Origin of the sequence: Okeania sp. SIO1H4 (assembly GCF_010672695.1) — a bacterium.
Classification (GTDB): domain Bacteria; phylum Cyanobacteriota; class Cyanobacteriia; order Cyanobacteriales; family Microcoleaceae; genus Okeania; species Okeania hirsuta.
The window spans coordinates 1-40400 of sequence record NZ_JAAHGB010000064.1; the positions used below are offsets into that span (position 1 = coordinate 1).

Annotated in this window: 30 protein-coding genes and 1 pseudogene; 9 read left to right on the forward strand and 22 right to left on the reverse strand. The window is 37.4% G+C overall.

What is annotated here, in order from left to right; genetic code table 11:
• Window positions 1-86: zinc ribbon domain-containing protein (locus F6K06_RS34300; RefSeq protein ID WP_353734890.1), on the forward strand; the 86-nt coding region annotated here is incomplete at its 5' end.
• 1394 nt (window positions 87-1480) lie between these two features.
• Here the strand turns inward: F6K06_RS34300 and F6K06_RS27065 are convergent.
• The gene (locus F6K06_RS27065) at window positions 1481-4426 is read right to left on the reverse strand and encodes an S-layer homology domain-containing protein (protein WP_124155503.1); all 2946 of its coding nucleotides are present in this window, start codon (window positions 4424-4426) and stop codon (window positions 1481-1483) included.
• A gap of 1443 nt (window positions 4427-5869) precedes the next feature.
• Complete coding sequence (locus F6K06_RS27070) at window positions 5870-6556, reverse strand: polysaccharide deacetylase family protein (RefSeq protein ID WP_124145063.1); 687 nt, start codon at window positions 6554-6556, stop codon at window positions 5870-5872.
• Between the two features lie 395 nt (window positions 6557-6951).
• On the opposite strand from F6K06_RS27070, the gene F6K06_RS27075 reads away from it, so the two are divergent.
• Together F6K06_RS27075 and F6K06_RS27080 are read left to right on the forward strand one after the other, a co-directional pair.
• The gene (locus F6K06_RS27075; RefSeq protein ID WP_287243764.1) at window positions 6952-8103 is read left to right on the forward strand and encodes a hypothetical protein; all 1152 of its coding nucleotides are present in this window, start codon (window positions 6952-6954) and stop codon (window positions 8101-8103) included.
• Window positions 8042-11905 (forward strand): hypothetical protein, encoded by a 3864-nt coding sequence (locus F6K06_RS27080; protein ID WP_287243781.1) that lies wholly within the window; start codon window positions 8042-8044, stop codon window positions 11903-11905. Before F6K06_RS27075 ends, F6K06_RS27080 begins: the two co-directional genes overlap by 62 nt.
• Window positions 11906-12112: 207 nt before the next feature.
• Here F6K06_RS27080 and F6K06_RS27085 read toward each other — a convergent pair whose 3' ends face one another.
• Both F6K06_RS27085 and F6K06_RS27090 read right to left on the reverse strand, forming a co-directional pair.
• On the reverse strand, window positions 12113-12262 hold the full coding sequence (locus tag F6K06_RS27085; protein ID WP_192901194.1) for a hypothetical protein: 150 nt from the start codon (window positions 12260-12262) through the stop codon (window positions 12113-12115).
• Window positions 12232-13332 (reverse strand): CAP domain-containing protein, encoded by a 1101-nt coding sequence (locus F6K06_RS27090; protein WP_287243765.1) that lies wholly within the window; start codon window positions 13330-13332, stop codon window positions 12232-12234. The genes F6K06_RS27085 and F6K06_RS27090 overlap by 31 nt, the downstream gene beginning before the upstream one ends.
• A gap of 855 nt (window positions 13333-14187) precedes the next feature.
• Here F6K06_RS27090 and rd point away from each other — a divergent pair.
• Complete coding sequence (rd, locus tag F6K06_RS27095; protein ID WP_124147081.1) at window positions 14188-14352, forward strand: rubredoxin; 165 nt, start codon at window positions 14188-14190, stop codon at window positions 14350-14352.
• 341 nt (window positions 14353-14693) lie between these two features.
• Window positions 14694-15929, forward strand: coding sequence for an NAD(P)/FAD-dependent oxidoreductase (locus F6K06_RS27100; RefSeq protein WP_124147082.1), 1236 nt, complete (start codon window positions 14694-14696; stop codon window positions 15927-15929).
• 366 nt (window positions 15930-16295) lie between these two features.
• Here the strand turns inward: F6K06_RS27100 and F6K06_RS27105 are convergent, their stop codons facing one another.
• From F6K06_RS27105 to F6K06_RS27115, 3 genes are all read right to left on the reverse strand, one after another.
• Window positions 16296-16619 (reverse strand): hypothetical protein, encoded by a 324-nt coding sequence (locus F6K06_RS27105; RefSeq protein WP_287243769.1) that lies wholly within the window; start codon window positions 16617-16619, stop codon window positions 16296-16298.
• A gap of 118 nt (window positions 16620-16737) precedes the next feature.
• Window positions 16738-18363 carry a calcium-binding protein gene (locus tag F6K06_RS27110; RefSeq protein ID WP_124146089.1) on the reverse strand — a complete coding sequence of 542 codons (1626 nt, stop codon included), beginning with the start codon at window positions 18361-18363 and terminating at the stop codon, window positions 16738-16740.
• A gap of 731 nt (window positions 18364-19094) precedes the next feature.
• Window positions 19095-20306, reverse strand: coding sequence for an HhoA/HhoB/HtrA family serine endopeptidase (locus F6K06_RS27115; protein ID WP_124155419.1), 1212 nt, complete (start codon window positions 20304-20306; stop codon window positions 19095-19097).
• 1334 nt (window positions 20307-21640) lie between these two features.
• Between F6K06_RS27115 and F6K06_RS27120 the strand changes: the two genes are divergently transcribed.
• Complete coding sequence (locus F6K06_RS27120; RefSeq protein ID WP_124146091.1) at window positions 21641-22501, forward strand: ABC transporter permease; 861 nt, start codon at window positions 21641-21643, stop codon at window positions 22499-22501.
• A gap of 659 nt (window positions 22502-23160) precedes the next feature.
• On the opposite strand, the gene F6K06_RS27125 is transcribed toward F6K06_RS27120, so the two are convergent.
• From F6K06_RS27125 to F6K06_RS27190, 14 genes are all read right to left on the reverse strand, one after another.
• On the reverse strand, window positions 23161-24429 hold the full coding sequence (locus tag F6K06_RS27125; RefSeq protein ID WP_124146092.1) for a ribulose bisphosphate carboxylase small subunit: 1269 nt from the start codon (window positions 24427-24429) through the stop codon (window positions 23161-23163).
• Between the two features lie 880 nt (window positions 24430-25309).
• Window positions 25310-25480, reverse strand: a complete 171-nt coding sequence (locus F6K06_RS27130) for a hypothetical protein (protein ID WP_161564627.1) — start codon at window positions 25478-25480, stop codon at window positions 25310-25312.
• A gap of 283 nt (window positions 25481-25763) precedes the next feature.
• Complete coding sequence (locus F6K06_RS27135) at window positions 25764-25964, reverse strand: hypothetical protein (RefSeq protein WP_124146093.1); 201 nt, start codon at window positions 25962-25964, stop codon at window positions 25764-25766.
• Between the two features lie 436 nt (window positions 25965-26400).
• Window positions 26401-26706, reverse strand: a complete 306-nt coding sequence (gene nuoK, locus F6K06_RS27140) for an NADH-quinone oxidoreductase subunit NuoK (RefSeq protein ID WP_192901159.1) — start codon at window positions 26704-26706, stop codon at window positions 26401-26403.
• A 27-nt stretch (window positions 26707-26733) separates the two neighbouring features.
• Window positions 26734-27348, reverse strand: a complete 615-nt coding sequence (locus tag F6K06_RS27145; RefSeq protein ID WP_124146095.1) for an NADH-quinone oxidoreductase subunit J — start codon at window positions 27346-27348, stop codon at window positions 26734-26736.
• A 365-nt stretch (window positions 27349-27713) separates the two neighbouring features.
• The gene (ndhI, locus tag F6K06_RS27150) at window positions 27714-28328 is read right to left on the reverse strand and encodes an NAD(P)H-quinone oxidoreductase subunit I (RefSeq protein WP_124145767.1); all 615 of its coding nucleotides are present in this window, start codon (window positions 28326-28328) and stop codon (window positions 27714-27716) included.
• A 92-nt stretch (window positions 28329-28420) separates the two neighbouring features.
• Window positions 28421-29539: an NADH-quinone oxidoreductase subunit NuoH gene (nuoH, locus tag F6K06_RS27155; RefSeq protein WP_124145768.1), complete on the reverse strand. Its 1119-nt coding sequence runs from the start codon at window positions 29537-29539 to the stop codon at window positions 28421-28423.
• A gap of 266 nt (window positions 29540-29805) precedes the next feature.
• A complete protein-coding gene (locus tag F6K06_RS27160) occupies window positions 29806-30267 on the reverse strand; it encodes a GAF domain-containing protein (protein WP_124145769.1) in 462 nt (153 codons plus the stop codon).
• A gap of 452 nt (window positions 30268-30719) precedes the next feature.
• Entirely contained in the window at window positions 30720-32180 is a 1461-nt protein-coding gene (locus tag F6K06_RS27165) for a chloride channel protein (protein ID WP_240039034.1), read from the reverse strand.
• Window positions 32181-32524: 344 nt separating this feature from the next.
• Window positions 32525-32653: a hypothetical protein gene (locus F6K06_RS27170; protein ID WP_287243773.1), complete on the reverse strand. Its 129-nt coding sequence runs from the start codon at window positions 32651-32653 to the stop codon at window positions 32525-32527.
• Window positions 32654-32679: 26 nt separating this feature from the next.
• Window positions 32680-33822, reverse strand: a complete 1143-nt coding sequence (locus F6K06_RS27175; protein WP_287243774.1) for a citrate synthase — start codon at window positions 33820-33822, stop codon at window positions 32680-32682.
• A 715-nt stretch (window positions 33823-34537) separates the two neighbouring features.
• On the reverse strand, window positions 34538-34726 hold the full coding sequence (locus F6K06_RS27180) for a hypothetical protein (protein ID WP_287243775.1): 189 nt from the start codon (window positions 34724-34726) through the stop codon (window positions 34538-34540).
• Between the two features lie 3 nt (window positions 34727-34729).
• Window positions 34730-35230 carry a phosphohistidine phosphatase SixA gene (sixA, locus tag F6K06_RS27185; RefSeq protein ID WP_287243776.1) on the reverse strand — a complete coding sequence of 167 codons (501 nt, stop codon included), beginning with the start codon at window positions 35228-35230 and terminating at the stop codon, window positions 34730-34732.
• A 334-nt stretch (window positions 35231-35564) separates the two neighbouring features.
• Window positions 35565-36062, reverse strand: a complete 498-nt coding sequence (locus F6K06_RS27190) for an HNH endonuclease (protein ID WP_124145772.1) — start codon at window positions 36060-36062, stop codon at window positions 35565-35567.
• Window positions 36063-36621: 559 nt separating this feature from the next.
• Between F6K06_RS27190 and alr the strand changes: the two genes are divergently transcribed.
• Both alr and F6K06_RS27200 read left to right on the forward strand, forming a co-directional pair.
• The gene (gene alr / locus F6K06_RS27195) at window positions 36622-37839 is read left to right on the forward strand and encodes an alanine racemase (RefSeq protein WP_124145773.1); all 1218 of its coding nucleotides are present in this window, start codon (window positions 36622-36624) and stop codon (window positions 37837-37839) included.
• A gap of 607 nt (window positions 37840-38446) precedes the next feature.
• Window positions 38447-39445, forward strand: coding sequence for a glycosyltransferase family A protein (locus tag F6K06_RS27200; protein ID WP_124145774.1), 999 nt, complete (start codon window positions 38447-38449; stop codon window positions 39443-39445).
• Between the two features lie 157 nt (window positions 39446-39602).
• On the opposite strand, the pseudogene F6K06_RS27205 reads toward F6K06_RS27200, so the two are convergent.
• A pseudogene (locus F6K06_RS27205) lies at window positions 39603-40064 on the reverse strand (GAF domain-containing protein); the annotation flags it as partial.
• A gap of 163 nt (window positions 40065-40227) precedes the next feature.
• Between F6K06_RS27205 and F6K06_RS27210 the strand changes: the two are divergent.
• Window positions 40228-40395 (forward strand): hypothetical protein, encoded by a 168-nt coding sequence (locus F6K06_RS27210; RefSeq protein ID WP_287308911.1) that lies wholly within the window; start codon window positions 40228-40230, stop codon window positions 40393-40395.
• Window positions 40396-40400 lie beyond the last annotated feature (5 nt).

The window sequence follows — 40400 nt, forward strand, 5'->3', positions numbered from 1 at the left end:
GAACTTATGAATGTAGTGAATGCGGTTTTGAAGCTGATAGAGATTTGAATGCTGCTATCAACCTGAAAAACTATGTGAATCAGTAGCTTGAGTTTCAAGCGATTTTAAGCCTGTGGAGAAGATAAGTTGCAGACTGCGGTCGGTGGTCTTCTGTGAAGCAGGAAGCTAGCTCCAAAGCTCATGCAACCATGTATGGGTAAGTTTGGGTAAGTTTAGTAGAACGGGATCTTAACAAAGCAAACTAAACCTGGTCAGCTTGGCGAAGAAAAATCAGAAAGCTTCTTCTCCTATGAAAAATTAGAACTAGAACAATTTCCCAGGCAAACAAATAGTTTACGCAGACAAAGAACAAGAATTTTAGAAGAATTAGATGAATTATCAGCAGAAGTAGAAAGGTTCTTATCGGCAGAAGAAAGTTCACTTGATGAAGAATCAGAAAGCTTATCCTCCCATGAACAATTAGAACTAAAAGAATTAGTAGACGAATTAGAAGTATCAGTAAAAGAATTATAAGCAGATGGAGAAATTTAAACCTGAAATATCATGTTTTTTCTCAACTCTGTTAATGTAAAATGGGCAGCTTTTCCCTGACCTTGTTCAAATTTTGTTATTCCTTAGTGAATTGCCCCTACTGATTCACCATAATCTATTTGGTTTAAAGCCCCAGACTGAAATTGATTCAATGCTAAATTACTCAAACTATCTACTTCATTAATCAAACTTTGTCTTTCCGCACGTTGCTATTGCCACACCGCCTACACAGCAAATAATGACATGATCGCCAAACCACCTGTTAACCCAGAAATAAGTTTTTGTCACTCTCTCTCTCGTATTTTCCTACTTTTCTCAACATACTCCCTCTCTTTTTCCAGAATTTTTTGCTCTGCTTTTTCCAACCAACTTTCTGCCTCTTTTAACAAACCCTCTTGCAGCAAAAAGTAATCCTTCCTTTCCTTTTCTCACTTATACCATTTATCAAAAACTTTTCTACGTTTTCTTGAGTAGGGGAGTAGGTGAGTAGGGGAGTGGGGAAGAAGTAAACATAAGAACAATTAATATTAAATTAGCTCAAATTAGCATGCAAAGTGATTTAACTTGTTTTAATTACTTAATAACTGAAGTGCTGCCTAAGTATAGCATTACTTTTGGGAATTAGTATTACTCAAATTATCCCTTAATATCATGTCCGGTAGCATCGTTTGTGTATAAAATTAAGGTGACAATAGGGGAAAACCTTTCAAAGGGGGGTTAGGGGGGATACATAGCTGCCTTACTCAAACCCCTAATTAGGGTTTTCTGAAAAAGTCTTATGGGTAAGGGTAGGAGACAACCCACCCCTAACCCCTCCTAGGAGGGGAAGACAGGAGTCAGGAGGAAAGAGAATGCGCGAAACATTTGCTCTTGGATGAAGATGAAAATTTTTTTTATACCGAACCCGAGCGGATTTGATATTACTACATCTATAGGACTACCTATAATTTTACTGTTCGATCGCAGACCCATAAATTTGCCATAACTGAATAATATTATCTTGCGAAACACTTACAAGTTGTTTGCTATCTGGACTAAAAACAATTGCACCATCACCTTTGATACTTCTCAACAATTTTCCAGTACCAAGATCCCACAGATTAATATTACCATCCTCACTACTACTAGCAAGTATTTTTCCATCTGGACTAATTGCGATCGCCTTAATTGCCTGAGAATGTTTTTCTAGAGTATAACGTACTTTCCAGCTTTCCACATCCCAGACTAAAATCTTACTTTCTCCCTTCATCGCATGAGCAATAGTTTGCCCATCTTCACTGAAAGCGATCGCTTCTATGCCACGATTATTATTTGTATTGGGTATAGAAAGATTTTTCAACAGTTGCCCTTGCTCTGCATTCCACAGTCGAATAAATCTCGGCCCTCCACTAGCTGCCATGCGCAGGCCACCAGCGCCAAAAGCAATAGGTTGAGTACCATTCATCCTGTGCAGTAGTTGCCCTGTATAAATATCCCAAGATTTCATTCCGCGATCGGCGCTGCATCCTATTACTGCTCTGCCATCAGCGGTGAAACCAACAGCAGTTACTACCCCTGAATGCAAAAAACTGACGAGCATTTCTCCTGTAGGAATATCCCATAATTTTACTGTACCATCTCCACTTCCACTAGCTAGAGTTTTTCCATCTGGACTAATTGCTACTGAGCGGACATTAGCTTGATGACTGGATAAAGTATCTAGCAATTTGCCTGTTTGTAAGTTCCACAGTAGGATATCTTGACCGCGACTACTGGCTAATATTTCTCCATCAAAACTAATGGTTACAGATAAAGCAGAATCTGTTTGCTGATTAGATAGAGAGCGAACTAACCTTGGTGCTAGCACTAAATCGTTACTAATATCTGGCTGCGTTTCTGTATTTTCTGTTTCTGTGGTTGTTTGGGGTGAAGTTTCGAGTTGTTGTGTTTCAGAGTTGTCGTCTGTTTCTGTTGTTTTTGCTGGCAGTGTTCTTGGTGGCAGTGTATTTTCTGTTTCTGTGGTTGTTTGGGGTGAAGTTTCGAGTTGTTGTGTTTCAGGGTTGTCGTCTATTTCTGTTGTTTCTGGTGGAAGTGTATTTTCTGTTTCTGTGGTTGCTTGGGGTGAAGTTTCGGGTCTTTGTGTTTCAGGGTTATCATCTGTTTCTGTTGTTTCTGGTGGAAGTGTATTTTCTGTTTCTGTCTTTTCTGTAGTTACTTGAGGTGAAATTTCTTCCGTGTCATTAGTCGCAAAGGTGACAGTTTCTTGATTTTCTGTAGCAGTATTTTCAGGCACAACTACATTTCCGCTAATTTGTCGATCGCTATCATAACCTTTATCTACTAAAAATTGACGCAAACTATCAAAATATACTTCGCGATCGCTGTTTTGATATACCTTTTCTATTAATTTCCAACCATCTTCTTTTTGACCTAACAAATATTTATTTGCTAGATAAGCTGCCAAAACTCCTTTGACATTTTGATTTTGACTAGAACGCTGATAAAATTCTAGCCAAAGTTCTGAAGCGCTAGTATTTATTTGTACTGGATATTGCCTGGTAACATCTACCATTTCTCCTTGACGATACTGCCAAATACGAATGGGAAATCTAGCATCATTTATATTAGAAAATACCTTAGCAAATCTACCATCAACACTTTTAAATTCTGGAATATTATCTTGATCTAAATCTGTAAGTCTATAATTTACATTTCCCCAGAAATGACGCAACATAGAATATTTATTTCGTGTTGCTTCGTAGAGATAAATCAATGAATAAGTACCACTATCAAATACAACATCACTATTATTTATAGTTACTAAATCTACTAATACTTCTGATTCTCCATTTCCATCTAAGTCTAGTAACTGTACTTTCACGAATCTACCTGCTAATACTTCCATTTCAGTGTCAGATTCTGAGTCACCTGCTAAAGATTTAACTGGTATTGGTTCATTTAAAATAATTTCTCCATCTCTGATAATTTTCAGATTTAAGTTACTTACTAAATCTGTATTATTTGCTTGTTCGTAAATAATTTCTGCTTGTAAATTACCATTGCCAAACCTTTCTACAATTCCTGGTGGTTCTGTATTTTCTGTAGAAGATTCTGGAGTAGTTTCTGAGTTAGTATTTGCCGTAGATTCTGGAGTAGTTTCTGGTGCAGTTGCGGTAGTTGTTGATTGAGTATCTATATCAATTTTGGCAATGTATTCTGAGGGGATTTTAGAAACTAAACTATCATTATTTGTTTCAGTATTTGCAATAGATTGACATAAAAAAGTAGCCACCTCTGAGCGAGTAGCATCTCGATTAGGATTGAGTTTTCTCACATTTGGATAATTTACAACAATACCTTTGGCTGTTGCTGCAGCAATAGATTTTTTTGCCTCTTCAGGAATTGCTTCTGCATCTTCAAAGGTTGTGTTTAAATTTTTTTCTACAGATGTACTTTTTCGATAATTTAATCCTTCACTTAAAGCTGTTAATACTTGCCATCTTGTAATCTTGAGAGTAGGGTTAAAAGTCTTACCAATATATCCGGATAAAAAACCCGTTTCATAAGATTTTTGAATTGCATTATAAGCCCAATAATTTTGAGGAACATCTACAAATTTAACCGGATCGCGTACTAATTTTGCATCGGGAAAAGCTCTAGTAATCATTGCAGCAAATTCTGCTCTAGTTACAGGTGCATTAGGACGAAATGTTTGACTTTCATAGTCGCCAGATATGATTTTTTTGTCTAATAAATCTTCAATACAAGCTTGAGCAAAATGGTTTTGTATATCTTTTAAGGTTGTTTGAGCAAGTGCTGGTTTTATAATTTTATGCTGAAATAATTTGGGATTTATTATGGTACTTAATGCTATAAATAAAGCAAGGACAGGATGCCATTTATAAATTTTTATCATTAATTTTCCTCCACCACTTTTGAATTCTAAAAAAATGAGACTTTGACAGTAATTTTTTTATTATTTCTTAATTTCAAAGGTTGCTTCTACCTTTCCCAAAATTAATAGCTGAAGTCCGCATTTCTGACCTTATGAGGCTAGCTAATAGCTGACAGCTGTTTACGCAGCATTCCGCAGAAAATACTTACACTTATTCTAGCCAGTTTATTTTATCTTTGACCAAAGAAAATTATATTTAGTTCCATTGTTATTAGACATCTCTAGAAAAGAGGGAGTAGTAGGGACGTTACATACAACGTCCGTACAGAGTAGGGAGAAATAATTGATGATTGATGTGGAATAATTGATTTTATTTTTTATTATTGGAGATATCTATTAGACATTTGTCAATTCAATAATGCTTTATGGAATGTTTAAACCGGGATTACGATAAAAGGCTTATTTCAACAATTAATAATGGCGTTGGTGAATCAAGGGATGCAATCTAAACTTGACAAAATATAAAATGCTTTTCATTTAATAGTTAGGGTTTGCGCTTCACTAGTCTTTTTGCGCTCGGCAGGGAGTAGGGAGTAGCTAAAACTCAAGATTTGGAGGGAGTTGTAGAGGAGGTAGAATGAAAAATCATCCTTTTCCAACTCTGCAAAACTATACGCCAAAATACTCATTTTTTCAGCTTTATAAGGCGAAAATTAGGTGCTTTTTCACGTTCTAAAAAGGCATTTACCTTTATCTACAGGACTTACGAATTAACGCTATTAGTAGGGTGTGTTAGCGGTAGCGTAACGCACTGACACACTATGTATAGTGCCTTTGCGTAAGTCCTGATCTATAAAGACTTTGATATTTATGAGCGCAAGCCCTAGTTAGGCAATAGTCATTAAAGCAAAATTATAGTAAGCATTCAGCTATTAGCTGTCAGCTCTCAGCTATTATGATGAGGTTTTAATGAATATAGACTGTTGAGCACCATATTTTATAGTTAAGTATAAATTCTGCCTCAATTAGTAAAGCTTTTATCTAAAACTAAAAGCAATAGCTGATTGCTAATTGCTGACGGCTGAATGCTTACAAATTATAGCCAAAATCACCAACGCTTTAATAATTAACAATTACCTTTCCTTAAAATTATTGGTTACTTACTTATATAGCGTTTCCAAATGAGATGTAAATCTAGATTGAGATTTTTTCTTAGAAAAAAATTCTGTATTGAGTATCCATTAATTATTGTGCAAAGCTACTATTTAATAGTGTTTTTCTTCTTTACTGTTTCCTTTTTAGCAAGATTCTGTTTCCGTATTTCAAATGAAAAAGCTATATCTGTTTTATAGCAGTTGAAACAAAGGGCGCGGACATTTATAAAAAACGAGAGTTAGGGATTACTTTTGTACGGGCGTTAAAGATAGTTCTGCGAAGCTAACGGCCGTTTGCCCCTACTGACTTTTACATTGCACGGAGCGTTATATTGGTTTGCCACATTTTGTCTATAGTAATAAACTCGTAATTTTTTTCTAGTAAAATTGGAATTATTTCAGCAGCTATTTTTGCCACATCTTGACCGCCATAACATCCATCATGCAAAACAATAATAGAACCATTAGAGGTTTGCTGAACTACTCGATTAACTACAACTGAAATCCCTGGTCTAACCCAATCTTCAGGTACTACACTCCACATAATATTTCGATATCCCCATTGCTTTAATAACTTTAAAGTTTGAGGTAGAAATACACCATTGGGAGGACGAACATCACAAACTAATTTTGCTTCTAATCCACAAGCATTATAAATAGAAAGCTGTGTTTTTTTTAAACTAGATTTAAGTTGAATAGGAGTTAGTTGAGGAAATGATATATGTTCATAGCCATGTAAACCAATCCAATGACCTTTTTCATATACAGCTTTAGCTATTTCTGGATAACGATCTATACATATACCTAACCAAAAAAAGTTAGCTTTAATCTGATATTTATCTAGAATTTCTAATAATTGAAGTGTATGTTCTGGATGTGGGCCATCATCAAAAGTAAGAGTAATTTCTGATTTTTGTGTATTTCCTTGCCATAAACAATTAGGAAAAGCTGATTTTAATATTGGATGTAAAATAGGAAATAAAGGTGCTAGTGCCATAGTGAAGTCAGAAGTTAGAAGTTAGAAGTTGTTTTTGTAACAAGTATTTGAGCAAACTTCCAAAAATATTTCACCTTAAAAGGTGGGGTTGCGTGACCCAATTATTATAAAAATTTTTACCTAATTTTTCTTTGCAGGAGTAGGGAGTCCCGAAGTTGATTTAACTTTTTCGGGACTTCAGTCAGAAGTATGTGGATGACAATATGTTAAATACTTTTTTTTATAGAAAAATTCGGTATATAAAATTAATTGCATATATTGCAAATTACTATTGCAGGTTTTAAAAATTTATGCCATACTGCTTACCTAGTTATATCTAAAACTTAAAGTAAAAATTTTACGTCAAGATATAATTTTAACTTCAATAATATTAAGTAAACCAAGGGAAAATACAGATGGCAGGTGGAGATTTTGCGAATACTGATTTTGCGGCAGCAGCGCCGTTTACTTACAATCACGATACAGGGGGTGGCGCATATAACGACCGGACTGTAGGTGATTTTAATGACATTACCGAAAACCTAGAAGGTGGTCAATTTGCCTTTGGTGATATTGTCACCTACCTTGTCCAAATTGAAATGGAAGGGACAACTGTAGATACAGTCCAAACCGCCGAGTTCGATTTCAGATTCTTGGCCAATAGTACAGGGCAGGCTGGTGCAGCTCATGCTGATATTGTCAATGTTGCTGTCAACTACGGTGATGTGGAAAATGGTGATAATGGTACAACCTCTAATCGTGGTGAAGGCTTCTTTGGCTTGGATAGTGGTATCAGGGATGATGGCGGTAGTACAGCAACATTGATTAGTGAATCTCTGGTTAGTACCCCTCCAAATACTCTTTTCCAGTCAGATAGTGAGTTACTGGGAACTGTCCAGGTAGATGACCTCGAAGCAGGTGAGAAGGTTGTGCTACGGATTGATGTCTTGCTTGCTGGAGACCCTGGTAGTAGTCCAACTGGTAATCTCCAAGGTCAATTGGAAGCTGGCCGTGTTGTTTTTGCTGATGGACAGGCTGTTGATGACACGATTAATACTGGTCAACAAACTATTCCGTTCATGAAAATTGGTGAAATTATCGGTGCTGGCGATCCATTACTGGATATCCAGAAAACAGTTACTTCCCAAGGTGGTAGTTTTGATTCCAGTGTTGAAGAGTTGACTGTAACCTCTGGTGATACGGTGCGTTATTACTATGAAGTTACTAACGACGGTACTGCCGAACTGTTTGATTTAGATTGGACTGATGATAATGGAACACCAGGCGATACAACTGATGATTTTACTTTAACCGATGCTTCCATTCTGAAAGTCATTGATTTTGATGGCAACGAATTTACCTCTGGGTTTGACAGTCTTTATGGAGACCTTGATAGTGAGGGAGACGCAAATGATTTGGCACCAGGTGCAACCGTAATTTTCTATGAAGAAGTTCAACTGTCTGCTCAAGGTACAGTTATTAATACAGCAGATGCCATTGGTAATAATGGTGCCTCTGGTGGCAACTTTGAAGAACTTACCGACTCAGATACTGCCTGCCACAGTTAATGTGGAGGGAACTCCAGCAATTGGAGTTACCAAAACAGCAGATGTAACCAGTGTGAATGCTGCGGAACAGGTAATTACCTATACCTACACAGTCAGCAATGATGGTGATGTACCGTTGACTGGAATTACCCTGAGCGATGACAACTTCACCCCTGCTGATACAGGTGACGACTTTCACCCTACTCTCACTGATGATGGTAATGGTGATGAAATTTTAGATGTTGATGAAAGTTGGACTTACACAGCGACTTACACTGTTACCCAAGCAGATCTTGATGATGGTTCCGACTTGGTGAACTTTGCTACTGCTGACAGCAACGAAACTGAGGAAAAGAAAGATGATGAAACCGTTGAGGTACTCCAACAGCCAAATTTGGCTGTTGTCAAGACTGCTGATATTACTGAGGTACAGGTAGCTGGAACTGATATTACTTACACATATACAGTAACTAACACAGGCAACCAAACCTTGACTAACGTTACGGTCATGGACGATAACTTTACTCCCGATGACGGAGATGCAACTAATGGTGATGAAACTCTTGATGATATCCCTATTGCCCTGAGTAGTACAACCCTAGCTCCAGGAGAAACAACAACTGGCAGTTATACCTATACTGTTACCCAAGAGGATATTAACAGTGGTGCAGATTTGGTGAACGTTGCTACTGCTGACAGCAACGAAACTGAAAAAAAGACAGATGATGCTAAGGTAGATGTACTCCAAGACATTGACTTCTTACTGCTAAAAACAGCCAATATTAATGAAGTAAATACAGCAGGACAAGTCATCACTTACACCTACACCATAGAAAATACTGGCACAGTTTCCTTAACTAATGTCAGCCTCATTGATAACAACTTCACTCCTGACAATTCAAATGATGACTTCGACCCCGAATTCGTTCCCAGTAGCGATGTTAATGGTAATGAAGTATTAGATGTAGGTGAAACCTGGGAATATACCTACAGTTACACTGTCACCCAAGATGATATTGACAGTGGAACAGCTTTAGTTAACGTTGCCACTGCTGACACTGAGGAAACCGACCCCAAGACCGATAATGAGACAGTCACGATTGACCAGAATCCTAACCTGTCAATTCTCAAGGAAGCTAATGTTACTGAAGTAGATGCTGCTGGAGAGCAGATTGTCTACACATATACGGTAAAAAATGAAGGCAATGTCACCTTAGAAAATGTCACTGTTACCGACGACAACTTTACTACCGATGACGGAGATGACATCCCTATTACTCTGAGTAGTACAACCCTAGCTCCAGGAGAAACAACAACTGGCAGTTACACCTATACAGTGACTCAAGCAGATATTGATAGTGGAGCGGATTTAGTCAACGTAGCTATTGCTGATAGTGACCAAACCGAACCAACAGAGGATGATGAAACTGTTGATGTAATTCAACAACCTAGTCTTTCAATTCTCAAGGAAGCAGATGTTTCTATAGTCAGTACTGCTGGTCAGGTCATTACCTACACTTACACCCTTAAAAACACAGGCAACCAAAGCTTAACTAACGTTACATTAAGCGACGATAACTTTACACCAACTAATCCAGGGGATGATTTAAATCCTACATTTGATGTTAGCAGCGATAATGGCAATGGAATTTTAGATGTGGGTGAAATCTGGAAATATACTGCAACCCACACGGTGACTCAAGCTGAAATTGACACTGGTGCTTCTTTAGTTAACGTTGCTACTGCTGATAGCGAAGAAACAGAGCCACAGAAAGATAATGAACAGGTGCAAATATTCCAAAATCCTAGTCTTTCCATTCTCAAGGAAGCTGATGTTACTGAGGTAGATGCTGCTGGAGAGCAGATTGTCTACACATATACGGTAAAAAATGAAGGCAATGTCACCTTAGAAAATGTCACTGTTACCGACGACAACTTTACTCCCGATGACGAAGATGCAACTAACGGTGATGAAACTCTTGATGATATCTCTATTACTCTGAGTAACAGAACCCTAGCTCCAGGAGAAACAACAACTGGCACTTACACCTATACTGTTACCCAAGCAGATATTGATAGTGGAGCGGATTTAGTCAACGTAGCTATTGCTGATAGCGATCGAACCGAACCCACAGAGGATGATGAGACAGTAGATGTAGTACAAAATCCTGGTCTTTCAATTCTCAAGGAAGCTAATTTAACTGAGGTAGATGCTGCTGGGGATCAGATTGTCTACAAATATACAGTGGAAAATACGGGCAATGTTACTTTAGACAATGTCACTGTTACCGACGACAACTTTACTCCCGATGACGGAGATGCAACTAATGGTGATGAAACTCTTGATGACATTCCTATTACTCTGAGTAGCACAACCCTAGCTCCAGGAGAAACAACAACAGGTACTTACACCTATATAGTGACTCAAGCGGATATTGATAGTGCAGCAGATTTAGTCAACGTAGCTATTGCTGATAGTGACCAAACCGACCCTAAAACCGATGATGAAAAAGTTGATGTCCTGGAAGATGCAGATTTCTTACTGCTCAAAGAAGCTGATGTTAGTGAAGTGGATGAAGTTGGAGAAGTTATTACTTACATATATACGGTAACTAACAGTGGCAACCAAACTTTAACTGGGTTTACTCTCAGCGACGATAACTTCACTCCTGACGATCTTACTGATGATTTTTTCCCAACTCTTACGAATAATGGTAATGGGGATAATAACTTAGATGTAGGTGAAACCTGGAAATACACCGCAACCTACACAGTCACTCAAGCAGATTTCGATAGTGGCTTAGATTTAGTTAACGTCGCAACTGGTGATACTGACCAAACCGAACCTAAGACTGATGATGAAACCGTTGATGTAGTCCAAAATCCTAGCATTACCCTTGAGAAAGTAACCACCGATGGAGTTGTTACAGGCGATAATATTGGGGTTTCCGCAGGAGAGTCGATCTCTTGGATTTACACAGTAACTAATGATGGTAACTTGAACCTTTCCAATATTAATCTTATCGACGATCCACAAGGTGTGATTACCAATCTAGTTGTTGACGGTGATGGTGATGCTATTCTCGCTCCCAATGAAACCTGGATTTACGAATTAACCGGAACTGCCATCACTGGCAGCTATCAAAACCTCGGAACAGTCACAGGCGACCACTCCAACGGTCAAGGTCAAGTTGAAGCTACTGACCCCAGTTCCTACACGGGAATTGAAGGCCCAGGAGTTCGCACACCAGGATTCTGGGTGAACTGGACTGAAGTTTGGGATGGCAACCCGGAAAATGACAGTCGCTTTGCAGAACGTTCTGGTTTCCCATCAGGAGACCTTTTGTTAGCACCTTATTCAGCATCTGAGCAAGCACCACAGGTACTCGATCCAGTAAGTGGAACGTACCAGACAGGACTTCTTGTGGGTGACTACAACCGGAATGGTATTACCGATGAGAGTGAAAGCACTATATTCTACAGTCTCAACGAAGCCAAATCTATTCTTGCTGCCAAGCAAAAAGAGCAGAAAAACGACAAGCGGTACACTCTCGATCGCTCCTTAGTTGCTTCTTGGTTGAATTTCACTGCTTTTAACCCAGCACCAACAGATGATATCGATAATGGTATTGCGTGGATTCAGGAGCATACACCAGATGAAAATTTGGATGGTATTGGTGACGGAGACCTCATCCTAGAGGCATCAACTTATGCTGTTCCAGCTAATTCTGATTTCTGGACTGAATCTAATCCAATTGTGCCTAATGGCGGTGAATTAATTCACACTGCTCTAGACGATTACAACAATAATGGTCTTTTCTAAATCTATTCAGATTTTCTAGATTGAGGCGATCGATTCTGGGTAACGACTTCTGATATTAGAGGAAGTCGTTACTTTTGTTATTTGACACTCCATGGACTAAAGTCGTGTGGATTTTTCAGAGGAGCTTTCTATCGGGTTAAAACCACGATTTCCAAATTGCTCGTTTACGAAGTATGCCGCTCCGGCACCAACATATCTTGCTGCAGTTTAGAAACAAACACCAGTAAATGGGATAGAGGCAATAATTGAAAATACTTCAAGATACCCAATCTCCCCATCTCCCCATCTCCCCATCTCCCCATCTCCCCATCTCCCCATCAACCCATCTAAAAAGATGTTCCAAATACTTGTGTCCAATAATGGTTGAAATTAACGCTACCAGTATCGTTTTCCAAGAAATAGTAACCAACACCAATTTCCTGCAAATTTGGATCTAGAATGTTGGCGCGATGTCCGGGACTATTCATCCATCCTTCTACTACCTCCTCCGGTGTCAAATACCCTACCGCAATATTTTCTGCCCAAGCTGAAAAATCATAACCTGTAGCTTCAATACGATCGCCTGCTGAAGAACCATCTAACCCTGTATGCTCGAAAAAATCTTGCAGTGCCATATTCTCTGTGTGAGTTTGCGCCGCCTGACCTAATAATGGATCTGTACTCAGGGGAGACAAACCCAACTGAGTGCGCTCTTGGTTGGTCAGTTCGACAACTCTATTAATGAAATTTTGATTATCTGTTTCAGTATTTGAAGAGGGTTCAAATAAGAAATTGGCACTGCTGAGACTCCCTACAGATACATTATTTACTTGCGCTATAGTTTCTCCAGTGAGGCGATCAATAATCACCGTGTTTTGCTGACTACTTTGTAAACTAATATTGTCAAAACTTAAACCATCGGGTAGTTGAATTATATCGATACCATTTTCAAAGTCAGCTATTTCATCCACACCTGCACCATTTTCTAAGACAAATACATCGCTACCTGCTCCACCATTGAGAGTATCTTGTCCCAAACCACCACTGAGAGTATCATTATCCCGATCGCCAAATAAAATATCATTGCCCCCATCCCCAAAGAGGCGGTCGTTATTTTTGCCTCCAAATAAACTATCCCCACCATTGCCCCCTCTAACAACATCAGCTTCGCGATCGCCACGAACTAAGTCGTTACCATTGCCACCTTCTACTGTATCATTGTCTTTCCCACCCATTAAAGTATCGTTGCCTCCCCCCCCAATAAGGCTATCTTCACCCCGGTTTCCCAGGATGAATTCCGAGTCTGAAGACCCCGTAACTGTATCGTTGCCACTAAGAGCAGCTAACCCATCGGGAAAATTAGCGAGTTCTCCAGGAGAAAGAGCGATCGCTTCTGTATTATCGGTGGCGAGCAAGTTATTACCATTGGGCGTGAGTTCAGTTTCCATTTGTTACCTATTTTATTAGTTTTTTTTTATTTAGACAGGACTTACGCAGAACCGTTATATCTAGTAGGGGAGAATGCCATTCACCCCCTACAGATAGGCATTTACCCCCTACGGATAGCGTATTGTCTAATAATTTGCGTAAGTCCTGTTAGAATTAAATTCTGGTCAAAGCTGATTTAATTTAACAATTAGTAATTGTTGCAAATTCAAATTAAATTCATACATCTACCTGTAAAAACACATATTTAGATATCTTGAAGAAAAGAGTCAGAAGACAGTAGTAAAAATTACCCTTCATCTCCCATTTTTCAGATAGATAGGACTTACGCAAAATACGAAATTATACACCATTTGTAGGGGCGAACAGCGGTTCACCCTATATGTGGTGGTTATGCGTAAATCCTGATAGATAAACCACAAAGCCAAAACTACAATTAACAGTACAGACATTCCGGAAAACATTCTTGCTTTGGTCTACTTTGACCGAAGTGAGTAAAAGACCATCAAAAAGTGGTGGTGGTGCATAGTAATGGTAGAGATAGTGTGAGGAGTTTGGGGACCCACCCCTAACCACTCCTGGGAGGGGAATGTGGGGAGTTTTGGAAGAAATTAAAAAATATATCTCTTCTAGACATCTCCTCCAAAAGAGGAAATAGGGAATAGGGAATAGGTATGGAGGGGGAAAGAACTGATAATTTCTGTACGATAATTGATTTGATTTTTGATTTTTACCAGATGTCTATTACGCGAGCAGGACAACCCAAAAAGTTAACAAAACTTTGCAATCTGACAGTGGAACCTCTAACCCACAAGCTTGTAAAATCCAGGTGAACTATTAGAGAGGAATAGATTAAAATGAAAAAATATGTCTGTAATGCTTGTGGATATATATATGACCCAGAAGAAGGAGACGAAGATTCAGGAATAGCAGCAGGAACAGCTTTTGAAGACATTCCTGATGATTGGGTTTGCCCAGTTTGCGAGGTTGGTAAAGATGATTTTGAACCAGTAGAGGAGTAACTAATAAACCTCTCCGGAAAAGAGGGAGTAGGAAGTAGGGAGGTTGCATGCAACGTCCGTACAGAGTAGAGGGAAAGAATTGATGATTTATCTGCGATAATTGATTTTATTTTTTATTATTGGAGATGTCTAATATGTATAAAATGTTGGGGTTGGTGATTTGAGCTATGATATCGTGTCCGGATAAGAGCGCCATAGAACTCAGTTCCGCTTACACGTTAACATGCGTTGTGCGCCAGCAAACAAAAAACTTTCTCCTTCTACTCCTCTTTCTTCCCTCCTAACTCCTGACTCCTAAGTAATCAAGATTAATATCATATACTAATTCAGCAACACCTAAAATGTCTTTCCCACCTCTTAAAATTGTAGTTGTAGGTGGGGGAGCGGCAGGTTTTTTTGGAGCGATCGCCTGCAGCACCCCCCACACTGATGTCACCATCTTAGAAGCAGGGCGACAAACTCTGGCTAAAGTTCGTATATCTGGCGGTGGTCGTTGCAATGTTACTCACGCCTGTTTCGACCCAGGAATTTTTGTTCAAAATTACCCCAGGGGAAGTAAAGCGCTTCGGGGTGCATTTAGTCAATTTCAGGCTCGTGATACTGTGGAATGGTTTACTGCGAGGGGCGTACAGTTAAAAACAGAAGCAGATGGACGGATGTTTCCCACTACTAATGATTCTGCTACAATTGTTGAGTGTTTAACTAGGGTCGCATTAGACCGAGGTGTGAATATTCGCACGGGTGCAGCAGTGGTTTCTTTAGCACGAAAGTCAACGGTGGGGGATAATAATTTATTTGAAATCAGATTAAAATCGGGAGAAATTGTGGAATGCGATCGCCTGCTTCTAGCAACTGGTAGTAGTCCTCTTGGTCATCGTTGGGCAAAAGCATTGGGTCATCAGGTTGCGGCACCTGTACCTTCTCTATTTACTTTCAAGATTTCTGACCGACGTTTCCAAGGGTTGGCAGGTATTTCGGTTGAGAATGTTTGTTTACAACTGCCGATGGCTAAATTAAAACAGATAGGACCTGTACTTCTGACTCACTGGGGTTTAAGTGGTCCGGCAATTTTGAAATTATCCGCCTGGGGTGCAAGATTTCTCCATGAAAATGACTATCAAGCTAATTTATTGATTAATTGGTTATCCCACCTTAACTCAGAAGATATAAGAACACAGTTATTAGCACTTAAAACTCAGGAAAAGAAAGCGATCGTTAATAGTTGTCCGTTTTCTCTACCGCGCCGTTTGTGGGAAAGTTTAATTATTGCCGCGGATATTGACCCGCAAAAACGTTGGGGGGAGTTATCAAAGAAAGCTATTAACAAGTTGATTTTAGAATTAACTCAAGGTAAATATCAAGTTCAGGGTAAAGGGGTTTTTAAGGAAGAGTTTGTTACTTGTGGTGGGGTGAATTTGAAAGAAATTAATTTTAAAACTATGGAAAGTCGTTGTTGTCAGGGATTATATTTTGCTGGTGAAATATTGGATATTGATGGAGTTACAGGAGGCTTTAATTTTCAAAGCGCATGGACAACTGGATGGTTAGCAGGTCAAGGGATGAAGGGGAGGGAGTAGGGAGTGGGGAGTGGGGGAGATTTTTAAGATTTGACACGGAGACGCGGTGACACGGGGACGCGGAGAGGGGAGTGTGGGGAGTGGAGGAAGAAATTAAAAATATATATTTTCACCATTACGCGAGATTGTCCTTACAAATTTTGGTCTGGAGTTTAGGCTTTCTTACGGTATTTTTGTACTACATTTTGAAGTGCGGAATGTGGGTTAAATAGGCAGTATTAATACTACCTATTTTATTTGCAAGCTGTTACGACTATTTATATCATGTCCGGTAGCATCGGTCTTGTATAGCAAAGGTAAGGAAGAAGGAAGAAGGAAGAAGAAAGAGGGAAGAGGGAAGAAGGCTACCCTCGCAAGAAAAAACCATCATTTCCTGTAGATATTCACCCTTGGGTTTACACAAACGATATAAACGGACATGATATTATTTGGACTTAAGCTAAATTCATCAGCAGAAAAGATGCAATTAGGGTCGATAGTTTCTTTGATTGACTTCAATGTATTATACATATCATTCTCATAATAGACATCCTTTGTATCTTCCAATTTCCGACTACCAAAAGTGTATGCAAACATACGCATATCTTTATCGGCAAACGCTTTTTCCTCAATAAATACCTTGTCATTTTCTTTTTGCCATTCCTCTGCAGCTTCGCGTTTTCCAGTCTCGTAGAACGAATCGTGACTCATGGCCAGAATTTGGTCACGCCATGAAAAGGAGGTGTATTCTTTTGTATCGTTAGTTGCTACTGACTCTTCCCTAACTAATCATCCGGACATGATATAACTCCCTATCCTCTCTTCCTTACTAAATCAAAATCAACCCACTTTGAACTTCCAATTCCGTAACACCAATAAAAATCGCAATTAAATCCCCATCCACAAAAACTCCAGTACCTCCTTGAGTCTCTATAGAAGAAGGACTAAACACAACTCCATCACCACCAAAGGCAATAACTACATCACCTTCGAGATTATCAAAATCAACAATTACTCCATAATCACTACTACCTGCACCACTGTAAAAAGCAACATCACTATTACCCAAAACAAACGTATCAGCACCCGCACTACCTGTCAAAAAATCAATCTCATTTTCTCCAGACTGACGACCTGCACCAATAATCAAATCATCACCAATACCACCAACAATAGTATCATTACTCAAATCTCCACTGAGGGTATCATTTCCTCCACCACCATCAAGAAAATCATTATCTTTACCACCAAATATCAAATCTTCAGATTCTCCACCACTCAATTCATCATTGCCCAACTCTCCTAAAATGAAATCAAGATCAAAACCACCATCAACTATATCGTTACCCTTACCTCCACGAATAGTATCATTACCTGAATTTCCCTCCAGACGGTCATTATCTTTATTACCAAAAATACTATCGTTACCATCATTGCCAAAAATAGTATCATTACCTTCATTTCCGGCAACACTGTCATTGCCTATCCCTCCATCAAGGCGATCGCTATCTTCATTCCCACCAATACTATCGTTACCATCATTACCAAAAATACTATCACTACCGACATTGCCGACCAAACTATCATCACCCCCACCCCCATCTATCTCATCACTACCTTCATTACCAACAACAGTATCATTACCCTCACCACCATCTAGAAGATCGTTATCTTGATTGCCCAGAATACTATCATCTCCTATTTCGCCATTAATGGTATCAGCTCCTTCATTACCAAAAATGGTGTCATTGTCTATCCCCGCAAAAATACTATCACTCCCGGGACTACCAAACAAACTATCTTCACCTGCTTGCCCATCAATTGTATCATTACCACCTAGTCCAAAAACGGTGTCATTGTTAGGAGTGCCTTGAATAAACTGAGGAGTATTATTACCAATAATGGAACCTGGTGGAAATTGACCGTCTGGTATGAAAGGAGGTGGAGTAGGAATATTTACACCATCAATAATACTGGTACTATTAACATCTATTCTGCCATTTTCTAGAGTTACAGTTCCAGAAATTGCGATGGGTTGATTTGGCTGTAAATTTAAAGCTATAGCATTAAATTCATCTAATAAGTTAACAAAGTATATTTGACCATTAGAATTTAAAATAAATTGGCGATCGTCAACTACAAAACCAACAGTTCCAGATATAGTTTGTAGTCCGACAATTGGTGGTGGAGGTCTGGTTGAATCATCGTTAATCAGAATAGTATTGATTAGATTTAATCGGTTATCTTCTAAATTTATAAATCCTGTTACTGTGATTGATTGACCAATTTGTAAGCCTAAGATTGAAGTATTTAGTTCATCTATAAGGTCAACAAAGAAGTTTTGACCATTGTCAGCGGTCAAAATAAAAGTATCATTACCAGTAATAGAAAATATTGTTCCTGCGACTTCTGTTAATGTTAATTCTAATTGGGTTCTGGTAATAATAGTTGTCATAATTTATGGTTTTAGTTGATATTTGCTGAAGAAGGAAGAAGAAAGAAGTGGATGGGGACTCAAACCTCAACCAATTGTAAATACCGTGTAGACGGCGGGATCTTAAACCCAAAAGAAAAAGATAAATATTGATAAATAGCTAATGTTAAACTTAAAAAATACTTAGTTTCTGTATTTCTATAATAGTCAAATATTGAATTGAATAGATAATAGAAGTCTAAGGAAAGGTGAAGACATATCAAAAGCTTAAAACTCAGATATAGGACTACGGATTTAGGTTAGGACACTACTAAACCCTGTTTGCGGAGCATTGACCTAGGAAAAACGAGCGTCAGAGATTACTTCTGAATGCATGACTTTTGACTTCTAACTTGCGCGTAGCGCTATATCTCCAAAAATTATACAAACTTCTTCTGAAACCTTTGTAGGGACGCTCCATGGAACGTCCCTACTATTTTGATGATAATGACATCCTACTTAGATGTATAACAGAAGGAAGAAGGTAGAAGGAACAATCTGGCGTTACCTGAGTTTTCAGCTTTTGATATGTCTTCACCTTCCCTTAAACTGCTACAATATGAAATCAGGTTATACCATTATCGTAAAACTACCTCTACTCAATACATACCTTTCACGGAATACCCCTAGATAATTTCCATACTCAATTCTTCCTTTCTCCTGACTCCTGAGGACTGACTCCTGAGGACTGACTCCTCAATCATAATCAAAATTTATTCCGATTCAACTGAGAGGGGAAAAGTATCGGGTTTCACGAGAATTGTAGCAATCTTACGATTACGAATTACTTCCAGTGCTAAATCTTTTCCAACTAAACTTTGTTCTACCTGTTGCTGAACTTCTACTGGACTTTTAACTGCCACTCCACCTACTCTCTGAATCACATCTCCTTGACGCAAGTCAGCTTTAGCTGCTGGAGAATCTTCTATAACTCGCATAATCACAACACCCTGATTTTGCTGAATATTCATGTCTAGTCGTTTATTAATTTCATCTCTGACTTCTGGCGTTAAATCAACCATTGAAATACCTAAAAATGGATGGTCTACTTTCCCATTATCAAATAACTCATCAGCAATTCTTTTTGCCGTTTCTATCGGAATAGCAAATCCTAATCCTTGAGCATCAGCTCTAATCGCTGTATTGATGCCAATTACTTGACCACGGCCATTCAAAAGTGGGCCACCAGAGTTGCCAGGATTAATCGCGGCATCTGTTTGAATAAAACGGACTCGTTTGTCTGGAATACCGACTTGAGAACTGCTACGACCAATAGCACTGATAATTCCTACCGTCACAGTATTGTCTAAACCAAGAGGATTGCCAATAGCGATCGCCCATTGTCCCGGAATTAATTTTTCTGATTTGCCAATGGACACTTCTGGTAGACCTGTGGCCTCAATTTCAATTACAGCCACATCTGTGAGTGAGTCTACACCTTTAACCTGGCCTTCAAAAACTCGACCATCTTTCAGTGTCACCTGAACTGTATCAGCTCCACTAACTACATGAGCATTTGTAATTAAGCGACCATTAGAATTAATAATTACTCCAGAACCAGTACCACGTTTAACGCGTTCTTCTGGAATAGGCAAATTTTCCCCAAAGAAACGTTTAAATAAGGGATTTTGAAAAGCTTCTGGAACTTGAGTTGTTAACTTTTTAGCTGCATCAATACGGACTACTGCTGGACCTACTTTTTCTACTGCTTGAGCAATAAAGTTATAGTTAGTCGGTTCAAGTAGAGTATTTTCAGAGTTTGAAGGTGACGGGTAATCTGGCGGTTGCTGCTTGACTACAGGTATTACATTAGAGTTTATGGTCAAACCTTTGGCTTCGATATAACGATGACCCAACCATCCTGTGCCACCACCAATAGATAGTAGAGAAAAATATAAAGTCAATTGCTTGAAGGATAAAGTCATTTTTTTCCTGGGATATAATTCTTTGGATTTAGATATAGATATTTAAGAGGTAAGATCAGTATAATTGGCCTTTTTCAGATTAACAAAAGTAATTCGATTGATAATTTAAGGACTTTTTTTGCCTAATTTTTGTCTAACCCCCATTCACAAGGTTTCTTGGTCTAAAAAAGCGCTTTGGACGAGCAGATATAACATTTCTCAGTAAGCGTGAGTTACACTGCTGGAGATCCCCTACTACCCCCCTTGACAAGGCAGGACTAATTCTTTGTCCTCAGAGAATATTCATAAGAAATACAAAAAATTGTGCAAGCAAATATAAGAATCTCCCCACATTCCGCTCCTGGGAGAGGTTAGGGGTGAGTCCCCATCTCCCTATAAATTTTTTTCTAGTGACAATAAATTGACCCTATCCTTGACAAGGGGGAAACCGGAAGTCCTCCTTTTTTAGGGGGATCGTTGATGTACCGAAAACTGCTATATTAAATTTCTAGTTGTAGTGGCACGCCACTTGAAAAATTCAAAGAATATGTTGAACAGCAAGAACCTCCTAATTAATTTTTTTGCTGGTCGGGATTCAACAGTCACGCTAACTTACCTTGTGTTCCAGATCTTTTCCCGATATTTTAAAGATAAATAAAAATTTGTAATGTCCTACTATATTTATAAGATTATAAGTTACCTAATATTAAATTAAGTCATTAGATTGTTGTCAAAACCAAATTTAAGACTTTTACCTTATTTATTGTTAATTAGTTTAAAACATCTTAAAAGACATGAAACTATCCCAGTAATCAGATTTTTAGTAAAAGTCCTAAATATTTTAAGAGTTAAAAACGAAAAATTCAGCTTTTCAAACACATTTTACTTAAATAAATAAGTCTGTTAATAAATAAGCGTGTTAAAAATAGTGGAATAGGTTCACTGATTTTCAGTATTTTCTCCAAAGCACCACATTCATACAAATTTCTGATTAATATCTCTGTCAGGTGAAAGTATTTGTGAAAGTGAGTGCATTTTATATCTGTAATTTTGATAATTCCGCTACCGTAAGAGTTATTTTAGGCTTTGTTGCACTTGGATAGAAGGTAACAAAATCTATATGAGCTTGAGATGCTTAACTATACTCACACCTTAGCTTGTGGCATTAAAATTTAGTAATCTTAGTCTACTAATATCATTCATTATAGTTATACAGGGTCTGGCAAACATTTTCTGGGAAGAACTAAGATAATGAATTTATTTTTCTTTTTTTAAGGTAAACTATGGGAACTTTCGCATTTAGATAAATTGGTATTATAAAAAAACTACAGATACATAATAGAATCTAGTCTCTGATGATACCTACTGAAATTAATAAGAACAAGAAACAACAATTAGCACAAACAAAACCACAAAATAAAATCCTGAATAAGCTACTTTCTCTTGAGATTATTGCTCCAATAATTTTAGGAATTATAGTACTGTTAACCTGGGAAATTTCCGTGAGAGTAATGAATATTCCTCCCTATTTATTCCCAAGTCCAATATTAGTATTTCAGACAATGATTCAGGAATGGAATCAATTATTTGCTTCTCTGTTAATTACCGTCAAAATTACAGTTGTTGCCTTAGTAGTAGCAGTAGTTTCAGGGGTGTTAATTTCCATGTTATTTGCTCAGAATAAATTAATTGAAAGAAGTTTGTTTCCCTATGCAGTAATTTTACAGACTACTCCTATTGTTGCTATTGCTCCTCTAATTATTATCTGGTTCAAAAATAATACTTTTGCAGCTTTAATTTTCTGTGCTTGGATTGTCGCATTTTTCCCGATTATTTCTAATACTACTTTGGGATTAAATAGTGTTGATAAAAATTTGAGCGATATGTTTAAGCTATATGGAGCATCTCGTTGGCAAACTCTAATTTATTTGAGATTTCCTAGTGCTTTACCTTATTTTTTAGGTGGGTTAAAAATTAGTGGCGGTTTAGCATTAATTGGAGCTATAGTAGCAGAATTTGTTGCAGGTACAGGGGGGACTCGTTCCGGTATTGCTTATCAAATTTTAATCTCTAGTTACAACTTAGAAATTCCTAGAATGTTTGCTGCTTTATTTTTAACTACAGGTTTAGGAATAGTTATCTTTGTTTTGTTTACAGTTTTATCAGATTTTCTATTAAAAGATTGGCATGAAAGTTCTGTACAGAAAGATAGTTAAAATGTAAGCATTCAGGGTGCATCTCAATGCGTGAATAAAGCCAAAAAATCATCGCTTTTAGGCAACAGCTCCGAAAGGCAACAGCTCATCTGGGAATATACTGGAAAAAAGTATTTTTGCACATACAGAGATACACCCTATTCATACCTAATGTTGAATATAATTGCTTATCGCTTAATTGAGATGCACCCAGCATTCAGCCGTCAGCTATCAGCTATCAGCTATTGCTTTTTATTTAGGATAAAAGCAATATTTAATTGTCTTATACCATTTTTATATGAGGTTGCATAGAATTTGAAATTCATTAAATCAATCTATATTTATCTACACTTACCTGTGGTCAATTATGCTTTAAATATTATTCTACGCAGCTTCATTTCAATTTGGTATTACTACAAAAGTTGGCTCCCTTGTCCTTAAAGTCTATTTTAATTTAAACACTGTCCTAAAATAGAGAGTCTTGTTGCTGATAGCTGACAGCTAATAGCTAAATGCTTACTTTAAAATTTAGGAGGGGTCAGGAGTCAGTAGGATATGCTTAAAAATAGCTGCTTTTTGATTTTAGATATTTATTTCTATCCTTTTCCCCTTTTTTCAATATTTACCCCCTCTTCCTTCTTCCTTCTTCCTTCTGCCTTCTTCCTTCTTCCTTCAAATATCTAATTTGGTTTATGAATAATTTTCTCAACTAATCTGCGCTTTACATTAGAGTCAATTCCAATCAACCTCACATAATCATTTTGATGTTCAGCTAAACAATTTTCTACAGCATTAATCACCTCTTTTTCTCCCTGACTATCTATTGTTCCACAACTTTTCCATGAACCAGTTTTATATCTACGCTTATCTGCATATTCCATTCCTATTTTCAAACCATCTTGGAGAATTTGTTGCACTTTTTCTCTAACTTCTGAACTGAGATTATTATTTTTAACGTTATGATTAACCCTATTTTCTATTAACTGATTAGATATAGTTACTTCTGGAGATAAATAGTTAGAATTTGGCGCAACTTTTTCCGACCGCTCTACCTGAGCACCACCGAATAATCGAGATTGATTATATTCTTCAACTAATCGCAATTCTCGGATACGTTGTTGTTCTCCAACCATAATTTTTCCATATTCTAGAAGATGAGATAGATTAAAATTAGGTTGGGGAAAATCTGGAATTTTTTCTACAGAATTCACTACCCGTTTGGAAATATTTTCTATTCCTACTTGATGAATAAAATCACGAATCTGTTCATCATATATTCGACTGCGTAAAGCACTGAAAAAATCTATAGCTTGGTCAGAAAATTCATCTACTAAATTCTCAATATCTCTGGCAGAAAGTTCATCAGTTTTAAATATGCCACCCACTATACCAATTCTATCTTCTCGATTTGGTTCCCAATAAAATTTCTCCATTCGACCATCTCTAATTAAAGGTGCATAGAGGGTAGAAAAATCATTTCCAGTCACAATAATTGGTATTCGATGTAGGGGAGTTTCATCATAACTACCAGGCAATTGTACATTAGTAGGATTATCAGCAATATTCATCAAAGTAGCATTTACTAATTGAGTATTTACCGTATATTGAGTACCCCCATCAAATCTACCAGCACCTGCATCTAAGTCATTAATAAATAAGGCGCACATTCGACCTTGAACTTTGATTTTTTCTGATGCTTCTCGATAACGTAAACGTAATAAACGTGCTGGGTCTCCTGCATCTTTACTTTCTAATTCTCCGCCAGATATTGTGACAGGTTCAATTCCCATTTTTTCCAATACTAATTGGCATTGAAAGGTTTTTCCTTCTCCTTTTCGTCCATGTATTCCTAATATTAAAGGCATTCTTACTCTAGGTAAGTCTAAGAAATTTTTGGTAATATGAACTGCTAGTTTATCTATAAACCTGGATGATATGTAATATGGCATTGGTTTTGATGTTTTTTATGGCAAAAATAAGAGTTATGATACAGAACTTAAACAAATAATAATATACCAGTTTTAAATAATTGATTTGTAAACAAATCAAAAATAAATAGATAAAAAATCAGAAAATCTTATCTCTCTATTAGTACGCCTTCCTTGACAAATAAAACATTCGCAGAGTCGCACCGCTATTCCCTAATTTCAATATCTTTTCTGTACAACTCAAATAAGACTGTTATATTTACAGCTTCTAATAGAAAGTCGATTTATTAAAAATAGGCAATAGAAACTTGGTGTTGCTTTTAATTCAAATCACACCATTAATTTATGAATAGTCTCTATGGCTGATTATATCAGTATCAGTTTTCTTGCAGTATTTATCAAGTCAATATTTTTGGGGTTTGACATTCTTATAGCTCGTTCCTCTACAGTTATTATTGCTGCAATTGCTTGAGGGACTGCTAGTTTCGTTCTAAAAATACATATGATTACATATTTGTCAATTTATGATGAAAGAGGGTAGAGAAAATTAGTTAGTTATGCTGGGAAAATTTTCGGGCGATCGCTACAAAATTAACGACAGTATAAGCATTTGCAGCTCGATTTTGCTATTGAGCAATAACTTACTACAGATTTTACTACTGTCGAGCATATCACAAAATTGAGTAACAGCGCTGAAAGTATTGGAACTGCGTGAGCTAATGCAGCAAATTTTGAGCGGAGATTAATCAGAAAGTTTTGATTTTTTAAATTCATTGTTCAAACTGATAATTAAACCTGTTCAGATATCTATATATATCTATATACCTGTAGGAAATTCTTGAAGATAAGTCAGCAGACTGATTAATTTGATATTTCTTGAAAATTATGCCAGCAACATTTACTAGAGATGGGCTTTTTTCCCATAAACCTCAGATGTTTTGCGAATAATCTTGAGAAGATGAGAAACAACAATTTTCTTTTGTCCTATTTTTAGGAGCGATAGACTTCCAGTGCACTGGGCGATCGCTTTTTGTTGCAAATCATCGCTATCAGGTATACAGGACTTACGCAAAAGACAAAATTACACACCATTTATAGGGGTTAACAGCCATTAACCCCTACAAATGGTGTGATTTGCGTAAGTCCTGGTATAGGTATAGCAATGCGCTCTGGCATATTTACACATTATTTTTTGTATACCTTTTCTAGACTGCACTTAATAGAGCTAAGTTGTAAATACTTGAGAGCACATTGCTATATTTTCTGAACTAAAGAATTAATACAAAAAACTAAAAAACCCAATCTCTTTTCCTAATTGAAACTGGGTTTTTAAATAAAAATAAATATAAAAAAAATTAAAGAGTCTGTCGAGAAATCAACTTTTCAAAATGAGCTTGAGTTTGCTGCAACATTTCCTCGCGACCATCTTTTGCTTGATTAAGAGAAGGAACTAAATTACGAGCGTGTAAAGTCATGTGAAATTGTAAATCAGCCACATATTCACTAACATCTTGATGTAAAGAACAAGATGGATATTTTTTAATTTCTGAATTCAAAGTTTTTTCCTCCCCTAAATTATTTGAGCTTGTTTCTGATTAGAAACGGTAGCACGGAAATTATTTTATGTTGCAGCTTAGTAACGAAGCTTAATATTTTTCAGTAAATAAAATTATATTTCTTTACATAGTATTAAAAAAATTTTTTTCGACAATAAATAGTTACCGAAAAATTGTGGTTGAAATCCTCCTCTTTTAAAAGGATAAAAAGAAAAAATTTCCTTTGAGTAATCCTATCAGTTTTAAAGGAGAGATAATTCTAAATTCTAAATTCTAAATTCTAAATTCTAAATTCTAAATTCTTGAAATCCAGATGCACAGGAAGACGTTGAAAACTGCTCAAACAAAACATTTTATAGTATTAAAAAGTAAGCATTCAAAGATTATCAACTCAAGCTGAACACTGAATGCTAATAGGTGAATGCTTACCTTAAAATTACCACTTTAATAAATTAAACTGTTCCATATCTACCGTGTCACGGTTACGATAAATTGCAAGAACTATCGCTAGACCAACAGCCGCTTCAGCAGCAGCAACAGTAATTACAAACACAGTAAATACCTGACCTTTAATATTCTGGGGGTCTAAGAAATTAGAAAAACCCATCAAATTTAGATTTACAGCATTAAGCAGTAACTCAATAGACATCAGCACCCTAACTGCATTGCGACTGGTAATTAAACCATAAATACCTATACAAAAAAGTGCTGCGGCTAATAACAAAAAATACTCCAGTTGCAATTGCATAAACTTATCAACTCTTTGAATTTAATTATTAGAAATTTCACTAGAACTAGACACTAATTCACGGGGACGTTCTGGTAAACTTAAAACAGGTGTTTGAATCTCAGTCGGTACTTCATCAGGCAAAATATCTCGACGAGCCAAAATAATAGCACCCACCATTGCCATTAACAAAAACACAGAAGCAAGTTCAAAAGGAAGTAAAAAATCACTAAAAAAGTGTCTACCAATTAAAACAATTGAACTTTCTGTATTAGCAACACTAGCACCAGGAATTGACCAAGAAGTAGACAATACCATGGTACTTAGTAGGGCAAATAAACCAACGCAAACTAAAGCTGTAGCTATTTTTCTAAACCAAGCATTAGGCAAAACTTTAAAATCTTCTCGTTTATTTACAAGCATAATTGCAAATAAAATCAAGACATTAACAGCTCCAACATAAATCAAAACTTGGGCAGTAGCCACAAAATCAGCATTTAATAAAAGGTATAAACCAGAAATACTCATAAATACTCCACCCAACAAAAATGCTGAGTAGACAATATTAGAAAATAACACTACTCCCAAAGCAGCAGCAATCATCATTATGCTTAATAAAGCAAATGAAACAAATTGAACTCCTTGTGCTAAATCCACTTTTTATTCCTTTTGAGATTTGTTTATTTTGAATTCTATTAGCTATTAGTTATTAAACGTAAGCATTCAGCGGTCAGCTATCAGCTATCAGCTATCAGCTATTGGGGTTATTACCTTATAAAAAAGGAGAAAAAAGCAATTGAGAGATTTCAAAAAATTAAAATTATGGGTAAAAGCCCATCACTTAACCTTAGCAGTTTATCGAGCCACATCTACATTTCCCTCTATAGAGTTGAAAATTTAGTAGAAGTTCAACGAATGCTTGCTTCATTCATTCAAAAGCTGTTTGCGTAGCATTCCAAAGGAAGAGCTGACCGCTAATAGCTGAATATTACTTCACAACTAAATAACTAATAAACTAATAGCTATTTTTCTGTAGTCTCTGCCACTGGTTTTTCAGCTTCCATTTGTTCAAGAATTTCTTCCGGACGAAGACCAGCGCGACGTGCATTTTGAGGAACTGTATGAGGGTCTATCGCTCCCTTAGGTAAGTAAGCTAATTCTCGCATAGGAGTTACCATTGGGTCATTTGTTACCTTATATGGTAATCGTCCCAAGGCCACATTATCATAGTTCAACTCATGGCGGTCATAAGCTGCTAATTCATACTCTTCCGTCATGGATAAACAGTTAGTTGGACAATATTCCACACAGTTACCGCAGAAAATACAAACACCAAAATCAATACTGTAATGTTTGAGCTTTTTCTTTTTGCTTTCCTTATTAAATTCCCAATCAACTACAGGTAAATTAATCGGACAAACCCTTACACAAACTTCACAGGCAATACACTTGTCATATTCAAAGTGAATTCTGCCTCGAAATCTTTCAGAAGGAATAAGTTTTTCGTAGGGGTATTGTACAGTAATAGGACGACGGCTCATGTGGTCAAAAGTTACAGATAAACCCTGACCAATATATTTAGCAGCTTGAAAAGTTTCTTTAGCGTATTCGCCTACTTGATTGAGGAATTTGAGCATGGCGTTTTCTCCTAGGAAGTCTAATTAATTAGCAAAAGTAATTTTAGATTTTTGATACAGTTTAATCTAAAAGTCTAAAATCAGCTATGGATTTATCCTCCAAAAGCAAATGGAAAGGCTAACTTTAAAGCTGCAGTTAATAGTAGATTTACCAGAGCGATGGGTAGGAGGAACTTCCATCCCAAGTCTAATAATTGGTCAATCCTAACCCTTGGTAATGTCCAACGTAATAAAACAGCAATAAATACTAGAAAATAAGCTTTGAGCAATGTCATAGTAATGCCCAAAGTAGCAGTAATTATTTGTAGCCACGGAGTTGTTTCACTTACTCCCAACCAGTCACTGAGAAGTCCAACTGGTAAAGGGGACTCCCAACCACCTAAATATAAAATTGCCACAAACAGAGCAGATAGAACTAAATTGATGTAAGACGCTAAGTAATAGAGGGCAAATTTCATCCCTGTATATTCTGTTTGATATCCCGCTACTAATTCTTCTTCTGCTTCAGGAAGGTCAAACGGAAGTCTTTCACATTCTGCCAATGCTGATATCCAGAAAATGAGGAAACCCGCTGGTTGTCTCCAAATATTCCATCCTAAAATGCCATAGCCTGATTGTTGCTCAACAATATCAATTGTGCTGAGACTATTGGACATCATCACTACTGCCAGTACAGCTAAAGCTAAAGGTATTTCATAACTAATAGACTGTGCTGCTGCTCGTAAACCTCCTAGTAGAGAATATTTATTGTTGGAGGCATAGCCAGACATCAGCAGACCAATGGGCTGAATACTGGAAAGAGCTATCCATAAAAATATTGCTACCCCCAGGTCTGTAATGATTAAATTTTGTCCAAAAGGAACTACTAGATAGGACAAAAATACTGGGATGGCTACTATTACAGGGCCGAGAGTAAATAGTAGAGGATCTGCTTTAGAAGGAACAACGTCTTCTTTGAAAACTAGCTTCAAACCATCAGCTAAAGGTGCTAGAGTTCCCAAAGGACCAATGAATTCTGGGCCAATTCTTTGTTGAGCTGCTGCGGAGATTTTTCGCTCTAGCCACACTGTTACTAGAACACTAACAGTAGCAGCGGCAATCATTAATAACATGGGTAATGGTAGCCAAACGGTTCTGGCTATTTCTGGAGATAGGCCCAAGTCTACGAGAGCTTGAATAAATGTTCTTTGTAGATCGATTCCTGAATTCATTTAGAGTAGGCTTCAATAAGTATTATTACTTTGCTTGTTGATTTTATCAGAAAGATAGGGTTCTGGGATTAGCTAAACCTGATATTTTTATAGAGCATGGATAATTGATAATTGATAAAAGAGGTTGACACTTTTCAAATGTCCAAGTGAATTAAGTAATGAATATTGGTCTATAAACTTACAAAAGAGGGAATAGGGAATAGAGGGAAATAATTGATTATTTCTGTACGATAATTGATTTAATTTTTTATTGTTGGAGATATCTATTATAAATGTAATAGAAACTTTCCTAAACTTTCGGCTTGACTTGTTGCTATTTCTATAATTTTTGTATCTTTAGAATGAGTTTGTGCCGTAAAAAAAGCCAACACTATCAAAACTTTATTTTGTGTAATTACAGGTACAGAAAAGCCACTTTTGACTCCAAAAGCTTTCGCAATTTGATTGCGTAAAAAATATCCCTCAGATTCGATAGTTACGTCTATAATCCATTCCGGTTGTTTTGATAACCAAACTCGTCCTGGTAAGCCTTCACCCCTAGATAATATAAAATCTTGACTACAAACCCAAAATTGTTCTAAATCCTTGTTGCCAAAGCCGGAATCAATATAATAGCTGGAACTAAGTTGTAGTAGATTTTTATCTTCATCTGGTATCCAAGCTTCACCATAAGGAAAATCAGTTGATACACAAATTTTTTCTAGACTTATAGTAATAGTTTCATTCATGGATATAGGTTTGGTTTATCAAATTATATAATGTCAGATTTAATAGTTATAATTAGGGCTTACAAAAGCATTAACTTATGAATAAAAGTGCCTTTTTGTGCCTTTGAAAAGTGCCTGGTATCACGTCTAAAACCCTCAAAAAATTAGTATTTTAGGCGCATAGTTTGGCAGAAAAATCAGGATATTATTCTTTTGAATACTTCCTCTATAACTCCCTATTTATCCTGACTCTTAACTACTTCCTGTCTCAACAAAAAGACTTTTTCAACAAACCCTAATTATATATTTTACCGAATTATTAATTATCATTTTCTTTGTGGGTTTAATACCCCACCGTCAACGGGGGTGTTCACGCATTACTTGGGGGAGCGAATCCCCATGTAATTTTCCTCCTGTCTCCTGTCTCCTGTCTCCTGTCTCCTTCTTCAATAATTATCAATTAATGAAACTCCCTATTCATGTAGTGCTGTTTTAATAAGGCACTGTGGATTTTCGACTTGTTTTCTAGGGCGTTGAGTTCTTAACAAACCAATACTGCTAGTCAATATAAAACTGGTAAAACTAGCGACCGCTATAATCGGAATTATCGATGTATCAGATAAAACACTCAAAATAATCGAGGTGCTAATCGGAGTTTTAGTAATTGATACATTAATAGCAGCCATGCAACATAACATTGCAATAGTTGGATGTACTCCTGGAATTAAAAAACTGATAGCTAACCCTAAGCTTGCTCCCGTAAAAAATAGGGGAAAGATAAAACCCCCTCGAAATCCACCATGAATGGTAAAACTAATGGCCATCATTTTAGCCAGACAAATTCCGAGTAACGTTACAACTGTAAGTGTAGTAGCTGGCTCAATTAATTGAGTTTCAATTTGCTGCTCGCTAAAGAAGAGAGTTTGAGGATATAAAACTGCCAACCAACCAATCCCCAATCCTCCAAAAATTGCTCGCCAAATATGCCTATTTTCAATAGGTTGGATGGCCAACTCTGTGAGTCGAAAAATTCCAATAAACAAAATTCCAGCTAAACCACCAACTATTCCTAGAACTCCAGCTTCCAGAAGATTGAGCCAACTCAAAGCAGGAATACTATCAAAGTAGTCAAAGCGATAGATACCTCCAATTTCTAACCCAGTGCCAAACCGAAACACACCAAAACTAAAAATCCCTGCAACAACCGCCGGAATAATTGCTTCATAATACTGAATTCCGCGACGATGGGGAATCTCCAGAGCAAATAACGGGCCTCCAACCGGATCGCCAAAGAATGCTGCTAATGCTGCACCCATACCACAAAAGGTCAGAACTCGTGTTTCCTTGAGAGTCAAATTCAGTTTCTCTGCAATCCAACTTCCTAAACTACCATTAATTTGTACCAGGGGTGCTTCAGGTCCCAAACTTCCACCAGCAGTAATTGATACTAAAGATGTGGCAATCATTCCTGGTGTTTGACTTGGTTCCAAACGGCCAGGATCGTGAATTTTATCAATCACCTTTGCCATTTCTCCTGGTTGACCAAAGAAATAGAGACACAAGCCAACCCCAAACCCTCCAATTGTTGATACAATCCAGGTATAGTTCCATGCTGGGAACCAATCCGGGAAAATTCCTGTGAAGTAGTGCTTCCCTGTTTCCCAGACAAACTCCAAAAAGTGTTCTAAAACAAAGTAGTAAGCTGTAGCAACTAATCCTCCCATAATTCCAACAGCACTGGTATAAAGCAGAATTTTGGAGTACAACAACTCTTGAGTTGGACTGCTTAATTCTAGTTCGTCGTCTTTGACATTTTGATTATTCATATTAGGAAAAGACCATTTACTCTCCCTCCCAATCAAAATCTTCTGGGTGATAAATCCCACTGCTAGTACGAGAAAGCTGATTACAAAGACAGAAGCAAAAATATTCATAGGTTAAAAAAAAATCATTAATTGTTTCCTGCTAATAGCTACTTTTAGTCACATCTTTGACATCTTCCCGAAGCTGCTCTTGAGATCCTGTGCAGGATGAACAATCTATGCTACACACCTATGCGTTTTTGGTTCCTTCTGTCATACTCTTTCTTCCAGAGGAGTTACACTTTTCATGTCCCGTAGCATTTCATGTCGGCGACAGTTGAAAAAACAATTTCTGAATTATCCATTATGAATTATTAAATACTTAGGACTTGCTGATTAATCTAAAAGCATTGACATATAAAGAAAAGTGTCTTTTTGGGGCCTTTAAAAAGTAGCTGGTATCACGTCTAAAAAGCTCAAAAAGTTAGTATTTTAGGCGCATAGTTGGGCAGAACAATATTGGGACAATTCTTACTCCTACTTCCTCGCTCATTCCCATTTCTCCTGTCTCCTGTCTCCTGTCTCCTGTCTCCTATCCCCAGCAAAAAGACTTTCCATACGCAAACCCTACTTAACGTTCTTGAATAGGAGTATAAGAAATATTATGCTCTCCTGTATAAATTTGTGTAGGACGAAAAATCCGATTTTCTTTTAACTGTTCTTTCCAGTGAGCTAACCAACCAGCTACACGAGCTATAGCAAATACTGGTGTAAATAGATCGCTAGAAATGCCTAATTTTCGATAAACCAAACCAGAATAAAAATCCACATTTGGGTAAATTCCTTTGTGGCCTAATTTTTCCTCTACAGCCTTTTCCATCTCTAAAGCTATCTCATAATATTTGTCGTAGCCAAACTTATCAAATAACTTTTCTGCCAGTTCCTGAAGAATAATAGCTCGTGGGTCTTTCACTTTATAGACTCTGTGACCAAAACCCATAATTTTGGCCTTAGTCTCCAAACATTTTTCTAGATATGGCCTAACATTTTCTACTGAACCAATTTCGGACAACATAGTAATAACGTCTTCATTAGCACCCCCATGTAGTGGACCAGCTAAAGTTCCCACTGCCGAAGCTATAACTGCATAAGGATCTGTCAAAGTAGAAGAAGTTACCATAGCTGAGAATGTAGAAGCATTAATAGTATGTTCAGCATGGAGGGTCAGACAAACATCAAATACCTGTGCTGCTAATGGATCGGGTTCCCGTTCATTCAGCATATATAAGAAGTTGGCTGCATAGTCCAGGTCATCTTTTGGCTGTACAGCATCGTTACCTTTACGCATTAACTGGAAAGCAGCTACCATAGTTGGAATTTTTGCCAGTAACCTGATGACTGCAGACCTAATATATTCTGGGTTATCAAGGGCACGGCGAGAATAAAATAAACCTAAAGCTGCTGCTGAAGTCTGTAGAGCGTCCATTGGATGTCCAGTTTCTGGGAAACATTTCATCATGTCCCGAATTCTATACTTAATTCTTCTGTGATAGCGAATGTCATACTCAAAGCTTTCTAATTCTTCTTTGCTAGGAAGATAGCCCCAAATTAATAAATATGCTGTTTCCAGAAAAGAACTCTTTTTTGCCAGTTCCTGAATATTAATGCCTCGATATTCCAGTACTCCTAGCTGTCCATCGACGTGACTGATACTTGATTGGGTAGCGGGAACACCTTCTAAACCTGGTTTAAATTCGATACAGACGACAGACATTACTATACCTTTTACTTAGTTAGAATATTGTCACCTTATACTATCAACTAGCTTAGTTGTGTTGTGGTTTTGACAATAATTTATTAATAATTCTGGCTATTGATACTCCTACCGTTAAATCATAGAAATAATATTGGCTTCAATTCCTGCAAATATTGGCTTCAATTCCTGCAAATATTAGAAAGTATTTCATTAAGATATCGATCTATTTCATAGTCTAAAAATTGCTTTCTCACAATTCGTCGCTTATCATGATTTAAAGTTAATATATTCAACAAAAATATTGTCTGCCCAGTCACAGAGTTTGTGGGTTAATTTAAAATGCCAACCACGTCTATTCTTGGATATTTTTTCCTGTAGTATTGCTATTGGATTCTTGAATTTTAGGTAATTATTTGAACCTATATTTTTATTTTTCAGTCTTCTTTGCCACAAATGTTAACTATTAACTGATAACTTATAGCTAAAATGACTATCAAATATATAGCAAGGAACGAGCTAGTATTTGACTTATATTGATGATCAACCTGAGACAGAGGAAAACTTTTTTCACTGTTCCCTGTTTCCTATTCCCTGCTGTGCAATTAATTTTTTTTTTGAATTTGGTTTAATTAGGGTTTGCTGATTAAATCTAAAAGCATTGACATATAAAGATTTTAACCTTTTTGGGGTAGAATTGTAGTGCGCCTATTTCAGTCTAAAACGCTCATGGATGTTAGTATTTTAGGCAAGAGTTGGGCAGAACAATCTTGGGAGAAAACTTAGCTCCTACCTCCTCGCTCATTCCCATTTCTCCCCTCCTGGGAGGGGTTAGGGGTGGATTGTCTCCTGTCTCCTGTCTTCCCCTCCTAGGAGCAGTAGGGGTGGGTTGTCTCCTACCCCTACCAAAAGACTTTTTCAGCAAACCCTAATTAAGTAAAAATTTTGGTGGTGTCAACCAAAACATTTGACTATTACCTACTGGTGAACCAACTTCAGGCAAGGAAATACCTATAACCCCTGCTTTTTTTAGTATCAAAACTTGTCTAGCTTCTCCCCAGATTAAAATTTCTGCCCAATTTGCTAAGTCTGGTTGATGGCCTACAAGAGCTAATTCTCTATTTTCTTGAAGTTGCCATGTTTTTAGCCATTTTAGCCAGATATTAATTTCACCATCAGGAGCTAGTGGTAAAAATTCTTCTACTTTAGAGCTTAATTTATTTTCTTGAAGAATTTTAGCAGTTTGATAAGCTCTAACTAAAGGACTGGTGAGAATTAGGTTGAAATGAAGACCTAATTTTTTGATTTGTTGAGCAATTTTGTGAGTTTTGCGATCGCCTATTTCCGTCAAAGGACGTTCTGAATCTGTGGGGTAATTTTCTGCATCTGCAGCTATACCGTGACGGATGAAATAAACATTTATACTCATAAGCTGTTCAGCATTTAGACTATATTATCAAATTTTTTTTAGAGAGAATGAGCTTTTAGTGCAACTGCTATGCAAAAGTATACGGGGAGAGTGGCAAGGGTGAGGAGATGGGGAGAATCTAGACAGGGCCTGGTTTGAGCATACGCTGCATTAATCAAAACTGATCCACCCTCCTTTTTAATAAAAATACTAACTGTAGTAGTCTAAAGAAGCTGAAAACTCAAACAAAGTTAGATTTTTCCTTCTGCCTTCTGTCTTCTGTTTTTTTTCTGTCTTTTGCCTGATATTGCTATTTTCGATACAAAAAACCCCTGCCTTCAGATGGACAGGGGCTTCATAAACCAATCACATATTTTTTCCATTCTTTATTCCTACCACTTTTAACGTGTTTAGTCAATTCAAAGTAAAGGCCACTATAGGGTTTTCGAGGAAGATAATGCAAAGTCATATTCGCCTCTTTTGGGGTACGATTACCTTTGCGGACATTGCAGCGAACACAAGCAGTCACAAGATTTTCCCAGGTATCGCCACCACCACGCGATCGCGGGATGACATGATCTAAGGTTAAATCATCGCCTGTATAATTACAGTATTGACAGGAATGACCATCTCGGTGCATAATGTTTCGGCGTGTCAAAGGAATATCCTTATAAGGAACTCGGACGTAGTATCGCAGTCGAATAACTGTAGGCAAGGGAATATCTGGCAGGATATATACCCCATTATGTTCAATCTGCTCCGCTTTACCTTTGAGCAACAAGACGATCGCTCGTCGCCAACTCGTGATATTGAGCGGTTCATAAGAAGCGTTCAACACTAAAACATTGGCCATTGATATTTCTGAAAAGATAATATTTTCTCATAGGTTAACACAATCGATCTTTGTTGGGACAAAAGTTTAGAGTTATACCAATTTGATCAATGTTTGCTACAAATAGCTAGGATATTTCTTAGGAGGACCGAGTCAGGAAGGCCGAGTCAGGAGGAATGAGTCAGAATTAATGGCTTTAATACCAGTTTTTAGGTCAGAATTTATCTTTTTAGTCCAAGAGAAATCTCCTATAAAGTAGGGGGGGATGGCAACTTGCTAACGCAAAGCTGCCGCGAACACCCTTACAGCCCTGATTATTCGTAACATTCTTTTTTTTAATTGGTATTAAACAATTTTCTGACAGACAAATTTAAGGTATAAAAAATTTTTGGCGTTGCTGATTCTGGGTATGATTTGATAATTTTGTATTTTGTATTTTGGATTGTTTAAACTACTTGTTAATATTAACTGTTCCCTATAAAATAATCTTCCCGAGCTGTAGCTATATAACCTGATAATCACTAATTATGGTAGCAAATAGTTTTAATAGGAAAGTTAATTAATTGAGGAGTGAATCAAAATGTTGAGTTGGGAAAATGCTTCTTTTAAAACTCTAGTAACAGAAAGCTTAAATCAGGACTCGATAGAAAGTGATGCTTATGGAGGGATTTGTCAAAGAGCTTGGGTAGAAATTAACGACCAGGCATTGGCCTATAATGTACGACAGCTTAAGAGTATTCTATCAGCAAAAACTAAATTGATGGGAGTAGTTAAAGCAGATGCTTATGGCCATGGAGCGTGTCAAGTATCTCAAACTATTTTAGAGGCAGGTGCAGATTGGTTGGCAGTCGCAACAGTGCCAGAGGGAATAGAGTTAAGGTTAGCTGGAATTGAAGCACCAATTTTAATTTTAGGAGCAACAGACCGACCAGAACAAATTCAAGCGATCGCTCACTGGCAACTTCAACCAACTATTTGTACCCCTCAGCAAGCTTTAGTTTTTTCAGAGACTCTTTCCCATTACACTAAAGCAATGCCAGTGCATCTGATGTTGGATACAGGAATGTCTCGCTTGGGAATGCCTTGGCAAGAAGCAGTAAAATTTGTACAATTTGTCCAGAGATTACCAAATTTAAAAATTGCTAGTATTTATTCTCACTTAGCCACTGCAGATAGTCCTGACCAAACAGTGATGAGAAAACAGCATCAAAGGTTTGAGGAAGCAATAGATTCGTGTTGTATTGATAGAGAAGGTTTTTCTAGGGATGTGCAGCTTCATTTTGCTAACTCGGCAGCTACTTTAACTGACTCTGCTTTACATTACGATATGGTACGAGTGGGTTTAGCTCTTTATGGTTTTTATCCAGCACCTCATTTGCATCAGAAAGTTAATTTAAAACCTGTAATGCAGGTTAAAGCTAGGGTGACACAGGTCAAAACTATTGAAGCAGGTACTGGTGTTAGTTATGGTTACCAATTTATTGCCAAAAAGCGGATGCGTTTAGCAGTGGTAGGTATTGGTTATGCTGACGGTGTACCTCGTAATCTTTCTAATAAAATGAAAGTTATTGTGCGCGATAAATTGATTCCTCAAGTTGGAGCTATTACTATGGATCAATTAATGCTGGATGTGAGTGATATTCCTGATCTAGAAACAGGTGAAGTAGTCACTTTATTGGGAGAGCAAGGTAAGTATCAAATTTCTGCTGAAGACTGGGCAAATACTTTAGGGACTATTTCCTGGGAAATTCTTTGTAGTTTTAAGCATCGACTACCTCGTGTAGCAGTTGAGAAATAGCACTCAGGAGTCAGGAGTCAGGAGCTTGATTTTTTGGTGGTAGTGCATTGTAATAGTGGTCTATTGTAATTATTTTGGTTAAGGAGAATGGTAGTGGGAGCATCTTGCTCCCGTACTCGCGGGCAGGATGCCAGTACTAGAGGTTTTTCATCCCCATCTACCATTACGCGAGCAGGACTACCGATTTTTTGAACTTGCTGTAATTCTCAAAGAATTTGACATCCTCTCCCGTTATAATCTTTGATTTAACGGGAGATTCCCAAACCTCGCATCGGCGAGGTTTACTGCTTGAGTGGCACTTATCTAGACTGTTGTCAGTCCCCGACAGTAGGCCAACGAGCGTCAATTTGCTCTACGATCTGCAAAGGCCGCAGTGACACCTCAGTGTTATCATGTTCCCATTGTATCATAATTCTATCTCAATAGAGTGCTTATTGTTTGTTTGGTCGCGATTCATCTCCCGGTAAATTGGAGATTATACCGGGAGTCCTCAAAGCTCCATTTTTGATAGAAACTTTCCATGGAAGGTATCTACAATATCCAGTGTTCCCTCTTGAATTTCCACCTACGAGCTAACACCTACCACCTACTACCTAAGTCTATTAAGATGTCAACTACTACTAAAACTCCACGGGTAAGCGTAATTATACCCGTTTACAATGGCGATCGCTATATTCGCCAGGCCATCGAAAGTATTTTATCCCAAACTTATCAATCCTATGAAATCATTGTCATTGATGATGGCTCCACAGACAATACCTCTTTAGTCTTGGAACCTTATTTTAAGGCTATCCGTTATATATATCAAAAAAATCAAGGGGTTTCAACAGCTAGGAATCATGGTATAGATCTGGCGCGGGGAGAGTTAATTGCTTTTCTGGATGCAGATGATTTTTTTCTACCGGATAAACTGACTGCCCAGGTAGGGGTATTTGACGCGCAACCGAATTTGGGAATTGTTCACAGTGGGTGGCGCAGAGTGAATCAGGATGGTGAAACTATTAAAGATGAGACTCCCTGGGATTATGTTCCTAAATTGGATTTAGAGGCATGGTTACGATGGAAACCAATAGGCACAATGGGTACTTTGATGTTTCGACGAGATTGGTTGCAACAGGTGGGAAGTTTTGAGGCGGGATTAGGTCAAGCGGAGGATGTCGATTTAGTATTGCGTTTGGCTTTGCAGGGTTGTGAGGCCGACTGGTTGCGAGAGTCTACTGTTTGTTATCGTCAGCACGACCAAAATACGATGCGGGATGGGAGATCTCAGGCACGGTCTATTAATGGGGTTTTGGATAAGTTTTTTGCCTCGGAGTCTTTACCTTTGGAAATTCAGTTATTAGAAAAACAGGTGCGTTACAATACTTTGGTGTGGAGTTCTTGGTATTTGTACTATACGGGTTTCTATTCTGAGATGGTGGAATATTTACAAAAGTCTTGGGAATATTCTTCTTTTTTACCTGTGGGAACAGTGATTAATTGGATTGATAGCTTTACAGGATTTTCTGAGAATGTAGGGGATGATTTAGATGCTGATCGATTAGCTAAAACTTCTGAGTGGCAAGATTTAATGAGTTGGGTGATTAGTCATAGTGAAGTTTCTTGACTCCTGAGGGCGAATGCCATTTGCTAACGCAGAGCTGCCGCTAATATCATGTTCGGTAGAACAGTTATAATTAGGGTTTGCTGAAAAAGTCTTTGGTCTAAAGTCTTGAATTGTTAATAGAGATAGCAGCTTGAGCAGACAGTATATTTAAAAGTTAGACTCGTTTTGAGGTAAATGCACCTGTGGTTAAATTATTTTCTAAATAAATAATTCCTCTTAATTTACCTTGATTAATTAAGGGAGTACAGAGAATAGATTTACTTTGTGTGGCGATGATATAAGGGTCATCAATAAATTGTCCTTCCTGGAGTGCATCATTAAGAACAATATTTTCTTGAGTGCGAATTACATAGTTAATAATAGTGATCGGTAAAATGGGAATAGATGTTTCTGGGTCTACAAATTCTATCGGAATAGATTGTGATATTGTTACTTCGTTGCTATCTATTTTTCCTTGAGCTTCCATCACCCAACGACCTTTATGCTTGAGAATTAAACAGCCTTTTTGCGCCCCTGCATTTTCGATAGTAATTTTCATTAAATTGTGCAGAAGATTTTCCAACTTAATTTCACCAGAAATTGATTGAGATGCTTTAATCACAGTTGTTAAATCTAAAAGTTCTGCTTTACTGCTGGAAGTAGAAAAGGTAGTAGTAGTTGTTTCTTGAGATTCTACTTTTTTCTGTAGCATTTCTGAGAGTAACTGAGAGGATATCTGTAAAAAAAAGATTAAAATCAAATAACAAGGGGGTAAAACCAAGAAAATATAATATCATGTTCGGATGATAACTTATAATAAAGCCAAAATCATTACAGTAGAGGTATTCAGGCGTTGCACAGTGACGAATGATTTGATATTTTTGAAGGAGACAGGAGACAGCTATACTGGAGACAGGAGGAAAATTACTTGGGGTGAGAATCCCCATGTAATGCGTGAACACCCCCGTTGACGGTG

Bases quoted from the DNA above. Each gene is read 5' to 3' on its own strand.
- F6K06_RS27065 (WP_124155503.1), bottom strand. From the start codon at position 4,426: ATGATAAAAATTTATAAATGGCATCCTGTCCTTGCTTTATTTATAGCA.
- F6K06_RS27070 (WP_124145063.1), bottom strand. From the start codon at position 6,556: ATGGCACTAGCACCTTTATTTCCTATTTTACATCCAATATTAAAATCA.
- F6K06_RS27075 (WP_287243764.1), top strand. From the start codon at position 6,952: ATGGCAGGTGGAGATTTTGCGAATACTGATTTTGCGGCAGCAGCGCCG.
- F6K06_RS27080 (WP_287243781.1), top strand. From the start codon at position 8,042: ATGGTGCCTCTGGTGGCAACTTTGAAGAACTTACCGACTCAGATACTG.
- F6K06_RS27090 (WP_287243765.1), bottom strand. From the start codon at position 13,332: ATGGAAACTGAACTCACGCCCAATGGTAATAACTTGCTCGCCACCGAT.
- rd (WP_124147081.1), top strand. From the start codon at position 14,188: ATGAAAAAATATGTCTGTAATGCTTGTGGATATATATATGACCCAGAA.
- F6K06_RS27100 (WP_124147082.1), top strand. From the start codon at position 14,694: ATGTCTTTCCCACCTCTTAAAATTGTAGTTGTAGGTGGGGGAGCGGCA.
- F6K06_RS27105 (WP_287243769.1), bottom strand. From the start codon at position 16,619: ATGAGTCACGATTCGTTCTACGAGACTGGAAAACGCGAAGCTGCAGAG.
- F6K06_RS27110 (WP_124146089.1), bottom strand. From the start codon at position 18,363: ATGACAACTATTATTACCAGAACCCAATTAGAATTAACATTAACAGAA.
- F6K06_RS27115 (WP_124155419.1), bottom strand. From the start codon at position 20,306: ATGACTTTATCCTTCAAGCAATTGACTTTATATTTTTCTCTACTATCT.
- F6K06_RS27120 (WP_124146091.1), top strand. From the start codon at position 21,641: ATGATACCTACTGAAATTAATAAGAACAAGAAACAACAATTAGCACAA.
- F6K06_RS27125 (WP_124146092.1), bottom strand. From the start codon at position 24,429: ATGCCATATTACATATCATCCAGGTTTATAGATAAACTAGCAGTTCAT.
- ndhI (WP_124145767.1), bottom strand. From the start codon at position 28,328: ATGCTCAAATTCCTCAATCAAGTAGGCGAATACGCTAAAGAAACTTTT.
- nuoH (WP_124145768.1), bottom strand. From the start codon at position 29,539: ATGAATTCAGGAATCGATCTACAAAGAACATTTATTCAAGCTCTCGTA.
- F6K06_RS27160 (WP_124145769.1), bottom strand. From the start codon at position 30,267: ATGAATGAAACTATTACTATAAGTCTAGAAAAAATTTGTGTATCAACT.
- F6K06_RS27165 (WP_240039034.1), bottom strand. From the start codon at position 32,180: ATGAATATTTTTGCTTCTGTCTTTGTAATCAGCTTTCTCGTACTAGCA.
- F6K06_RS27175 (WP_287243774.1), bottom strand. From the start codon at position 33,822: ATGTCTGTCGTCTGTATCGAATTTAAACCAGGTTTAGAAGGTGTTCCC.
- sixA (WP_287243776.1), bottom strand. From the start codon at position 35,230: ATGAGTATAAATGTTTATTTCATCCGTCACGGTATAGCTGCAGATGCA.
- F6K06_RS27190 (WP_124145772.1), bottom strand. From the start codon at position 36,062: ATGGCCAATGTTTTAGTGTTGAACGCTTCTTATGAACCGCTCAATATC.
- alr (WP_124145773.1), top strand. From the start codon at position 36,622: ATGTTGAGTTGGGAAAATGCTTCTTTTAAAACTCTAGTAACAGAAAGC.
- F6K06_RS27200 (WP_124145774.1), top strand. From the start codon at position 38,447: ATGTCAACTACTACTAAAACTCCACGGGTAAGCGTAATTATACCCGTT.
- F6K06_RS27210 (WP_287308911.1), top strand. From the start codon at position 40,228: ATGATAACTTATAATAAAGCCAAAATCATTACAGTAGAGGTATTCAGG.